This is a genomic window from Archangium sp. (genome assembly GCF_045802675.1).
Taxonomy (GTDB): Bacteria; Myxococcota; Myxococcia; order Myxococcales; family Myxococcaceae; genus Archangium.
Genome location: NZ_JBJMQO010000067.1, coordinates 1 through 45,608, shown reverse-complemented (window position 1 = coordinate 45,608; position 45,608 = coordinate 1). Strand labels below are relative to the sequence as shown.

General features: G+C 70.8%; 47 protein-coding genes. 22 read left to right on the top strand and 25 right to left on the bottom strand.

The window, feature by feature from the left end; all coding sequences use genetic code 11:
* From ACJ8AN_RS18970 to ACJ8AN_RS18955, 4 genes are all read left to right on the top strand, one after another.
* On the top strand, positions 1 to 505 hold a 505-nt coding region (locus tag ACJ8AN_RS18970; protein ID WP_407756798.1), incomplete at its 5' end, for an AHH domain-containing protein.
* 22 nt (positions 506 to 527) lie between these two features.
* Positions 528 to 1,091 carry an imm11 family protein gene (locus ACJ8AN_RS18965; protein ID WP_407756797.1) on the top strand — a complete coding sequence of 188 codons (564 nt, stop codon included), beginning with the start codon at positions 528 to 530 and terminating at the stop codon, positions 1,089 to 1,091.
* A 174-nt stretch (positions 1,092 to 1,265) separates the two neighbouring features.
* Complete coding sequence (locus ACJ8AN_RS18960) at positions 1,266 to 2,579, top strand: AHH domain-containing protein (RefSeq protein WP_407756796.1); 1,314 nt, start codon at positions 1,266 to 1,268, stop codon at positions 2,577 to 2,579.
* Between the two features lie 23 nt (positions 2,580 to 2,602).
* Complete coding sequence (locus tag ACJ8AN_RS18955; protein ID WP_407756795.1) at positions 2,603 to 3,166, top strand: imm11 family protein; 564 nt, start codon at positions 2,603 to 2,605, stop codon at positions 3,164 to 3,166.
* A gap of 15 nt (positions 3,167 to 3,181) precedes the next feature.
* Here ACJ8AN_RS18955 and ACJ8AN_RS18950 read toward each other — a convergent pair whose 3' ends face one another.
* The gene (locus ACJ8AN_RS18950) at positions 3,182 to 4,135 is read right to left on the bottom strand and encodes an alpha/beta fold hydrolase (RefSeq protein ID WP_407756794.1); all 954 of its coding nucleotides are present in this window, start codon (positions 4,133 to 4,135) and stop codon (positions 3,182 to 3,184) included.
* A 300-nt stretch (positions 4,136 to 4,435) separates the two neighbouring features.
* On the opposite strand from ACJ8AN_RS18950, the gene sppA reads away from it, so the two are divergent.
* Positions 4,436 to 6,226 (top strand): signal peptide peptidase SppA, encoded by a 1,791-nt coding sequence (gene sppA / locus ACJ8AN_RS18945; protein WP_407756793.1) that lies wholly within the window; start codon positions 4,436 to 4,438, stop codon positions 6,224 to 6,226.
* 284 nt (positions 6,227 to 6,510) lie between these two features.
* Positions 6,511 to 7,557, top strand: coding sequence for a hypothetical protein (locus tag ACJ8AN_RS18940; RefSeq protein WP_407756792.1), 1,047 nt, complete (start codon positions 6,511 to 6,513; stop codon positions 7,555 to 7,557).
* A 21-nt stretch (positions 7,558 to 7,578) separates the two neighbouring features.
* Here ACJ8AN_RS18940 and ACJ8AN_RS18935 read toward each other — a convergent pair whose 3' ends face one another.
* From ACJ8AN_RS18935 to rpmH, 9 genes are all read right to left on the bottom strand, one after another.
* Positions 7,579 to 8,163: a Uma2 family endonuclease gene (locus tag ACJ8AN_RS18935; protein ID WP_407756799.1), complete on the bottom strand. Its 585-nt coding sequence runs from the start codon at positions 8,161 to 8,163 to the stop codon at positions 7,579 to 7,581.
* A gap of 94 nt (positions 8,164 to 8,257) precedes the next feature.
* Positions 8,258 to 9,619 (bottom strand): tRNA uridine-5-carboxymethylaminomethyl(34) synthesis GTPase MnmE, encoded by a 1,362-nt coding sequence (mnmE, locus tag ACJ8AN_RS18930; protein ID WP_407756791.1) that lies wholly within the window; start codon positions 9,617 to 9,619, stop codon positions 8,258 to 8,260.
* Between the two features lie 33 nt (positions 9,620 to 9,652).
* On the bottom strand, positions 9,653 to 10,831 hold the full coding sequence (locus ACJ8AN_RS18925; protein WP_407756790.1) for a hypothetical protein: 1,179 nt from the start codon (positions 10,829 to 10,831) through the stop codon (positions 9,653 to 9,655).
* A 210-nt stretch (positions 10,832 to 11,041) separates the two neighbouring features.
* Positions 11,042 to 11,272, bottom strand: a complete 231-nt coding sequence (locus ACJ8AN_RS18920) for a hypothetical protein (RefSeq protein WP_407756789.1) — start codon at positions 11,270 to 11,272, stop codon at positions 11,042 to 11,044.
* Between the two features lie 36 nt (positions 11,273 to 11,308).
* The gene (locus ACJ8AN_RS18915; RefSeq protein ID WP_407756788.1) at positions 11,309 to 12,118 is read right to left on the bottom strand and encodes a hypothetical protein; all 810 of its coding nucleotides are present in this window, start codon (positions 12,116 to 12,118) and stop codon (positions 11,309 to 11,311) included.
* Positions 12,115 to 13,950: a membrane protein insertase YidC gene (gene yidC, locus ACJ8AN_RS18910; RefSeq protein WP_407756787.1), complete on the bottom strand. Its 1,836-nt coding sequence runs from the start codon at positions 13,948 to 13,950 to the stop codon at positions 12,115 to 12,117. The genes ACJ8AN_RS18915 and yidC overlap by 4 nt, the downstream gene beginning before the upstream one ends.
* A gap of 13 nt (positions 13,951 to 13,963) precedes the next feature.
* Complete coding sequence (gene yidD / locus ACJ8AN_RS18905; RefSeq protein WP_407756786.1) at positions 13,964 to 14,182, bottom strand: membrane protein insertion efficiency factor YidD; 219 nt, start codon at positions 14,180 to 14,182, stop codon at positions 13,964 to 13,966.
* Positions 14,179 to 14,580, bottom strand: a complete 402-nt coding sequence (gene rnpA, locus ACJ8AN_RS18900; RefSeq protein ID WP_407756785.1) for a ribonuclease P protein component — start codon at positions 14,578 to 14,580, stop codon at positions 14,179 to 14,181. The genes yidD and rnpA overlap by 4 nt, the downstream gene beginning before the upstream one ends.
* Positions 14,581 to 14,596: 16 nt before the next feature.
* On the bottom strand, positions 14,597 to 14,749 hold the full coding sequence (gene rpmH, locus ACJ8AN_RS18895; protein ID WP_407756784.1) for a 50S ribosomal protein L34: 153 nt from the start codon (positions 14,747 to 14,749) through the stop codon (positions 14,597 to 14,599).
* A 371-nt stretch (positions 14,750 to 15,120) separates the two neighbouring features.
* Between rpmH and dnaA the strand changes: the two genes are divergently transcribed.
* The 5 genes from dnaA (at position 15,121) to ACJ8AN_RS18870 (ending at position 19,829) form a co-directional block, all read left to right on the top strand.
* Positions 15,121 to 16,473 (top strand): chromosomal replication initiator protein DnaA, encoded by a 1,353-nt coding sequence (dnaA, locus tag ACJ8AN_RS18890; protein ID WP_407756783.1) that lies wholly within the window; start codon positions 15,121 to 15,123, stop codon positions 16,471 to 16,473.
* Between the two features lie 109 nt (positions 16,474 to 16,582).
* A complete protein-coding gene (locus ACJ8AN_RS18885) occupies positions 16,583 to 17,281 on the top strand; it encodes a hypothetical protein (RefSeq protein WP_407756782.1) in 699 nt (232 codons plus the stop codon).
* Between the two features lie 79 nt (positions 17,282 to 17,360).
* Entirely contained in the window at positions 17,361 to 17,987 is a 627-nt protein-coding gene (locus ACJ8AN_RS18880) for an NAD(P)-dependent oxidoreductase (RefSeq protein ID WP_407756781.1), read from the top strand.
* A gap of 313 nt (positions 17,988 to 18,300) precedes the next feature.
* Positions 18,301 to 19,179, top strand: coding sequence for an alpha/beta fold hydrolase (locus ACJ8AN_RS18875; protein ID WP_407756780.1), 879 nt, complete (start codon positions 18,301 to 18,303; stop codon positions 19,177 to 19,179).
* Complete coding sequence (locus ACJ8AN_RS18870) at positions 19,176 to 19,829, top strand: hypothetical protein (RefSeq protein ID WP_407756779.1); 654 nt, start codon at positions 19,176 to 19,178, stop codon at positions 19,827 to 19,829. Before ACJ8AN_RS18875 ends, ACJ8AN_RS18870 begins: the two co-directional genes overlap by 4 nt.
* Here ACJ8AN_RS18870 and ACJ8AN_RS18865 read toward each other — a convergent pair.
* Entirely contained in the window at positions 19,798 to 20,313 is a 516-nt protein-coding gene (locus ACJ8AN_RS18865) for a secretin and TonB N-terminal domain-containing protein (RefSeq protein ID WP_407756778.1), read from the bottom strand. The genes ACJ8AN_RS18870 and ACJ8AN_RS18865 overlap by 32 nt on opposite strands.
* 226 nt (positions 20,314 to 20,539) lie before the next feature.
* On the opposite strand from ACJ8AN_RS18865, the gene ACJ8AN_RS18860 reads away from it, so the two are divergent.
* On the top strand, positions 20,540 to 21,349 hold the full coding sequence (locus ACJ8AN_RS18860) for a hypothetical protein (RefSeq protein WP_407756777.1): 810 nt from the start codon (positions 20,540 to 20,542) through the stop codon (positions 21,347 to 21,349).
* A gap of 121 nt (positions 21,350 to 21,470) precedes the next feature.
* On the opposite strand, the gene ACJ8AN_RS18855 is transcribed toward ACJ8AN_RS18860, so the two are convergent.
* Positions 21,471 to 22,268: a B-box zinc finger protein gene (locus tag ACJ8AN_RS18855; protein ID WP_407756776.1), complete on the bottom strand. Its 798-nt coding sequence runs from the start codon at positions 22,266 to 22,268 to the stop codon at positions 21,471 to 21,473.
* 119 nt (positions 22,269 to 22,387) lie between these two features.
* Here ACJ8AN_RS18855 and ACJ8AN_RS18850 point away from each other — a divergent pair, with 119 nt between their 5' ends.
* The 5 genes from ACJ8AN_RS18850 to ACJ8AN_RS18830 all read left to right on the top strand — a co-directional run bounded on the left by ACJ8AN_RS18850 (position 22,388) and on the right by ACJ8AN_RS18830 (position 27,857).
* Complete coding sequence (locus ACJ8AN_RS18850; RefSeq protein WP_407756775.1) at positions 22,388 to 22,603, top strand: hypothetical protein; 216 nt, start codon at positions 22,388 to 22,390, stop codon at positions 22,601 to 22,603.
* Between the two features lie 37 nt (positions 22,604 to 22,640).
* Complete coding sequence (locus ACJ8AN_RS18845; protein ID WP_407756774.1) at positions 22,641 to 24,026, top strand: cytochrome P450; 1,386 nt, start codon at positions 22,641 to 22,643, stop codon at positions 24,024 to 24,026.
* Between the two features lie 313 nt (positions 24,027 to 24,339).
* A complete protein-coding gene (locus ACJ8AN_RS18840; RefSeq protein ID WP_407756773.1) occupies positions 24,340 to 25,581 on the top strand; it encodes a GON domain-containing protein in 1,242 nt (413 codons plus the stop codon).
* Between the two features lie 113 nt (positions 25,582 to 25,694).
* Entirely contained in the window at positions 25,695 to 26,417 is a 723-nt protein-coding gene (locus ACJ8AN_RS18835) for a methyltransferase domain-containing protein (RefSeq protein ID WP_407756772.1), read from the top strand.
* A 129-nt stretch (positions 26,418 to 26,546) separates the two neighbouring features.
* Entirely contained in the window at positions 26,547 to 27,857 is a 1,311-nt protein-coding gene (locus tag ACJ8AN_RS18830; RefSeq protein ID WP_407756771.1) for a sensor histidine kinase, read from the top strand.
* A gap of 3 nt (positions 27,858 to 27,860) precedes the next feature.
* On the opposite strand, the gene ACJ8AN_RS18825 is transcribed toward ACJ8AN_RS18830, so the two are convergent.
* Entirely contained in the window at positions 27,861 to 28,259 is a 399-nt protein-coding gene (locus ACJ8AN_RS18825) for a hypothetical protein (protein WP_407756770.1), read from the bottom strand.
* Between the two features lie 164 nt (positions 28,260 to 28,423).
* On the opposite strand from ACJ8AN_RS18825, the gene ACJ8AN_RS18820 reads away from it, so the two are divergent.
* Positions 28,424 to 29,821, top strand: coding sequence for a M16 family metallopeptidase (locus tag ACJ8AN_RS18820; protein WP_407756769.1), 1,398 nt, complete (start codon positions 28,424 to 28,426; stop codon positions 29,819 to 29,821).
* Positions 29,821 to 31,326 carry a M16 family metallopeptidase gene (locus ACJ8AN_RS18815; protein WP_407756768.1) on the top strand — a complete coding sequence of 502 codons (1,506 nt, stop codon included), beginning with the start codon at positions 29,821 to 29,823 and terminating at the stop codon, positions 31,324 to 31,326. The genes ACJ8AN_RS18820 and ACJ8AN_RS18815 overlap by 1 nt, the downstream gene beginning before the upstream one ends.
* Before the next feature lie 50 nt (positions 31,327 to 31,376).
* Here ACJ8AN_RS18815 and ACJ8AN_RS18810 read toward each other — a convergent pair whose 3' ends face one another.
* From ACJ8AN_RS18810 to ACJ8AN_RS18785, 6 genes are all read right to left on the bottom strand, one after another.
* On the bottom strand, positions 31,377 to 31,679 hold the full coding sequence (locus ACJ8AN_RS18810; protein WP_407756767.1) for a hypothetical protein: 303 nt from the start codon (positions 31,677 to 31,679) through the stop codon (positions 31,377 to 31,379).
* A gap of 135 nt (positions 31,680 to 31,814) precedes the next feature.
* Positions 31,815 to 32,246, bottom strand: a complete 432-nt coding sequence (locus ACJ8AN_RS18805) for a hypothetical protein (protein ID WP_407756766.1) — start codon at positions 32,244 to 32,246, stop codon at positions 31,815 to 31,817.
* Between the two features lie 332 nt (positions 32,247 to 32,578).
* The gene (locus ACJ8AN_RS18800; RefSeq protein WP_407756765.1) at positions 32,579 to 33,142 is read right to left on the bottom strand and encodes a DUF1080 domain-containing protein; all 564 of its coding nucleotides are present in this window, start codon (positions 33,140 to 33,142) and stop codon (positions 32,579 to 32,581) included.
* A 100-nt stretch (positions 33,143 to 33,242) separates the two neighbouring features.
* Positions 33,243 to 33,983 carry a hypothetical protein gene (locus ACJ8AN_RS18795; protein ID WP_407756764.1) on the bottom strand — a complete coding sequence of 247 codons (741 nt, stop codon included), beginning with the start codon at positions 33,981 to 33,983 and terminating at the stop codon, positions 33,243 to 33,245.
* A gap of 26 nt (positions 33,984 to 34,009) precedes the next feature.
* Complete coding sequence (locus ACJ8AN_RS18790) at positions 34,010 to 34,516, bottom strand: hypothetical protein (RefSeq protein ID WP_407756763.1); 507 nt, start codon at positions 34,514 to 34,516, stop codon at positions 34,010 to 34,012.
* A gap of 60 nt (positions 34,517 to 34,576) precedes the next feature.
* Positions 34,577 to 35,134, bottom strand: coding sequence for a hypothetical protein (locus ACJ8AN_RS18785; RefSeq protein ID WP_407756762.1), 558 nt, complete (start codon positions 35,132 to 35,134; stop codon positions 34,577 to 34,579).
* 192 nt (positions 35,135 to 35,326) lie between these two features.
* Between ACJ8AN_RS18785 and ACJ8AN_RS18780 the strand changes: the two genes are divergently transcribed.
* Both ACJ8AN_RS18780 and ACJ8AN_RS18775 read left to right on the top strand, forming a co-directional pair.
* Positions 35,327 to 36,151, top strand: coding sequence for an acyl-CoA thioesterase (locus ACJ8AN_RS18780; protein WP_407756761.1), 825 nt, complete (start codon positions 35,327 to 35,329; stop codon positions 36,149 to 36,151).
* A gap of 227 nt (positions 36,152 to 36,378) precedes the next feature.
* The gene (locus ACJ8AN_RS18775; protein WP_407756760.1) at positions 36,379 to 36,750 is read left to right on the top strand and encodes a hypothetical protein; all 372 of its coding nucleotides are present in this window, start codon (positions 36,379 to 36,381) and stop codon (positions 36,748 to 36,750) included.
* A gap of 167 nt (positions 36,751 to 36,917) precedes the next feature.
* Here the strand turns inward: ACJ8AN_RS18775 and ACJ8AN_RS18770 are convergent, their stop codons facing one another.
* Entirely contained in the window at positions 36,918 to 38,705 is a 1,788-nt protein-coding gene (locus tag ACJ8AN_RS18770; RefSeq protein WP_407756759.1) for a peptidoglycan-binding protein, read from the bottom strand.
* 205 nt (positions 38,706 to 38,910) lie between these two features.
* Here ACJ8AN_RS18770 and ACJ8AN_RS18765 point away from each other — a divergent pair, with 205 nt between their 5' ends.
* A complete protein-coding gene (locus tag ACJ8AN_RS18765) occupies positions 38,911 to 39,390 on the top strand; it encodes a hypothetical protein (protein ID WP_407756758.1) in 480 nt (159 codons plus the stop codon).
* An 84-nt stretch (positions 39,391 to 39,474) separates the two neighbouring features.
* Here ACJ8AN_RS18765 and ACJ8AN_RS18760 read toward each other — a convergent pair whose 3' ends face one another.
* From ACJ8AN_RS18760 to ACJ8AN_RS18740, 5 genes are all read right to left on the bottom strand, one after another.
* Entirely contained in the window at positions 39,475 to 40,257 is a 783-nt protein-coding gene (locus ACJ8AN_RS18760) for a hypothetical protein (RefSeq protein WP_407756757.1), read from the bottom strand.
* Positions 40,258 to 40,420: 163 nt separating this feature from the next.
* Entirely contained in the window at positions 40,421 to 40,918 is a 498-nt protein-coding gene (locus tag ACJ8AN_RS18755; RefSeq protein WP_407756756.1) for a hypothetical protein, read from the bottom strand.
* A 73-nt stretch (positions 40,919 to 40,991) separates the two neighbouring features.
* Positions 40,992 to 42,215 carry a trypsin-like serine protease gene (locus ACJ8AN_RS18750; protein ID WP_407756755.1) on the bottom strand — a complete coding sequence of 408 codons (1,224 nt, stop codon included), beginning with the start codon at positions 42,213 to 42,215 and terminating at the stop codon, positions 40,992 to 40,994.
* 372 nt (positions 42,216 to 42,587) lie between these two features.
* A complete protein-coding gene (locus ACJ8AN_RS18745; protein ID WP_407756754.1) occupies positions 42,588 to 43,889 on the bottom strand; it encodes an MFS transporter in 1,302 nt (433 codons plus the stop codon).
* Between the two features lie 237 nt (positions 43,890 to 44,126).
* Positions 44,127 to 45,608: CapA family protein (locus ACJ8AN_RS18740; protein ID WP_407756753.1), on the bottom strand; the 1,482-nt coding region annotated here is incomplete at its 5' end.

Genomic DNA, 45,608 nt, shown 5'->3' with positions numbered 1-45,608 from the left:
GGGAGGGCTCGGGGCGTTGCTGCGTGCGCCCCGGTTCTCATTGCCCGGGGGCCTGACGATGGGCGGCACGACGACGGTGCAGATGGTGGCCGATGGCACCGTCATCGTCACGGGAGTCGCGGCGGGCACGGCGGCGGCCGCAGGGGGCAGTGCCTGCATCGATGGCTCCGAGCCGAAGGACGGCTACTACTGGCACCACCTCGCCACGAATAAGAACAACGTCTCGACGCAGCGGGGCGGCCCGTGGACTCCCAGGTTCGAGAACCTTTTTGAGCTGGCGGGGATGAGCATGGATGCGGCGGAGAACCTCGTCTATCTCAAGGGCCACCAAGGTCCCCATCCCGAGGACTATCACCAGCAGGTCTACGATCGCTTGGAAGCCGTGCTCAGACGATGCCGGACTCCAAAGGAATGTCGAACGCTCTTCGTGGAGGAGCTTGAGAGAATCGCAACCGACGTCTGTACTCCGGGAACGGAGCTCTACCGGCTCCTGACGAAGACGTAGGACACATCAAGGAAGACACAGGATGAACCGCTTCTACGACCTCACGGATGACCTGCGAGTGCCAGAACGCTGGCACCTACGGCATCCGGTGGACGAACACGGGCAGAAAATCGACCCCTGGCAATTCACCGAGGGCCGCTGGCTTGAGCCGCAGGGAACGATCCGGTTCCCCGTGAAACCCGACGGAGTGGAGCTGGAGTTCACCGAGGCATCCGTCTCCACTCCGGTGGTCCACGGCCGCGTCGTGCAGCTCTTCGAGCGCCTGGGCGTCCAGGACGTTCAATTCCTCCCCGTGCAGGTGGACGGCCATGCCGGGCCCTGGTTCATCCTCAATGCCCTGCGCGTCATCCGCTGCATCGACGAGCCCCGGTGCCGGGAGGTGCGGCACTTCCAGCCCGAGGACGGCCAGCCGGAGAAGGTGGGCTGGTACCGGGTGGTCTCGGGGATGCGCATCGACCCCACGAAGGTGGGCGAGGCCCGCATCTTCCGCCCATGGGGCTGGACAGGAGCCCTCATCGTATCCGAGGACCTCAAGCAGGCCCTCGAGCGCGAGGGCATCACCGGCCCCCGCTTCACCGAGGTGTGAAGCGACTCCCTATTCGACCTTACCCAGAAGTCAGCCGCAGGGTACCCATCCGCAGGGTACCCATCCGCACCGTGACCGGGGGGCACTCGAGCCAGCGTCCCTCGCGCTGGGGGGAGGGCAAGGAACGGGAAGACGGGTGCGCGGCTGGAGAGAAGTCGTGCAGGCTGCGGCGGTATGAAGAGAGTCGGCTCGCTACCGCGTCTGTCCCTGACGCTGATGTTCCTCCTGTCCGCCGCGTGCGCGACGACCCGGGCCACGGCGCCCGGCGGTGAGTCTCCCCGGAAGGAGTCGAAGCCGGTGCGGGTGGACGCACTGCCCGGAGGCGCGCTGAGGCTCTCCTTCGAGCCCCTGACCCCCGACCTGGCATGGGAGCAGCTGCGGCTGGAAGAAGCACGTGCCGTGCTCGCGGCCCTGCATGAGTCTCTGCCCCCGAGGGAAAAGGGACGTCCGCGGCTCGTCCTGGCGTCGGCGGGGGCTGGGAACACGCAGGGGGCCGCCCCCGAGGCGTGGGAGCTGCGGCTGCGCGAGGAGTTCCTCTCCCGGTATGGCCCGTCGCGGCTGCCCCTGCCGCACTCACTGGAGGCGAGCCGCCTCTTCATGACCCTGAAGCTCTCGCCCCGCTACATGGGCGAGGGCGTGCGCGAAGCTGCGCGCGAGCTGTTCAACTCGCCCCTGTTCGTCTCCAGCGTGGCGCTGTCTGTCTTCATCTATTTCGCGGCGTGGCTGGCGCCCGAGCCCGTCTTCACCAAGGCCTTCGTGGCGGCGCTGACGCTGCGGCTGACGCTGGCGGTGGGGGCGCTGGAGCTCGGCCGGGTGGCCTGGGCCTGCCTCCAGCTCTACCAGGAGGCGGAAGCGGCGAGGACGGTGCAGGAGCTCGAAGCGGCGGCCGAGCGCTTCGGCAAGGCGATGGGAGGCACGGGACTCCGGGTGTTGATGCTGGTGGCCAGCATGGGCGTAGCCAAGGGGTTGCCCGAGGTGCCCACGGGAGGGCTCGGGGCGTTGCTGCGTGCGCCCCGGTTCTCATTGCCCGGGGGCCTGACGATGGGCGGCACGACGACGGTGCAGATGGTGGCCGATGGCACCGTCATCGTCACGGGAGTCGCGGCGGGCACGGCGGCGGCCGCAGGGGGCAGTGCCTGCATCGATGGCTCCGAGCCGAAGGACGGCTACTACTGGCATCACCTCGCCACGAACAAGAACAACGTCTCGACGCAGCGGGGCGGCCCGTGGACGCCCAGGTTCGAAATACTCTTCGAGCTCGCGGGGATGAGTCTGGAGGCGAAGGAGAACCTCATCTATCTCAAGGGCCACCAGGGCCCCCATCCCGAGCAATATCACCAAGAAATCCATCGTCGCTTGCAATCCGTGCTCGCGGAGTGCCGCGATGAGAAGCAATGTCGGAGCCTTCTGGCGGATGAGCTCAAGAGGATCGCGGACGAGGTCTGTACCCCAGGGACAGAACTCCACCGGTTGCTGACGAACGGGTAGGACACATCCAAGGATGGCGAAGGATGAACCGATTCTATGACCTGACGGATGACATGCGCGAGCCAGAGCGTTGGCACCTGCGGCATCCGGTGGACGAACACGGGCAGAAAATCGATCCCTGGCAGTTCACCAGAGGCCGCAGGCTCGAGCACCCGGGAACCCTCCGGTTTCCCGTGAGGCCCGATGGGCGAGAGCTGGAATACACCCAGGATGCCTTCTCCACTCCGGTGGTCCACGGCCGCGTCGTGCAGCTCCTCGAGCGCCTGGGCGTGCGGGACGTTCAATTCCTCCCCGTCCACGTGGATGGCCATGCCGGGCCCTGGTTCATCCTCAATGCCCTGCGCGTCATCCGCTGCATCGACGAGCCCCGGTGCCGGGACGTGCGGCACTTCACGCCGGAGGACGGCCAGCCGGAGAAGGTGGGCTGGTACCGGGTGCTCTCGGGCATGCGCATCGACCCCACGAAGGTGGGCGACGCGCGCATCTTCCGCCCGTGGGGATGGACGGGAGCCCTCATCGTCTCCGAGGACCTCAAGCAGGCCCTCGAGCAAGAGGGCATCACCGGCCCCCGCTTCACCGAGGTGTAGCGAAAGCGCCCGGGCCTACCAGCAGCGCGCGGCGAAGGCGGCGAGCTCGCGGTTGAAGCGGCGCGAGTCCTCCCAGAAGGGCGAGTGGCCGATGCCCGGGTAGAGCGACACATGGGCGCCGGGCACCACCGAGGCGACGTGCCGGCCCGAGTCCGGGCGCACCATCCGGTCCTCCAGGCCCTGGGACACGAGCACCGGAATCGTCAGCTGGTGCAGCACGTCGTCGTTGTCCACCGAGCGAGAGCCAATCCCCTCGCGCACGTACGCCGGCACCATCTCCGTGTACGCGAGCACCATGCGCCGCGTCTCCGCCGACACCGGCTGGTGGTGCAGCAGCGACACGAAGCGCTCCAGGGTGGCGCCGTCCTCCGGGTCGAACAGCCCGGGAATCAGCGCGAGCATGTCGGGCGACAGCAGCCCGAAGGCCTCCTCGGAGCCGGTCTTCACCATGGGGGACACGAAGTTCACCCCGGCCACGTGCGTCTGGCCGTAGTGGCGCAGGTAGTCGGCCACCACCATCGCGCCGAAGCTCCAGGCCACCAGCAGCGGCCGCTCCAGCTCCAGCGCGGTGATGACGGCGTGCAGGTCCTCGGCCCACAGCCGGCCGTCGCCATACGCGTCCCGCGGCTTGCCCGAGTGCCCATGGCCTCGCAAATCCAACGCCACCAGGCGGAAGCCCAGGCTCAGGGCGCTGTGGAACTGCCGCCGCCACGCCAGGTGGGACTGGGAGAAGCCGTGAACGAAGAGCAGCGCCGGGCCGTACGGGTCTCCCGCGTCGTACACGGCGAGCGGCACGCCCCCCGCGCCGCGCACGGTGTGCACGCGGATGGAGACGGGCTCGGAGAAGGGCACGCCCCCTTCCGGGTCCCTCAGCGAGCAGGGCGCCTCCAGCAGGCTCACGCTCGAGGCGCCGTGGGGCCTCGACGTCGGAGAAGGCAGGTGCACCGAGAGTGAGAAGTTCGAGTCCATGGCAGGGATTCCGTGAGGGGGAGGCGCGTCGTTCCCGTCTAGGAATAGGCATCGTCGCAACCCCGGGAACCCCTCCCCCCATTCCTTCTCTCCGGACGTTCCAGGGAAGACGTGTTTACCTCGATTCTCCGTGGACTCGCCAACGTTCCTGTTTTCCAGGAAACAGGCACACGGGGAGTGTGGGGGAGACGTCTGGCCGCTGGACGCACCGGGGAGCACGGGGCGGGAGGGCGGGCGTCGTCATGCGAGGCGGTTAGTAGTAAGCCCTTCGCATACACGCAGGTGTCAGGAGCCTGTCGCATGAAACGCTTCTTCATTGGCTCGCTCGCGGTGGTGGGCGCGCTGAGCATTCTCATCTTCGGGTCTCTCATCGGGCTCCTCATCCTCGGGGCGTCCAAGAAGCCGGGGGTGCCGCCGGACGTGGTGTTGGAGCTGGAGCTGAACGAGCCGCTGCCGGAGTACGTGCCGGAGGGCTCGCTGGCGAGCGCCTTCGGGGACGACAAGCTCACGGTGCGCGACGTGGTGGACGCGCTGGAGAAGGCGGGGGAGGACGCGCGGGTGAAGGGGCTGGTGGTGCGGCTGGACGGGGCGCCGGGGAGCACCGCGGTGGTGCAGGAGCTGCGCGACGCGGTGAAGGCCTTCCGGGCCAAGGGCAAGAAGGCCGTGGTGTACACGGACACCTTCGGCGAGGGCGGGGGCGCGACGGGGGCGTACTACCTGGCCTCGGCGTTCGAGCACATCTACCTCCAGCCCTCGGGGGACGTGTCGGTGACGGGGGCGGCGATCGAGACGCCGTTCGCCCGGGACGCGCTGGCCAAGCTGGGCGTGAAGCCGCGCATGGGCAAGCGCTACGAGTACAAGGCGGCGGTGAACTCGTACACGGAGCAGACGTACACCGAGGCGCACCGCGAGGAGACGGAGCGCTTCCTCGCGAGCCTCTTCGGGCAGATGGTGAAGGGGGTGGCCGAGGACCGCAAGCTGAGCGAGGAGCAGGTGAAGGCGGCGATCGACGCGGCGCCGCTGCTGGGCAAGCAGGCGCTGGAGGCGAAGCTGGTGGACGGGCTGCTCTACCGCGACGAGGTGTACGCGAAGGTGAAGGAGGAGACGGGCGGGGCGCAGCTGCTCTTCGTGGAGAAGTACCTGCAGCGGGCGGGCCGTCCGCACACGAGTGGCCCGACGGTGGCGCTCATCTACGGGGCGGGGACGATTGACCGGGGCCGGAGCCACTCGAGCCCGATGTCGGGTGAGACGACGATGGGCAGCGATTCGGTGTCGGCGGCGTTCCGCAAGGCGGTGGAGGACGAGCGGGTGAAGGCGATTGTCTTCCGGGTGGACAGCCCCGGAGGCGGCTACGTGGCGAGCGACACGGTGCGCCGCGAGGTGCAGCGGGCGCGCGAGAAGGGCAAGCCGGTCATCGTGAGCATGGGCACGTACGCGGCGAGCGGTGGCTATTTCGTGTCTGTCGACGCGGACAAGATTGTCGCGCAGCCGGGGACGCTGACGGGGAGCATCGGCGTGTACGGCGGCAAGATGGTGACGGCGGACTTCTGGGAGAAGCTGGGGGTGAACTGGGAGCCGCTGGGGATGGGCAAGAACGCGACGATGTTCAGCTCGGACACGGACTGGACGCCGGAGCAGCTGGCGAAGAACGAGGCCTCGTTGGACCGCGTGTACGAGGACTTCACGAGCAAGGCGGCGGCGGGCCGGAAGCTGCCGGTGGAGAAGCTGCGCGAGGTGGCGAAGGGCCGGGTGTGGACGGGAGAGGACGCGAAGGAGCGGGGCCTGGTGGACGAGCTGGGCGGCTTCCCGGTGGCGCTGCGGCTGGCGAAGGAGGCGGCGAAGCTGGAGGGCGACGTGCGCGTGGAGCTCTTCCCGAAGAAGAAGGGCACGGCGGAGGTGATTTCCGCGCTGCTGGGGGAGAAGCAGGGCGAGAGCAGCGACGACGAGGAGGCCGCGGGCGTGCAGGTGACGGCGCCGTGGCAGCCGGTGCTGCGGCAGACGCAAGCGCTCTACCAGCTGGGCGTGAAGCTGGGCGTGGTGGAGGAGCGCCGGCAGATGCTGTCGGCGCCGGTGCCGGACACCACCTGGTAGTCCGAGTCCGGGAGTAACGGGGAGCGGGGCGGGCGGGTCTCACGGGCTCGCGCCGCCCCGTTGCCGTTCCGGCGTGACGTACCGCGTCGAGTCTTCACATGACGCGCCTCGCCACGTCCAGGAACACACACCGGACGCTCCCGACGCCCGGAATAACCAGACAGCCCCTGAAGACAGACAGCACGCTGGCGCTAAAACGCAATCACGTGGCGTCAAGGAAGAAGACAACACGGGTGCAATTGTTCTACAGAGGCGCTCGCAAGACACGACGGGGGGAGTGCCCGATGCAGACGAAGAAGCGCCTGGGAGAAATCCTGCTGGAGCTGGGGATGGTGGACGGGCTGCAGCTGCAATCGGCCCTGGCGTACCAGCGCAAGTGGGGCGTGCCGCTGGGCCAGGTCGTCGTGGACATGCGTTTCTGCACGGCGCGGCAGGTGCTGGAGGCGCTGGCGCACCAGGCCGGCGTGCCGGCCCTGGACCTGGACGCCGAGCCGATGGAGCCCGCGCTCGCGCCGCTGCTGCCCCGGAAGCTGGCGGAGATGCACCGGGTGGTGCCGCTGCGGCTGGAGGGCCCTCGGGACATGGTGCTGGTGGTGGCCATCGCCGCGCCGGCGAGCCTGCACTCGCTGGACGCGGTGCGCAGTGTGACGCGCAAGGCGCGGGTGGTGGCGAGGCTCGCCACGGACGCGGCCATCTCCCGGGCCATCGAGCGCCTCTACTCGGAAGGCACCGAGGCGCCGAAGCGCCCGGAGCTCGAGGCCATTACGCTGCCCGAGGCGGAAGCGGACATGCAGCTGCACCAGGGCAGCATGGCGTCGCTGACCCACGGCGGGGCCTCGGCCTTCGGGTCGCGCGCCATCCTGCTGCCGGACCTCAACCCGGAGCGCGAGGTGCTGGAGCTGCCGCTGCTCGAGCCGCTGGACGTGTTGGAGCTGGAGGAGCTGCTGGAGGAGCTGCCGGAGCAGCGTGCCGGGGAGCGCTCGGAAGCGGTGCTCGTGTACGGCTGGGGCGCGGCGGCGGCGGCGGGGCTGGTGCGGGTGCTGGAGACGGCGGGCTACCTGGCGCACGTGGCGAGCACCGAGCAGGTGCTGGCGGCGGGGGAGGGCGCGGTGGTGCTCTCGCCGCTGCCCTCGCTGGAGGCCATGGCGCGCCGGCCCCGCGCGCAGCTGCTGGTGGCGGGCAAGGTGCCGGAGCTGGACGTGGTGCGGGCCCAGGCACTCGGGGCGCGCGGCTTCCTCGCGGCGCCGCTCGACACGGACCTCCTGCTGCGCGCGGTGAAGCGGCTGATGCGCTCGACGGCGGAGGCGCCCCGGCTCCGGGCGGTGGGCTGAGGCGCCTCGGGCCTCACCCGCTCAGCGCACGAGCTCCAGGAAGCTCTCGCCAGGCAGCCACAGCGAGGAGAGCTCCAGCGGCAACGAGGTGAAGGGCTCGGCGCGGACGATGGCCTCGCCCTCGTAGGTGTCGACGAGCAGCCAGCCGCGCTTGACGCGCTGGAACACCTCGAGCGTGCGGGCCGAGGGGTCCACCAACCACACGTGGGACACACCAGCGCGAGCGTACGCGGGCAGCTTGCGCGTGCGGTCGAGCGCGGCGGTGGAGGGCGTGAGCACCTCGCAAATCCAATCCGGCGCGAGCGTGAGGAAGGGCTCATCGGGCGTGGGCGCCTCGGCGAGCCGGTCGCGGCGCCAGCCGGCGAGGTCCGGGACGAGCACATCGCGGCCGAGCCGCAGCTCGGGGGCGCGCAGGAAGCACCAGCGTCCGGAGCCGCCGCGCCGCGGATCCAACCGCTCACCGAGTTCCACTCCCAACATGAAGGCGGCACGGGCCTGACCTGGCGCCGGCCGGGGCGAAGCCACCAGCTCCTCGTCGACGATTTCCCCAACCCATCCCATCGGCAGCGCCTCGAGAGCCGAGTACGCCGCCTGGCTGTTGCACATCGGAATCACCCTGTCCTCCTCTGGCCCTCTCGGGCCGGGCAGGGGAGGCATTCTAGGGAGGGGTCTGACATGCGCCGGGCGGCCGGGCGGGTGTCTATTTCCCGATACAGAAGCGCTGGAAGATGGCGTCCAGGAGGGCCTCGGAGGCGGAGGTGCCGGACACCTCGCCGAGGGACTCGAGGGCGAGGCCCACCTCGCCGGAGAGGACCTCGAGGGTGGAGAAGCGCGAGGCGGCCTCGGCGCGGGAGAGGGCCTCGGCGGTGCGGCGGAGGGCATCGGCGTGGCGCTCGGAGACGAGGGCGACGGCGGACGGAGCACCCCCACCCCACAAGCGAGACAGGAGGGTGGAGCGAAGCCCCTCCACGCCTTCACCCGTCAAACCACTGACGGACAACCCACCCCACTCCCTCCGGGAGAGGGACGCGTCGTCCACGGCCTCGCGCCCCACCCGGACGTCACACTTCCCGGCGACCCGGAGCACGGCCGTGGCCCCGGCCGCGCCCAACCACCGCCGGGCCTCCTCTTCGGAGGACTCGGGAGGGAGCACGAGCACGGCGAGGTCCACGGTGGCGAGCACCTCGCGGGTGCGCGCAATGCCGAGCGCCTCCACGCGCCCCGGTGCCTCGCGAAGCCCGGCGGTATCGAGCAGCGCGATTCCCAGCCCCTCCCACTCGACGCGGGCCTCCAGCACGTCGCGAGTCGTTCCCGGCTCCTCGTCGACGAGCGCCCGCTCCTCACCCACGAGCCGGTTGAACAGGGTGGACTTGCCCGCGTTCACGGGCCCATACAGCGCCACCCGGGCCCCGCGGCGCACCAGCCGTCCACGGCCCACCTCGGCGAGCAAAGCCTCCGCCGCGGCCCGCAGCTCGGACACCCGGGCCCCCGCGCCCTCATCGGCGCCCTCGGCCTCCTCGGGGAAGTTGAGGACGCCCTCGAGGTCCGCATGGAGCGAGCGCAGGGGCTCCTCCAAGGCGCGGACCCGGGCGGAGAGCGCGCCCGAGAGCCCGGCGGCGGCCGCCCGCACCGCGGCCTCCGAGTCGGCGGCGACGAGGTCCGCGACGGCCTCGGCGCGGGTGAGATCGAGACGGCCATTCAAGAAGGCGCGGCGGGTGAACTCGCCGGGCCCGGCGGGGCGCACGGCGGGGTGCTCGAGGGCGCGCGCGAGCAGCATGCGCAACAGCCGGGGACTGCCATGGGCCTGGAGCTCGACGACGTCCTCGCCGGTGAAGGAGTGGGGCGCGCGGAAGAAGAGGAACAGCCCCTCGTCGAGCACGGCGCCCGAGGCCTCCACGAAGGACGCCAGGTACGCATGCCGGGGCGTGGGCGAGGCGGGGACACCGGGGGCGAGCGTGCGCCCGACCTCGAGGGCCGCGGGGCCGGAGAGGCGGAGGATGCCGACGGCACCGGCGGTGGGGGCGGTGGCGAGCGCGGCGAGGGTGGCGGGAGGGGAGCTCATGCGTCGGGAGGCCCGAGCCCCCCGCGCGGCGGGCTAGGGACAGGCGGGCGAGGGGGAGGCGTTGAAGTTCTCGTCGTAGGAACCGTTGCAGGACACATTGCCATTGCCGGAGACCTTCCCACCACGCAGTTGGGAGCCGCTGATGCGGATGGCGTACCCGTCGGCGCTCTGCACGGATTGGCTGGTACCGGAGAGGGTGGAGCGCTGCACGTCCACGGAGTAGGAGCCGGAGCCGGAGCGGGACACCTCGAGCGCGCGCGCCTGCTTCCCCGAGGGGCCGGCGCTCGAGAGGGTGCTGTCCCGGACGGACGCCGAGGACGAGACCAGGCGCAGGGCGGCGGAGCTTCCGCCATTGGCGCCGGAGAGCTCGGCGCGCACGAGCACCACGCGCGAGGCCCCGTCCGCCTCCAGCGCGACGCTCTCCGAGCTCCCGTCCAACGCGGTGGCGAACGAGTCCCACAGCTCCACGGCGCCCTGGCTCACGGAGACGCCGAGGGCGCGCGTCCCGCCCTGCCCGAGGAACGTGGAGCCCTCGGACAGCCGCACGGTGCAGCCCTCGCACGAGAAGCCCACGGTGTCGCCCTGGGCGGAGGAGGCGAGCCCCCGCACGTGCTCGAAGCCGCCGGGGCCCGGGCCGGCGGAGGACTGGAAGGCGAGGGTGCGCTGCTGCCCGTCATGGGCGTAGGCCACCACGTCGCGCGCACGGAAGAGGGGGGAGGCGGTGGAGAGGGCCACGGCCTCGCCCGCGCCCCCCATGTGCTCCACGGTGAGCGAGCGCAGCTCCGTATGGTCCACGCCCACCAGCGTGGGGCCCGGCGCGCGGGAGCGCACGGTGGTGAGCCCCTGCCCCGAGCCTTGAATGTGGATGTACGGCCGCAGCTCGAGCCCCTGGGGGCCCAGGTCGAACACCCCGGGCTCGACGAGGACGAGCCACGGCTCCTCGGCGGAGACCTTGACGATGGACTCGACGGCGTTGCGAAGGATGGCCCCGCCAATGAGTGGGTTGTCACCGGGGGGCACCACGCGGATGCGCGCGAAGTTGCCCGGAGGGCCCATGGGCCCGGTGTCTCCCTTCGGGCCCGGCTCGCCCCTCGGGCCGACGGCGGCCTCGCCCTTGGAGCCGGGCTCGCCCTGGGGCCCGGGCTCTCCCTTGCCGCTACAGGCGGAGACACAGGCGATGAGGATGGACAGCGGGAGAACGGCACGCCGCATGCGGAGGCCTCCTGTGCCCTGGGGGCACCGCACCCGCCGGAAGCTCCGGAAGGGCCTCGCACGAGGTAGGTGCACCCCCCCGGTGCGTCCAGCCGAGGGAGCGTGTGACGCGGGTGGCGGACGCCGCGAACGTCCACCAGCGGGGACCTGGAGCCCGCGGAGCCCATCGGCCGACAGGCTCCTGCGACTCCAGGGCCTCGCCCCGGAGGACTAGTCCCGCGCGCCCTGCGCCGGGGTGCTGCCCCGGGCGGCACGCTCGACGGCCTCCCGGTTCTGATGGATGTACTGCTCGACGGCGGCGTCCTCGAGCTCGAGATCCCTCAGCACGCCGGGGTACACGACCTTGAAGGCCGGGGACTCCTCGTCCCCGCGCAGCCGGAAGCTCATCTTCAGCACGGCCGCTCCGTATAGCTTGTCCTTGAGCGACTTGGCCTTACCCATGAAATGCCCTTTCCTCGGTGGGCCCCGGGGGCCGCGTCAGCCCTCGAGGTCTTCCTCGTCATCGTCGTCCGGCAGCATGCTCCGCTTGGGGAGCGGAGCGGGCTTGTCCGGGGTGAACACGACGCGCCGGCTGCGGCCCTCGCCCTCGCAAGAGACCTTCAGCCCCGGCACGCCCTCTACTGCTTTGAGTACGCGCGCGCGGTCGTCTGGTTTCACTGTAACGAGGGCGTAGAACCGGCCCAGGGTGCCCGACTTCTCGGCGAGCTTGCGGGCCGCCTCTCGCAGAGCGGCATCCTCGGCGACCTCGAGCGAGCGCTCATCCGACTCGGAGGCACGTGCGGCGGGGGCCTTCGCCTCCTGCGGCTGGGCACGCGGTCCCCGGGCGGGCCTGGCCTCTCGAGGCGCCGGGGCCTGCGGCTGCGCCCGGGGCGCGGGCTGCGGCGCGGGAGCGGCCTGCTGCGGCGCCGGAGCCGGGGCCTGCGTGGCGGCGGCCTGGGCGGCGGCCTGCTCCCGCTTCAACCGCTCGCCGCGAGGCTCTGGGTGGAGGCCCGCGCCCACGAGCACGAAGCGCCGCTCGGTGCCCGGACGGTGGAGCATCTTGTTGAGGAGGAACTGCAGCGAGTCCACCACCTGGCTGCGCTTGCCATTCTCCACGCCCGGGGGCGGCTCACCCTGGAAGTGCACGGCGACGGCGAGGCTGCCATCGCTGGCGTCCTTGAAGTCGAGCCGGGCGGGAAAGCCCATCAGCCCGAGGATGTCGCAGAGGAGCCGCTCCACGCGGGCGCGCAGCTCCGCGCCCGCGGTGGCCGCGGAAGGAGAAGCCTCGGGTGGCTGCACGTCGCTCACTTGCGCTTGCCTCCCGCGGTGGCCGTGGCCGTGCCCGCCGGCAGCCCGCCTCCGCCGCCGCCCTTCCTCGCCAGCCACTTCCTCAGGCCGTACTGCTGGGCGATGGAGAGGACGTTGTTGGTGAAGATGTAGAGCGCCAGGCCCGCCGGGTAGTTGAAGAGCGTGAGGGTGAAGATGATGGGGACGAACCAGGTCATGATCTTGGCCTGGGCCGGGTCTCCCATCTGCGGCTGGAGCCGCTGGGTGATGATCATGCTCACGCCCAGCGCGAGCGGCAGCAGGTACGTGGGGTCCTTGTAGGTGAGGTCGCGCCACACCGGGCCGAAGAAGGGCTCCTGGTAGATGTCGTAGCTGTTGCGCAGGGTGGCGAAGAGGGCAATCCAGACGGGCATCTGGATGACCATCGGCAGACAGCCGCCGAGCGGGTTCACCTTGTTCTCCTGGTAGACCTTCATCATCTCCGTGTTCTGGCGCTCGCGGTCGTCCGCGTACTTCTTGCGGATTTCATCCACGCGGGGCTGGAGCTTCTTCATGGCCTCCATGCTCACCATGGAGCGGTGGGTGAGGGGCAGCAGGAGGAGCTTCACCAGGACGGTGAGGAGGATGATGGCCACGCCCCAGTTGCCCACCAGGCCGTGGAAGAACTTCATGATGGTGACGAGCAGCTTGGCGATGACGGCCCACATGCCGTAGTCGACCGTCTCGCCGAGGTTGGGCACGAAGGCGCCAGCGCCCGCGCCGGAGGAGTCGCGCACGAACGGGCCGGGCACGGCGGCGAGCAGGTCCGGCTCCTTGGGCCCGAGGTAGCCACCGAAGCGGTACGTCACCGTCTGGCCGGGGGCGGCGGTGAGGGGGAAGATGGCGGTGACGCCACGGGCCTCGGGGGTGGCGAGCAGCTCGCAGCGGCCCTGCATGGCGCCCTCGAGCGGGTAGAGCGCGGAGAGGAAGTACTGCTGGTCGATGCCGAAGTACTGCACGGCGCCGCGCAGCTTCTCCGGGTCGGGCTGCTTCTGGTCCGCCGACAGCTTGTGCTTCTCGTCGGCCACGTGGCACGAGGCGTAGCTGAGATTGCCCACGCCGCCGAAGAAGGACGGGGCGTGCTCGCCGGCCGGGTCGATGGCGCGGCTGTAGTGCACCTGGAGCTCCCCCGTGGCCGCCTGCGCCGAGGTGTTCTTCACCTCCAGCGTGTAGACGAGCTCGAAGCCCTCCTTCTGCCACTGCAGGCGCTTGGTCACCTCCCACGGTCCCTGGCGGGCGGTGAAGGTGGCGCCCTCCTGGCCCGCGGCGGGCTCGGCCACGGCGTAGGGGGTGCTCGCCGGCAGGGGGTGGGGGCCCGCGATGGAGACGGCCAGCGGCAGCGCCTGGCCCGCCACCGGCTGCGCCAGGTTCATCTGCGGCGGCGGCGGCACGTCGCCCCCGAAGAGCAGCTTGAATCCGTCTCCGATGGTGAGGTGCTGCTGCTCGCGCATCTTCTCGCCCTGGAGCACCGCCGAGGTGAGGCCCGCGCCCTGGCTGGAGAAGACGTAGTGCGTCGACTGCCGCTCGAGGTTCAGCGTGCGCACCGGCGGGGGTGGGGTGGCGTCGGCGCTGGCCACGGGGCCCGCCTCGCTCCCGGTGCCAGCGGCGGGCGGCGTGCCCGTACCGGCGGTGGCACCGGGCGTGCCGGCGTCTACCACCTGCCCGGCGTCCGGGGCCGTGGCCTCGGGGGGCGGGCCCTTGGGCGAGAAGAAGAAGGAGTAGGCGAAGACGAGCGCCATCGCGAGCGCGAGCGCCATCATCAGTCGCCGCTGGGAATCAGCCGAGTTGGGCGAGAGCGGATCCAGATCGTTCATAAGGGAAGGGCATTCACGGCACCGGGTCGAAGCCGCCCGGATGGAAGGGCTGGCAACGCAGCAGGCGCCAGAGGGTCAAGCGCACACCGCGCAGGGCTCCATGTTTCTGGAGCGCCTCCAGGGCGTACACCGAGCAGGTGGGGTGGAAGCGGCAGGCGGGGGGGAGCAGGGGCGACAGCCACCGCTTGTACAGGCGGATGGGCAGCGCGAGCAGCCAGGCGAGAGGGCTCATCGGGCGGACTCCCGGGGGCCGGACGGAAACAGCCTCTGCAGCTTGCGGGTGACTCCATCGAAGGCGCGCGACATGTCCTGGAAGGAGGCGTCCTTGGCGGACTGGCGCACGACCAGCACGACGTCCACACCGGAGGGCCATTGCCCCCGGCGCTTGCGAAAACACTCTCGCAGGAGCCGGCGGAGGCGGGCACGCACCACGGCATTGCCCACCTTGCTGGAGACCGTCAGGCCCACGCGGCTGTAGGGCCGCCCATTGGGCCGGGCGAGCCCCAGGAGACAGTCGGAGGGAAGCTTCTGACCGTGCTCCTGGACCTCGAGGAACTCGCGCCGGCGCAGCAGCCGCACGGCCTTGGGGAAGCGCTCATCGCGAGGTGGCGCCTGGCCCTCGGCCTTCACGCGAGTATCCCGGGCACTACTTCTTGTAGGACGCAACCACCAGGCGCTTACGGCCCTTGGCGCGGCGGCTCTTGAGCACGTCCTGGCCGGCCTTGGTGGAGTTGCGCTTGCGGAAACCGTGGGTGCGGTTGCGCCGGATCTTCGAGGGTTGATAGGTGCGCTTGGACACGGCTGGACTCCTGGGACGACGAGACGCTCGCCCATACGGCGGGCGCCCTTATCCACGAGACTGAGGAAGGCGGCGCTCGTAACCCGATCTCCCACCCAAGTCAACGTCCGATCACTCCCACCTGTCCGGCCGGGGATGAACGCCGCCCTTTTGCATCCCACACCCGGGGTGAAACGAGGGGGATGGTGAATCGCTGGGGCCACAACCAGTGGGGAGGGCCGGGGGATTCCGCTCCTGGGGGGCGATCCAACGAGTGGAGGTAGGGGCGCGGAAGGATTGGAGTTCCGGCCGCAAACTTGATCGCCCAGGGGGGGACTGTTAGCACGGTCGGCCCCCCGTCTGGTGATCCGCCAGCGCCTCGGAGGCCGCCCGTGAACGCGCTCGCCCAAACCCCAGCCCCCACGCCAGGTGCCGAGAATCTCTGGGCCCGGATGCTGGACTGCCTCCGCCAGGACAAGAAGGACTACGCCCTGGGGTGGATTGGCAAGATGGCGCCCCTGGAGGTCCGCGGGGACACGCTCGTGCTGGCCGTGCCGGACCGCTTCTACCAGGACTGGGTGGACAACCATTACCGGCCGCTCATCGAGTCCACCCTGGCCCGGGTGACGGACGAGCCGCGCCAGGTGGACTACGAGGTGGTGCCGGGCATGGCACCCCCGCCGGAGCTCAAGCCCGCACTGGAGGTCAAATCCGGAGGCCCCCGGCCACCCCGGCTCAACGCGCGCTTCACCTTCCCGAGCTTCGTGGTGGCCGACAGCAACCAGCTGTCCGCCGCCGCCGCCCACGCCGTCGCCGAGAGCCCCGGCCGCGCCTACAACCCGCTCTACATCTACGGCGGCACCGGCCTGGGCAAGACGCACCTCCTGCACGCCATCGGCAATAAAATCTGGGACCGCGACCCGACGCAGCGGGTGGTGTACCTGTCGAGCGAGCAGTTCACCAACGAGTACATCGAGAGCGTGCGCGAGCAGCGGATGCCGGAGTTCCGCCGGAAGTTCCGCGAAGAGTGCGACGTGCTGATGATCGATGACGTGCAGTTCCTCGGGCGCAAGGAGGAGACGCAGCGCGAGTTCTTCCACACGTTCAACACGCTGTACGAGCAGGGCAAGGCCATCATCCTCACGAGCGACATGGTGCCGGCGGAGGTGCCGGGGCTCGAGGAGCGGCTGCGCAGCCGCTTCAGCATGGGGCTGATTACGGACATCCAGGAGCCGAGCTTCGAGACGCGGGTGGCCATCCTCCAGAAGAAGGCGGTGATGGAGGGGCTGGACCTGCCGGACGAGGTGGCGCACTTCATCGCCCGGGCATTCCAGAAGAACGTGCGGGAGTTGGAGGGAGCGCTGGTGAAGGTGAGCGCCATCCACTCGCTGTCGAGGCACCCGGTGACGGTGGACTTCGCCTCGCACGTGCTCAAGGACGTGCTGCCGACGCGGCACACGGTGGACGTGGAGACCATCCAGAAGGAAGTGGCGCGCTACTACAAGGTGCCGGTCGAGGCGTTGAAGGAGGACCGGAGGCACAAGGCGCTGGCGCACGCGCGGCAGGTGGCGATGTACCTGAGCCGCAAGCTGACGAAGGGCTCGTTCCCGGAGATTGCAGCGCGGTTCAGCAAGGACCACTCGACGGTGATTTCAGCGGTGCGCAAGGTGGAGAAGCTGCGCGAGACGGACGCGGCGGTGAAGCGCGAGCTGGACGAGCTGGAGTCCAAGCTGACGGGCGAGTAGCGCTCCCCCGGAGAGCGGGAGTCCCAGCACCTGACCTGAGCAGTGACTTGACTGCGGGTGACCTGATGGGTCAACCTACGGGAGAAGTCACCACGGGAGGTGTGTGTCGATGGAGCGTTCCACGTCGGTCTCCACGGGAATGGGCGAGCAGTCCCTCACGCCGGGCGAGCAGCGAATCCTGACTCTGATGGAGCAGGGCCAGCAGCGCCTGGAGCAGCGCATGCAATCGCTGGAGCAGCGGATGGACCAGCGCATGCAATCGCTCGAAGAGGGGCAGAAGCGCACGGACCAGCGCATGCAATCGCTCGAAGAGGGGCAGAAGCGCACGGACCAGCGCATGCAATCGCTCGAAGAGGGGCAGAAGCGCACGGACCAGCGCATGCGATCGCTCGAAGACGGCCAGCTGCGCACGAACAAACAACTCGAGGACACGAATAGCCGGCTCCAGGAGCTGACCATCCAGGTGGACAAGGAGGCCGCCGACAACAAGCTGCGTTACCGGGAGTTCGCCGTCGAGTTGGACCGCATCATCAAGATGGATCAGGAGCGGGCCAGGACGCTCCACGAGGCGACGCTCGCCGCCATGCACAGCGAGCTGAACCTGATCCGGAAAACGATCACCGAGCGGCTCGACCAGCACCACCTGCGCCTGACGGTGCTGGAGCAGACGCTCGAGCAGAACTACGCGCACACCCACCGGAACAGCGCGGCCATCGCGGGCCTCCAGGGGGACATCCGCACGCTGATGAAGATGGTCGAGGGCCTCGTCCAGGCCCAGCAGCCCCCCCGGATGGCCTCGGCGCCATAGCGGCGCGCCTCCCGTGCACGGCCTTGCGGACAACCCGGCACCCGAGGCGCTATATCCCCCGCACGGAGGAGTGACACCCATGCGGTTGACGGTCTTCGGAGCGACGGGTCGCGTCGGGCACACGCTGGTGCACGACGCGCTGGGGCAGGGGCACGAGGTGACGGCCTACGTCAGAGACCCCCAGCGGCTCGGGCTCAAGCACGGCCGCCTGCACGTGAAGAAGGGCAGTCTCGAGGACGGCGCCGCCGTCGCCGAGGCCGTGCGCGGCTCGGAAGTCGTGGTGAGCGCCATCGGCGCCCGCGACGCCACCCACGCCGTCACCGTCGTCACCGAGGCCACTCGCGCCATCCTCGCCGCCATGAAGGCCGAGGGCCTTCAACGGCTCGTCACCGTCGGCGCCGCGGGCCTCCTGCCCCACCCCTCGGGGGGCCTCACCGGTGAGCACGGCCTGCCCCCCTTCCTGCGTCACGCCTTCGAGGACCACCGCAGCGCCCTCCACCTCCTCCAGGAGAGCGGCCTCGACTGGGTGGTGGTGTGCCCACCCGTCATGCCCAGCGGCGTGAAGACGAACAAGTACCGCACCGCCGTCGAGGCGCTCCCCACCGGCGGCCGCCAGGTGTACGCCGAGGACGTCGCCGACTTCACCCTCAAGGCCGCCACCGGCAACGAGCTCCACCGCGTGCGCGTGGGCATCGTCGGCGACTGACTCCGCCTCCAGCACAACGCCCGCCAACCGCTCCCGCCCGGACGCGGCTCGCCGGGAGGGGGCTCCCGGGCGCGTTTTCCCGCGACTGGTACGACCATCGGACCAGTCCGCGCCGTTCTCCGCCGGAGGGGCTCCTCCGCCCGAACGCCACCCGGCAACAGGCGACTCTCCGGGCGCGTTTTCCCGCGACTGGTACGACCCTCGGACCCGTCCGCGCCGTTCTCCGCCGGAGGGGGCTTCATGTGACGTGGCGGAGCACGCGCCCGGGCCTTACTCAGTGCCCTCCCGTGCTCCCTCCATGCGAGCCTCCCGCGTGACCTCCGCCCCTCACTCCCTCCTCCTGCTCTGCCTCTGGCTCGCCCTGTCCGGCTGCGCCCTCCCCGCGCCCGACTCCGGCACCCTCCTGCGCTCCTCCCCCACCCCCGTCTCCACCGCCCTCTTCCAGGTGCGCGCCCGCCACACGGACCTCGTCCCCGTCCGCGTCGTCTTCCCCTCCGACTCCCAGGGCCGCCCCTCCCGGCCCCCCGATGGCTCCCGCCTCCCCGCGCTCGTCTTCGTCCACGGCGGCCTCGTCCCCCCCGAGGACTACCTCTGGCTCGCCGAAGCCCTCGCCACTCGCGGCTACGTCGTCGCGCTCCCCTCCCACCCGCTCGGCCTCGCCCTCTCCGCCACCGACAACGGCCACTTCGCCCGCGAGCTCCTCGTCTCCCCTCCCGGCGGCTCCCTCCTCCAGGGCCTCGTGGACCCCTCGCGCATCGCCGTCGCCGGCCACTCGCTCGGCGGCGTCGTCGCCACCAAGCTCGCCCTCGACGGCGGCTTCGCGGCCCTCGCCCTCCTCGCCAGCTACCCCGACTCCGCCGACGCCGGCCGCCTCCCCTCGCTGTCCGTGCCCTCCCTCTCGCTCGCCGGGGAGCTGGACTGCTCGGCGCCCCTGCCTCGCGTGCGCGACGAGGCCTCGCGGCTGCCCCCTCCCTCGGTGCTCGCCGTCCTCCAGGGCGTCACCCACTACCAATTCACCGCCAGCGACCAGAAGGACCTCGAGGACGGCTGCACCCCCGCGCTGCCGCTCGACACCGCCCACGAGCGCATCGCCGAGGTCCTCTCCCGCTTCCTCCTCGCCGCGCTCGCCGGCCAGGGCACCGGCGCCGATGACCTCCGCCAGGTGCCCGGCACCGAGGTGACCGTCCCATGAGGGCCCTCGTCTCCTGCCTCGTCTTCTCCAGCGCGCTGCTGCTCGCCCCGGTGGCCGCCGCCGAGGCCCCCGTCCTCACCTCGCGCGGCCGCGTGGAGGACTCGCACCTGTCGCTGCTCGCCGGGCCCCAGGGGGTGGGCCTCGGCTTCCTCCTCGCCCGGCCTCCCGTGCCCGACGCGCGCCCCACCGCCTTCGGCGGCGAGCTCTTCGTCCACCCGTCCACCGGCGTGCTGGAAATGCGCGGCGCGGGCCAGTGGCAGCTCGGCTCGGGCGAGCGCGCCACCTGTGCCTCGGCGCAGCTCGGCCTCACCGCCTACGGCGTGGTGCGCGGCCCCGCCGACGTGGGCCTCGGGCCCCACGCGGGACTCACCGTGGGCCTCGGCGGCGAGCGCCTCGAGGGCTTCCTCGGCGCCCAGGCCGGACTCGAGGCCTTCCTGCGCACCGGCGGGCCCCGCTTCCCCCTGCGCGTGCTGCTCGGCGGGCGCGGGCGGCTGGGGCCCCTGGGGCTCGCCCTCACCGCTCGCGCCGGGGTGGACCTGGAGCACGGCCTGTATGCCACCTGGCGCGGCGACGTGCTGCTCGCCCTCAACTGGTACGGCCGCGGCCCCAACCCCGTGACTACGGAATCCGCGGCGCCTCCACGTCCGTGACGATGAGCGTGTTGGTGCGCGCGTCCACGCTCACGCTGCCCCTCGGCGACAGCACCGCCTTCACCTGCGGCAACAGCTCCGAGGCCTTCGCGTAATTCACCGGAATCAGCCAAGTGCGCAGCGGCGCCGCCTCCTGCTTCGCCTCCTTCAGCCGCGCGAGCGACTCGGCCTCCTCCTGCAGCGTCTTCAGCGGCGCCACGCGCAGGATGTTGCCGCGCTGCTCCATGCCCAGCCCCCGCGAGGCCAGCACCACGTCCAGCGCCTCCGTCCACGGCACGTTGCGCAAGGACAGCGTCACCGAGCCCCGCACCTCCTCGGACACCACCAGGTTCATCCGCCCCACGTCCGCGAGCATCCGCAGCACGTCGTGCACGTTGGCCCGGGTGACGTCCAACGAGATGCGCTTGCCTTCCTTCGGCTCCTTCGCCACCGCGGGCGTGGCCGCCAGCGCCAACGCGAGAAACACGGCTCGGACCTGCCTCATGGGACTCCTCCGGCTTTCAGGGGACGCGCCAGTCTAACGCCGCCTCCCCACCCGCCCGGCCGCCTCGCGCCCCACTGTCCTCCACCGACGCGGTGCGACACTGCCCACCCCGGCCCACACGCTCCCGGCCGCCCGCGTGACCGATTTCCGGCTCCGGGGGTCTTCCCCACCGCGACACCCGGAGGGCCCGGCCGGACGCCCTTCCTCCACACCCCACGAGCTGCCCATGAACCTTCGCACTCCCTCGCTCCGTCAGTCGTTGCTGTGCGCCGCCGCCGTTGGCCTCACCGCCTGTGGTGGGGAAGGCGCGTCCCTCCGCTTCTCCGTCAACGAGTCCGCGGCCCAGGCCGCCCACGTGCTCGTCCAGGGCGCCGAGGCCACCGCCACGCCGGCCCCCACCTTCCACTCCAGCGACGGGATTGTCTTCACGCTCACCGAGGCGCGCATCCACCTCAAGGACATCCGCCTGGATCTGCCCCAGGGCACGAAGTGCGCCGAGGTCAGCGGCCTGCTCGCGGGCGCCACCTGCAAGGGCAGCGAGAGCTCGGGCACCGTCGTCGTCCCCGGCCCCATCGTCGTGGACCTGATGACGGGCGCCACCACCCCGGACCTCTCCGGCCTGCGCCTGCCCGCGGGCAACTACAAGCGCATCGACTTCCGCCTGGACGAGGCCAAGGCCGCCGAGGTCGCCAGCGGCGAGCCGCTCGTGGGCTACAGCCTCCTGGTGAAGGCCTCCTTCACCCAGGACAACGCCTCCAACACGTTGGACCTCAAGCTCAAGTTCAGCGAGGACGCGCGCTTCGAGTCCACCAACGGCGTCGCCGTGGACGCCGACACCGCGCTGCTCGCGCTGCTCCAGCCTCAGGCGTGGCTCGAGGGCCTGCCCGTGGCCACGTGCCTGAGCAAGGGCGACCTCCAGCTCGCCAGCAACGTGCTGCGCATCGACGACCAGGCCAAGGGCGACTGCGGCGACGCGGAGAACCGCGTGAAGACGAACATCAAGAACAGCGGCCAGCTGCGCACCGCCAAGGACTGACGGTTGTCCGGCGGTTTGCCCTGAAACCGGCCCGGTCCGCACACGGTGGGTGCCTCCCACCCCGGCTCGGGCCCGGGCTCCCTCCAGGTGCTCCACCCTGGAGGGGGCCGTGCGCAATCCCCTACCCCGCGCCCCACAGCTCGCCGAGCAGCGCCGAGAGCCTCGGCCAGAAGAGCGCCACCCACAGCGCCACCGAGCCCGCGCCCAGCCCCATCGCCGCGAGCGCCTGGCCCCGGCGGCCGATGGGCGGAGTGCCCTCGGCATCCACCCGCCGCAGCGCCACCGCGCCCAGCCCCAGCGCCACCGGGGCGAACAGCGGCAGCACCAGCCCGTACACCCCGAAGGACAGCGCCACGCGTGCCAGGGGGTTGTTCTCGTAGCGGTCCCACAGCCGCAGCAGCACCGCGTCCGGCACCGGCAGGCGGAAGAAGAGCCGGTGCCGGGGAGTGCTCCGGATGGCCAGGCCCTGGACGAAGAGGAGGACGGCGGGCACCACCCACTCGGGGCGCCCGCGCACCACGCCCGCCACGCCCAGCACCCCCGGCAGCACGAGCAGCCCCCCGCGCGCCCACCCCTGGCGGAAGAAGTACCCCACGCCCACCGCCGCACCGGCGAGCAGGAAGCCTCCCAGCTGGGGCTCGCCCCCATGCACCACCAGCACCCCCCCGGGCCCCACCAGTCCGAGCCCCAAGAAGCCGAGGCTCCAGGCCCACGAGTCCCGCCGCCCCCACAGCCCCTGCCGGAAGCGCTCGAGGTAGTTCACCTCGGGCAGCGCGGCGCAGGTGGGGCAGTACACCTCGCCGAGCACCCAGGTGGTGCACGGCTCGCAGAGGAAGCCGCCACAGCGCGCGCACAGGCGTGCGGCGGGCTCGTCCGGGTGCACGGCACAGCGGGGAGCGGTGGCGCTGGGGGAGGCCATGCGCGCCAGTGTCGCACGAACCCGCCCGCCCCTCGGAGCGCAGGGCGGGCGCCGCTTGTTGCCGCCGCACCCCACCCCCACCCTCGTAGGGAAACCCCGCCCACACGAGGGAGGAAGTCATGGCGGACAAGAACTGGGGCCACTGCAAGGGCTGCCGCTACTTCGGCACCCACCACCCCAATCCCGGGGACACCGACGTCGCCCGCTGCATGGAGCCCGACCTCCAGCCGTTCGACCTCCAGGTCTCCGGCACCAGCGGCTGCAACGAATTCGAGGCCCGCACCGGCATGGCCGGCGGCGTCTCCGCCGAAGAGCCCGCTCCCTCCATGCACTGAAGCTCGGCTAGCGTCGGGCGCGAGGGAGGGACGCACCATGACGCAGGCCCGTACGTTGGAGCAGGCCCCCGGACCCCGGGGCCATTGGTTCTGGGGCAGCATCCAGGAGCGGCGTGAGCAACCGCTCGAGCTCTTCACCCGCGCCCACGCGGAGCATGGCGACTTCGTGCGCCTGCGCATGGGGCCCACCCTCAGCCTGCTGTCCCTGGCCGGCCCCGAGCTCGTCAAACACGTGCTCGTCGACCACGCGGACCGCTACGGCAAGCCCCCGGCCCTCATGAAGGACTTGTATCCGCTGCTCGGCAACGGCCTCTTCACCAGCGACGGCGACTTCTGGAAGCGCCAGCGCCGCCTCATGCAGCCCTCCTTCCACAAGGAGCGCCTCGCCGCGCTCACCACCACCCTGGTGGACGCCACGCAGCAGATGCTCGCGCGCTGGGGGGCCCGCCCCTCCGCCTCCGAGCCCCTCGACGTCGCCTCCGAGATGATGCGCATCACCCTGGGCATCGTCGGCCGCGCCCTCTTCTCCACCGACGTGAGCGGCACCACCGACCGCGTCGGCCAGGCCCTCACCCTCGCCATCTCCGAGACCAACCGCCGCCTCCTCTCGCTCGGCCTGCGCGCCCCGGACTTCCTCCCCACCGCGCGCAACCGCGCCTTCCGCCACGCCGTCTCCACCCTCGACGCCATGGTGCTCGACGTCATCTCCCGCCGCCGCTCCGGCCAGACGCAGGGGGAGGATCTGCTCGCCACCCTCATGGCCGCCCAGGACGCCGACACCGGCGAGCGCATGAGCGACACGCAGCTGCGCGACGAGGCCATGACGCTCTTCCTCGCCGGCCATGAGACCACCGCCGCGGGGCTCTCGTGGATGTGGCACCTGCTCGCGCAGCACCCCGAAATCGAGGCCCGCGCCCGCGCCGAGGTGGACACCGTGCTCGGCGGCCGCGCGCCCACCGCCGAGGACATTCCCCGCCTGCGCTACGTCACCTGGCTCTTCGAGGAGGCCCTGCGCCTCTACCCGCCCGCCTGGGTCATCGGCCGCCAGCCCGTGAAGGAGGACGAGCTCGCCGGCGTCCACGTCCCCGCCAGCGCCCGCGTCATCCTCGTCATCAGCGTCTACGCCCTGCACCGCAACCCGCGGCTGTGGCCCGAGCCCGAGCGCTTCGACCCCGAGCGCTTCTCGCCCGAGCGCTCCGCCTCCCGCCCCCGGCTGGCCTACATCCCCTTCGGCGCGGGCCAGCGGTTGTGCATCGGCAACCAGCTCGCCCTCATGGAGGCCACCGTCATCACCGCCCTGGTGCTGCAGCGCTTCCGGCTGCGCTCGCTGCCCGGCCACACCGTGGAGCCCGAGCCGCTCGTCACCATCCGCCCCAAGGGCGGCCTGCCCATGCTGCTGGAGCCCCGGCCCGCTCCGGCATGAGGCAAATCCAATCCGCCTCTCCGGGGCCGCGACAGTTCGCGATGGCCGGCGAAACGTCGCCGACACGTCGCCGACAATCACTCCCCTTCCTCCCAGACCCTTCCCCGAGGGGCTCTCCTCGGAAGCGCCCCATGGGCGTGGTGGCACGACGCGTGCTCAAGGCCTCCCCGAGTTCATTCAAGACTCCTTGAACCCCGGAGGCCCCTCATGTTGCACGCCCCTCGTTCCCCCACGTCTCCCTGGAAGAAGCCGCTCGCCCTCTCCCGCCGTCTCACCTCGTCCTGTCCGCGGCGCCGGGCTCGGGGCCCTCTTCATGGGCCTCGTCACGCTGAGCACCGGCTGCGGCGAGGCCGGGGACCTGAGCCAGGAGGTGGCGCGCTCCGCCCCCACGCTGCGGCAGGCCCTCCAGCCCACCGCCCCGGCCACCTGCCAGGAGCTCAAGAGCGTCAATCCCCAGGCGGTGGATGGCGAGTACGTGCTGTCCTTCAACGGCAACCCCACCCAGCCCTGGACGGCCTGGTGCCGCGACATGGCCGGCACGCCCACCGAGTACCTGACGCTGCTGGAGACGGGCACCTCCAACTTCTCCCAGTACACCGCCGGATGGGCCTCTCCCGGCACCGACGTGCGCACCACCTACTTCAAGCTGCGCATTGACCCGGCCACCCTGCGCGTGAACACCACGGACCAGACCTTCTCCTCTTCCTCGGGAGTGCTCAACCACAGTGGCTACGGCGAGGTGCGCTCGATGCCGTACGCCTCGGCCGCGTCCTGCAACTGGGCACCCTCGGGCGTGGCCAACCTCGACCTGCGCGGCACCTCCTTCTCCGTGGCGGCCAACCAGTTCGTCGTCGCTGGCTGGAACGCGGTCGGCGAGACCCACTACAGCGCTGACGCCCAGGTGGTCGACCTCACGGGTGGCGGCTACTGCGGCTCCAACTCGGTCACCACCAGCGACGGCCTGCTGCAGCTCGCGCTCAAGCCGCTCGCCACCTGCCAGGAGCTCAAGAGCGTCAATCCCCAGGCGGTGGATGGCGAGTACGTGCTGTACCTCAACGGCAACCCCGCCCAGCCCTGGACGGCCTGGTGCCACGACATGGCCGGCACGCCCACCGAGTACCTGACGCTGCTGGAGACGGGCACCTCCAACTTCTCCCAGTACACCGCCGGGTGGGCCTCTCCCGGCACCGACGTGCGCACCACCTACTTCAAGCTGCGCATTGACCCGGCCACCCTGCGCGTGAACACCACGGACCAGACCTTCTCCTCTTCCTCGGGAGTGCTCAAACACAGTGGCTACGGCGAGGTGCGCTCGATGCCGTACGCCTCGGCCGCGTCTTGCAACTGGGCACCCTCGGGCGTGGCCAACCTCGACCTGCGCGGCACTTCCTTCTCCGTGGCGGCCAACCAGTTCTCCGTCGAGGGCTGGAACGCGGTCGGCGAGACCCACTACAGCGCCGACGCCCGGGTGGTCGACCTCACGGGTGGCGGCTACTGCGGCTCCAACTCGCTCCCCAGCGGCGGCAGCCAGCTGACCCTGGTCTACAGCCCATAGGTGGGCCGGTAACAGCGCGGCCTGCTTGGAGACTGTCCGGTAGGGCCTGCTTCAGACAGGCGGCTCCTCGGGAGCGGTTGTTTCGGGGTGCACAGGCTCTAGGCTTCCGCGGCATGTTCCACCCCAAGGGACCGCGTTTCATGGAGCTCGTGCGGCAGGGCCTCTCCTCGGTGGAGGAGGGGTATGACCTGCTCGCGCCGAAGTTCGATTACACGCCATTCCGCACGCCGGAGCTGGTGCTGAAGGCGAGCCTCGCGCAGCTGGGGCCGCCGGGGAGCGTGGGGAGCGCGCTGGACGTGTGCTGCGGCACGGGGGCGGCGATGCGCCACCTGCGCCCGCTGTGCCGCGAGCGCGTGGTGGGGGTGGACCTGAGCCAGGGCATGTTGGACGAGGCGCGGCGGCGGCTCGCGAAGGCTCCGGGCACGGCGGCGCTGGAATTCGTGCGGGGCGACGCGCTGGCGCTGCCGTGGCACGAGGAGTTCGACCTGGTGACGAGCTACGGCGCCTTCGGCCACATCCCCGAGGAGGACGAGCCGAGGCTGGTGGAGAACGTCCACCGGGTGCTCAAGCCGGGGGGCCGCTTCGTCTTCGCGACGGGGGACGAGCCCTCGCGGCGGAGCGCCGGTTACTGGATGGCGCGCGCCTTCAACGCGGCCATGCGGGTGCGCAACGCGCTGTGGAGCCCGCCCTTCGTCATGTACTACCTGACGTTCCTGCTGCCGCGGGCCCGGGCGCTGCTGGAGGCCGGGGGCTTCCACGTGGAGGCGCGGTGCGAGGCGCTGCCGGAGCCGTACTCGCGGTATGAGCTGTGGACGGTCACCGCTACCCGGCGTTGAGGAGGTGGGCTGGGCAGCCCTACCGGAGACGTCGTACCATCCGGCTCCCCCCGCAGCCCGGAAGTCCCGCCCCCACGCATGCACCGCTCGTCGCCCGTCCCGGAGGAAGGCAGGAGTACGCGCCAGGCCTTGAGCGGGGCGGAAGCGCGGCGGCTCGAGACGGGGCGGGTGTTCGCCGTGGCCCTCTTCCTGCTGTACCCGTTGGACCTGCTCGTGCTGGGGCGCACCTTCAGCCTGCCGGCGCTGCTGACGCGGGGGGCGTGGGCGGCGGAGCTGCTGGTGTACACCTGGGTGTGGCCGAGGGTGGACACGCGCTGGGTGGCGCCGCTGTCCATCTTCAACGCCGGCCTCACCAGCCTCTTCTTCCTGCTCGTCGTCCATTTCACCGGAGGCGGCGCGAGCCCCTACCTGAGCCTCGTGCCCACCCTGCCGCTGTTGATGGCGCTCGTCCATCCGAGCGACGCGCGGCACGCGGTCGCCAGCGGTGGGGTGAGCGCGGTGGGGGTACTGGGCCTGCAGTTGCTCTCGGGCGGCCCGGTGCTCAACGCGGTGGTGTGGGCGGGCATGGTGGGGGCGATGACGTTCTTCGGGGTGTACGGCGCGGCGCAGTTCCGCAAGGCGCAGGCGGCGGAGCACGAGGCACGGCTGGAGCGCGCGAGGCGCGAGGCGCTGGAGAAGCTGGCCGTGGCGGAGAGCCACCGCATGCAGTCGGAGAAGCTGGCCACGGTGGGGAGGCTGGCGGCGAGCGTCATGCATGAAATCAACAACCCGTTGGCCTTCGTGCGCTCGAACCTGGAGTTCCTGCGCGCCGAGGTGCTGGCGCAGCCGTTGCCGGAGGAGGCGCGGGGGGAGCTCCAGGAGGTGTTCGACGAGACGCGCACGGGGGTGGAGCGGATCCGTCAAATCGTCTCGGACCTGAAGGGCTTCTCGCGGATGGACGCGGAGGAGCCGAGCGAGTGCGCGCTGGCGGACGTGGTGAGCGACGCGGCGAGGCTGGCGGCGGTGCGGCTGAAGACGGTGGCGAAGCTGAAGGTGGAGGTGCCGGCGGAGCTGCCCGAGGTGTTCGCGACGAGGCGCAAGCTGGCGCAGGTGATTTTGAACCTCCTGGTGAACGCGGGGGACGCGCTGGAGGAGGCGAAGGTGCTGGGGGGCGAGGTGCGCGTGCGAGGGCTGGCGGGGGAGGGGAGGGTGGTGCTGCTGGTGGAGGACAACGGCCCGGGGATTCCGCCCGAGGCCCTGCCGAGACTCTTCGAGGCCTTCTACACGACGAAGGGGCCGGAGAAGGGGACGGGGCTGGGGCTGTCGATTTCGCGCGAGCTGGTGGAGCGCTTCGGCGGGACGCTGAGCGCGGAGAACCGGCCGGAGGGAGGCGCGTGCCTGCGGCTGGAGTTGCCGGTGCATGGCCCCACGCCCACCACCCCTCTCCCCTCGGGAGGGTGAGCCCTACTCCGAATCCGGCGGGTACTTCTTCATCAGCTCTTCCGGGAGGGGAGTGCGCAGAAACCTCCACCCCGTTCCCTTCCGCTCGGGGATGACCTGAAAGCCCTCGCCAGCGATTCGAACGAGCTCACCGTCGCGGGCCGTTCCACTGGCGAGCCATGCATCGGCCTCTTCTCGCGTCGCGAACGTCTGGGCGACGACGATGTCATCAATGGCGGGCGTGTAGAACGAGCGGAAGAACTCGCGATACTCCTCCAGCTTCTTGGTATCGCGGACGTAGAACAGCGCCACCGCGGCGACCCGGAGGGCCTCGTCCTCTGGCGAGCCCTCGGGGTACTTCTCGTTCACGGTGCGCAAGACATCCAGAACGGAGTCCACATCGAAGTTGTGGTTGTATGTCATTGCTTCACCCAGATTAGAGGGCCAGGGGAGCGTCCACCCCCAAGAACCCCCGCCCCCGAACACTCGTGCCCAGAACCCGATTCCCAAGGGGATTCGTGCTCCGCGCGGCACAAGGCGCGTGCTAAGCCGAAGGCCTCTGTCACCCGAGGAGGCACTGGCACCGCATGAAAGCGCTCATCTCCGCCGCCATCCTCGCCCTCGGCCTTCCGGCCTTCGCCCAGCAGCAGCAGCACGAGGCGAAGCCGCTGGAGCCCGGACGCGAGGCGCTGGCCATCCCCTACGAGAAGTACAAACTGCCCAATGGCCTCGAGGTCATCCTCGCGCACGACCCCAAGCTGCCCGTGGTGGCCGTGAACGTCTGGTACCACGTGGGCGCCTACAACGAGCAGCCCGGCCGCACCGGCTTCGCGCACCTCTTCGAGCACATGATGTTCCAGGGCTCCAAGCACGTGCCGGATGACGTGCACATCGCCATGCTCGAGCAGCTCGGCGCCAACGACCTCAACGGCACCACCAACTTCGATCGCACCAACTACTTCGAGACCGTGCCCAGCAACCACCTGGCCACGGCGCTGTGGCTGGAGAGCGACCGCATGGGCTTCCTGCTGGACGCGCTCGACGAGAAGAAGCTGCGCACCCAGCAGGAGGTGGTGAAGAACGAGCGCCGCCAGGGCACCGAGACGCGCCCCTACGGCCTCGCCGAGGAGAAGCTGTGGATGGCGCTCTTCCCCGCGCCGCACCCGTACCACGGCAAGGTCATCGGCTCGATGGCGGACCTGGACGCGGCCACGGTGGAGGACGTGAAGGGCTTCTTCCGCAAGTGGTACGCGCCCGCCAACGCCACGCTCGCCATTGTCGGCGACTTCGATGAGAAGGAGGCGCGCGCCCTCATCGAGAAGTACTTCGGCTCGCTGCCGAGCGGCCCCAAGCCGGAGAAGCCCCAGGTGGACCCGGCGAAGGTCACCCGTGAAACCACCATCCGCCACGACGAGAAGGTGGGCACCCTGCCCATGGTCGAGATGGTGTGGCTCACCCCGCCCTACCTCACCGAGGGCGATGCCACCGCGGACGTGCTCGCCAACGCGCTGGGCACCGGCAAGTCCAGCCGCCTCTACAAGCGCCTCGTGCAGGACAAGGAACTGGCCCAGAGCGTGAGCGCCAGCCAGCAGAGCCTCGGCGCCCAGTCCGCCTTCAGCATCGAGGCCGTGGCCCGTCCCGGCGTCTCCAGCGACGCGCTCGCCAGGGAGATCGACGCGGTGCTCGACGAGGTGCGCCGCGGGGGCATGTCGCCGCAGGAGCTGAACCGGGCGCGCACGCGCTTCGAGACGCAGATGCTCGCGGGGCTGCAGTCGGTGGGCGGCTTCGGCGGCAAGGCGGACGTGCTGCAGAGCTACAACCACTTCGCGGGAGACCCGGGCTACCTCAACGAGGACCTCTCGCGCTACGACGCGGTGACGCCCGAGCGGGTGCGCGACTTCGCCCGCGAGTACCTCCAGCCCGATGCGCGGGTGGTGCTGCACGCCGTGCCCGCGCAGAAGCCCGCCGCGAAGGAGACCCCGTGATGCGCCGCCTGTTCATCGCCGTGTCCGCCCTGGCGCTCGCCGCCGCCTGCAAGACGGCGCCGGAGCCCGCCCCCGAGACGCCCACGCCGCCCCCCACCGCGCAGACGCCCGCCACGCCTCCCCCCGAGGACGCCGAGGCCTTCCGCAACGAGCCCCCCAAGGCCGACAAGCCGCCGGAGCTCGTGCTGCCCAGGTTCGAGCAGGCGAAGCTCGACAATGGCCTCACGGTGCTGGTGAGCACGCGCAAGGAATTGCCGCTGGTGTTCGTGGGCATGGCCTTCGCGTCGGGAGGCTCGCAGGACCCCAAGGGCAAGGGAGGCCTGGCCGACATCACCTACAAGATGATGGTGGAGGGCGCGGGCGGGAAGGACTCGCAGGCGCTGGACCAGGCCTTCCAGGACCTGGGCGTGTCGCCCATGGTGAGCGTGGACCCGGATGGGGCCTTCATCGGCGTGCGGGTGCTCAAGCGCAACGCGGACGCGGCGCTGGGGCTGCTCACGGACGTGGTGCGCAAGCCCACCTTCGCGCAGAAGGACTTCGACCGGCGCGAGAAGCTGCAGCTGGCCGAGCTGGTGCGCGCCATGGGCAGCCCGCGCTTCCTCGCGCAGCAGGCGTACCTGGACGCGGTGTTCGGCCCCGAGCACCCGTACGGGCACCTGGTGAGCGGACTGCCGGCCACCGTGGGGACGGTGACGCTGCGGGACGTGAAGGGCTTCTACCAGAAGAACGTGGGGCCCAAGGCGGCCGCGCTCGTGGTGACGGGAGACGTCACGCTGGAGGAGGCGGTGGCGCTCGCGAAGAAGTCCTTCGGCGACTGGAAGGGCAACGCCGCGCTGCCCCCGGTGCCGCCCACGCCGCCCGCGCCGCAGCGGCAGCAGGTGGTGTACGTGGCCAAGCCAGGGTTGGACCAGACGATGATGGTGCTGGGCCGGCCGGGCGTGGCGGCGGGGCACCCGGACGAGTACCCGCTGCAGCTGGCCACCACGGTGTTCGGCGGCTTCTTCGGCAGCCGGCTGAACATGAACCTGCGCGAGGAGAAGGGCTACAGCTACGGCGCGGGGGCGAGCGCGGACGCGCGGCTGGGCGTGGGGCCGCTGACGGCCTCGTCGGCGGTGCGGGCGGACGTGACGGGCCCGGCCCTCACCGAGTTCTTCCACGAGATGAAGGGCCTCCGCGAGCGCCCCATCACCGAGAAGGAATTGGCGGCGGCGCGCGAGGGCCTCATCCGCGCCATCCCCGGCGAGTTCGAGTCGGTGGAGGGCCTGGGCTCGAGCGCCGCGCAGCTCTTCTTCCTGCGCCGTCCCATGGACGAGTACAAGCGCACGGTGGAGGGGCTGGAGAAGGCGACGCCCGCCGAGGTGCAGCGCGTGGCCGAGGCCTACCTGGGCCCCGACGCCATGCAGGTGGTGCTGGTGGGAGACCCCGAGGTCATCCAGCAGCAGGTGGCGCCGCTGGAGCTCGGCAAGCTGACGCCGAAGGAGCCGGTGTCTCCGCCCAAGCGCTGAGCGGGTGAAGCGGGGAGGGCCGGCCGCGTGTCTCCGGTCCTCCCCGGGCCCTACTCCTCGGGCTCGGTGCGGTTCTTGTCCAGCTCCTCCTGGCCGCGCTGGAGGCGGATTTCCTCATCGGCCTCGTCGATGGGGCTGCGGATGTCGGGCACGTAGCCGCCCACCTCCGCGTCGCTGTCCAGGGCGAACTTCTGCTCGCGCGTGGCGTGGATGGACTCGGCGGCGTACAGGTGCCGGGTGTCATCGGCCTCGAGACCGCGCTCGACCCGGTCCTTCGAGAAGGGGGGCTTGGTGTCCTCCCGCTCCTTGGGGTGCACGGGATCGTACTTCCTCGGCTTCTCCTTGCCGGCCATGGTGACGGCTCCTCGTGGAACGTGGACGCACGGGGTTGCGCGTCCCCTACGAGACTCAATCTGTGGCGCCTGCCGGGCGCTCCAAGCTTCCCGGGGAGGGACGGGCCCTGGCTCGCCCGCCCGGTGCCCGGGCGGCTACTCGCCGTCCCCGGTGTCCTCGGCGTTGCCCGGCCGCAAATCCAGGCGCACGAGCACCTCGTCATCCAGGTTGCCGTCCTGGCTCTCCTGGTAGGTGGCGCGGGCGCGGTCTCCGGATTGGATGGCCTGGCGAGGCACCCGCTTGCCCTCGCGGTAGATGCGCACCGAGTCGTCGAGCTCGAAGTCCAGCGAGCCGTCGTCGGTGTCGAGCGTCACCTGGTCCCCGTCGAGGCCGGCGACGATGCCCTCGGCGGTGTAGAGGCGCGCGGCCGAGGAGTCCTCGGGCTGCGGCTTCCTGCCGGGGGCCTGCCCGGTGCCGGCCGCCTGTTTGCCTTCAGGCACGTCTGGCTTCACGGCGTCCCGCGCGAGGGCCGCGGTGGACACGCAGAGAGAGGCCGCCAGGGTGGACCACACGAAGAGCCGTTTCATGGACGTCCTCCGGGTTCTCGGGGGCGAGCGCCGCCACCTCGAAAGGTGGAGACGCCGGGTGACGGTGGGCAACCTGGGGTGAGGGCCCCCCGGGGCACCAGCCGAGCGAAGCCCCCCCGGCCGCACCCCGGCCGCGAGGCTTCCCTTCTCCACCGACGGAGGCGGGGCGGTGCGAAATTCAGGGCGCACGAGCCCGTCCGCCTCCCTGCCTGACCCCCTGGAAGCCTCGCCCCGTGCCCGGCACCCCGAGCGTCCGTGTGCGGGGCTGGGGGGCGTACTCCGGGGTGCGGCTGGCGCGCGGGTTGCCGCTGCTGCCCGGGGAGGGCGCGCGCTCAGAGCCGCTGGAGGCGAGGGGCGCGGAAGCGCACGCGGGAGCCCGGGTGGTGCGCCTGCAGGCCGATGCGGCCGGCACGAGGCTTGTGCGCGGGCGCGGTGAAGGTGCACACCTCGACGCCGTTGAGCACGACGCGCAGGTCCAGGCCCCCGGCGAGGATGTCGAAGGTGTTCCACTCGCCCAGGGGCCGCGAGGCCTTCAGCACCGCGGGCGCGAGCGTGTAGAGGGCGCCGGTGAGGTGGAGCGGGCTGCCCAGGGTGTCGTGCTCGGGGTCGACGCCGCGCTCGTCGATTTGAACCTCGAAGCCGGCCTTCCAGTCGGGCTGCTTGCGCGCGAGCTCGGCGGTGGGGAAGCGGAAGAAGACGCCGGAGTTGTCCTCGAGCGCGTGGGCGAGCCAGTCCACCTGGAGGCGGAAGTCGGAGAACTCGGCGAGCGAGTACCAGAGGAGGCCGGGGCCGCCCTCGGACTCGAGGAGACCGGGGCCGGCGGAGATGAAGCGGCCCTGTCCCGCCATGGCCCAGGCGCCGGGAGTGTCGAAGGACAGGGTTTCGAAGGAGTCCATGAGCCGCCAGGGTGACGCGGGCGCGGGGCGGGCGGCAAACGCGGCAGGTCGCATCCTTCCGGTGCACGACGGAAGGCAGGTGGAGGCGAGCGCGGTGGATTCACTCCGTGACGGGAGCAGCGGGCGCTTGTGCACGGAACTCCACCGCGGCCTCAAGCAGCCGGCGGATGGCCTGTTCCGCGTCTCCCTGGCAGGAGTGGAGGAAGGGCCGCGTCCAGTCCTGGCCCGGAGGGACGCCCTTCTCCTCCTGGAGCCAGCGCTCGAAGCGGGAGTACTCCTCGTCCCGGGCGCCCGCGAGCGCGAGGCACAGCCGGTAGCCGTCGATAAGGCCCGCCATGCGCCGTACGTCGATGTAGCCGATGAACATGCTCAGCCGTCCGGGCGTATCACCAATCTCCCGGCGGATCTCCAGCAGCATGTCCAACATGGGCTTGGGCGGGTGGACGGGAATCAACGAGGGCACGAGGGTCGCGGGGTCCACGCTGCCGTTGCGCCACGGCATGGCCGCGAGCGCTTCGGGAGGAAGGGCCCGGAACTCGGCGACGAAGTCCAGGAACTTGCGCAGGGCTCGGTCGTGGTCGCCGTGGAACTCCTCCAGATAGGCATGGTCCCAACCCTGGCCCGGCCAGGCTTTCTTGATGTCTCGAAGCCAATCACGAAAGAACGCATCCGAGCCGGTGTCGACACCTGAGGAATTGAGGCATTCACCGTACCCTACGAGGAAGCATCTCACCCGCTCCACATCGGGCATACCGATGTAGAGGTATGGCCCCGCCTTACGACTCCGCATGTCTTCGCGGATTCGCAGCAACACGTCCAGCAGGGGAACGGCGGGCTTCATGGGAGCGTGCGAAGTTGGCTGTTGACTCATGGGGCCTCGATTACAGCTTCAATCACTTTCTGGGTGATCACCGACTGCGCGCCCAACCGGCTCCAGTATTCCGCCCAGGGCATCCCCGCTGCCCCGGTATAGGCGTCGTAGGCGCGGTCGTTCATCCGCACCAGGAGATGATAACCATTATCGGTGAGCATCATGTCCCGGCCGTTCGCCATCTTGAACACGACGAAGTCCGCATGGGTCTTCAGCTCCACCAACTCCGGCTTGCCACCCAGCCGGGAGAAGGCCGTAGCAATGGATTGCGCCACGCCCTGACAGGCGCCCGCGGTTTGTTTACCCGCATCGAACGCCGTCTTGAGAGCCATCAGCCACGAGGGCGCGTCCTTGCCCGTGGTCAGCACCCAGTAGTCGACGGCTTCCGTGACCTGCCCGCGCGCGAGAAGCGAGAGGGTATGGGCCCTCAGCGAGTCCGCGCCCCGCGCCGGGCCCACCCATCCCAATAGCACCAACAGCAGGCAGAGGCGCACGAGGGACATGGCTGACCATCCTCCCTCGTCCTCCATGGTGCCTCCAGACACACCGGGTGCGCCGCGCGCTCAGAAGGACCAGCCGAGGGACAGCTGGGCGCGGTAGCCCACCGTCACCGTCCACGCGGAGAGGGAAGAGAGCGCGGGCTGGTACGTGGCGCCCAGGCCCAGCGCGCCCTGCACGGTGAAGCCCTGGCTCAGGCGCACGCTGTAGCCCGTGAGCAGGGCGCCTCCCACGCTCCACTCGCGCCGCGAGTCCTCCCACGCGTGCGTCAGCTCGAGCCGCGGGCCGAACCACATCCCATCCATCGCCGGGCCCCTCACGTAGAAGCGCACGCCCGGCTCGAGTCCCAGCCTCAGGTACGCGGGCTCGGGGTCCCCGAAGACGCGGCTCCACTGCCCCGGGTTGAACGACGCGCGCAGCCCCAGCGTCGCGGTGAGCTGCTCCTCCAGCTCGCGCTCGCCCTCCAGCGCGAACCCCCCGGGCGCCAGCGGCACCGCCACGCCCACGTACGTACGGCCACGGCCCCTCCAGGAACCGCCCTCCTCGCCACGGCCGTCCTCCGCCTCCGCACCCGCGGCCGCCGTCATCACCAGGGCCGCCATCACTCCCACCACACCGAGCATGTCACCTCCCATTGCAACCCCCATGCGCCGCCGCCCGTCCCCGGGAAGCGCGGCCCTACGCGCCCCTCCTCCCGCCCACCGTCACCGCGCGTACGCACCGGGCCGCCGCACCAGGACGCGCCGTACGCACTCCCGGGAGCACCACGTCACGGCACGTGCCACCCCTCCGGGCCTTGGTTATACGGTGCGCCCATGCACGCCCCCCCCTCCGAGTCCCCCTTCGTCACCGCCACCACCTGGAGCCCGCTCGGCGAGGGGCGCTACACCGGCACCGTCCGCCCCGAGTGGTTCCAGGGACGCGGCGCCTATGGCGGTCTGCTCGGCGGCGCGCTGCTGCGCTCGATGATGCGCGAGCTGAACGACGCCGCCCGTGCGCCGCGCTCGCTCACCGTGCACTTCTGCGCGCCCGTGGCCGAGGGCGAGGCCTCCCTCTCGGTGCGCGTGGAGCGCGCGGGCCGCCAGGTGTCCCACCTCTCGGCGCGGCTGGAGCAGGGGGGACAGGTGGCGTGCCTGGCGAGCGCCACCTTCGCCACCTCCCGCGAGACGCCGCTCGTCTACACGGACGCGAAGGCGCCCCGGGTGCCGCCGCCCTCGGACGTGCCTTCCGTGCCGGGCGAGCTGCTCCCCACCTTCGCCGCCCACTATGACTACCGCTGGTGCGTGGGGGCCGTGCCCTACTCGGGCGCCGACGAGGCCCGCGTGGGCGGATGGATTCGCCCGCGCGTCCCCACGCCGCTGGACGCGCCCCTGGTGGTGGGGCTGCTGGATGCCTTTCCGCCCGCGGCCTTCGCCCGGGTGCGAGGCTTCTGCAATGGCGCCACCATGGACTTCACCGCGCACTTCTACGCGCCGCTGCCGCTCTCCAGCGCCTCGCCCGAGGCCTTCTACCTGCGCACCGGCCACTCCCGGCACGCGGCCCACGGCTACGCGGACGACCTCGCCGAGCTGTGGAGCGAGGACGGGCAGTTGCTCGCGCAGCTGCGCCAGCTGGCGGCTGTTTTCCCGCCTGTCCGGTGAATTCCTGTCTGTGTTTTCCTCCGGGCTGAAAAACTGGCGCCGTATGGAATTGACGCATGGCGCAAGTGCAGGTTTTGTCGGGGAGAAGTTCGCCTTCAGAATTCTGAAGTGATAACAAGACGCCACTCTCCGGCCGGACGGTCACCCACGCAGCATCGAGGGGGGTGAGGTCGACCCGGTGAGGTTGCAGCACAACTTCCCTTAGTTCCCATCAGGAGATGTACCGAATGCGCAAGTTCTTCCTCATCGCCACCGCCGCTGCCTCCATGTTCGCCGTTGGTTGCGTTTCGCCCGAGTCCGTGTGCGAGTCCGGCGTCACCCTCACGTGCGACAAGGTCTTCGAGTGCAGCAGCGACCAGGTGAAGAGCTCGGACACCTTCAAGGGCATCTACGGCACCAGCGCGGACGACTGTAAGACCAAGCTGACCGCGCTCTCCAAGTGCTCCGAGCGCAAGGACTACGACGAGGCCTGCACCGACGGCAAGAAGTACGACCTGGGCAATGCCTCGGACTGCTCGGACGCCATCAAGGCCCAGTCGTGCGCCGACTTCAACGACTCCACCAAGCGCCCGTCCGTGTGCGCGCAGGTCTGCAAGTGATTGCACGCGGCGCCTCGCTCCGTTGAGGTGCTGAAGCACGAAGGGCCGGTCCTCCGATAGGGAGACCGGCCCTTTCTTCATGCGGGCGAGGTGCTCGAGCACGAAGGGCCGGTCCCCCGGATGAGGAGACCGGCCCTGGCTTCAAGCGGGGCGCTGGCGTCCGGCGGCTAGCCGTTGATGCGGGCGCGGTACTGCTCCATCCACTGGGTAATCTGGCGGGCGTAGGTGGTGCTGTCGTTGCCGTCCGAGGGCGGGGCGTACTTGTTCACCAGGCCCTGCCAGTCCTTGTTGTCCACGAACTGGCGGTAGGCGGGACCGCCGAGCAGCCGGAAGTAGGCCTCGACGCCCTTCTCCACGGAGGGGAACTTCGTGAAGCCGCCGTTCTTCACGCCGCCGAACTGGGTCTCCCACTCGGCGAAGCGCAGGTTGCCCGGGTTGTTGTTCTTGGGGGCCAGGCCCGTGGTGTTCCACTGGGCCTCCTTCTGGAACATGGCGAGCGCGAGCTCGGGGGGCACGTTGTACTTCTTCGCCATGGCGACGATGTGCTCGCCCTGGCCGCGCAGGCCGCTGTTCTTCAGCATGTCGTTGATGCGGGCCGCCCTGGCCGCGTCCGAGCCGCCGGTGACGGGGGGCGGGGTGGGGCCGGTGACGGGGCCGGGAGACGGGGAGCGGCCGAGTGCCTGGGTGAGGGCGGCGCGCGACTGCGGGCCGTACTCGCCGTCCACGGTGAGGCCGTGCGCGGACTGGAAGGCCTTGAGGGCGTTCTCCGTCTTGGGGCCGAAGAGGCCCGGGCCGGTGGCGACCTGCTCGGGCGTCATGTGGCCGAGCTTCACCAGGGCGTCCTGGAGCAGCTTCACGTCGGGGCCCTGCGAGCCGCGCTTGAGGTCGGACTGGGGCACGGCGGGGCGGGTGAGCTTGTCGAGCTCGGCGCCCATCGCGGCGCGCGTCTTGGGGCCGTAGAGGCCCGAGTTGGGGCTGATGCCGTGCTCCGTCTGGAACTTCGCGACGGCGGCCTCCGTCTTGGGGCCGAAGGTGCCCGGGCCGGTGGAGACCTGCTCGTGCGTCATGTAGCCGAGCTTCACCAGGGCCTCCTGGAGCTTCTTCACCTCGGGGCCCTCGGCGCCGCGCTTGAGGTCCACCTGGGGCACGCCGGAGGAGCCGCCGGTGCCGGGCGTGGGGGTGGGGGGCGTCGGAGTGGGCGGGGTGGGCGTGGGCGAGCCGCCGCCGCCGGTGGCCTTGCCCGAGTCATTCACCCAGTACTCGACGGGGCGGGTGCCGAAGGAGTCCTTCACGTGGCCGTTGTTGAAGTTGCGCCCGCCGGCCTGGGCGATGGCGGGGCCCTGGCTGGTGATTTCGCCGGGGCGCACCATGGCGACGTGGCCGATGCCGCTGGGGTTCTTCCACACGGCGGTGGCGGGGTGGCCCTGGTTGGCCAGGCGCTGGGCCTCCTCGGCGCTCACCTTGCGCCAGCCCTGCTCGCCGCCGTGCTGGTGGAGCCAGTCGACGGTGGCGTTGGCGTTGAGCTCGCGGCCCTTGCCCACGCCGGTGGGGTTGCCGGCGCCGTCCACCCAGTGGGGGATTTCGGCGCCCATGGCGCGCGTGGCGTCCCAGACGAAGATGTTGCAGTAGGTGTTGCCGCCGCGCGGGGTGTAGCGCGGGTTGACGCCCACGGCGAACTGGTTGAGCACCTCGTTGTAGGTGTTCGCGTTGCGGTTGGAGGGATTGCCGCGCACGGGGGCGTCCACGGGAATCCACGCCTGGGTGTTGGTGGTGCCGGGGGCGGGCTTGGAGCCGTCGAAGCGCGGCGCCTGGGCCACGAAGGCGTCGGTGTTGCGCTGGGTGGCGAGCGTGTTGCGCTGGGCGGGCTGCTGGGGGGCCGGGGCGCGGGTGTCGGCGCGGGGAGCGTCGGTGCGCGCGGGGCCCGGCGAGGAGGCGGTGCGCTGGAGGGTGGTCATGGGGAGGAGCCTCGAAGGAGACGAAGGACGGCGATCGCTGGGATTGTCGCACGATGTGAGCCCCAAGTTGCGTGAGGGGGGCGGACGACTGCGGGTGAAGCGGGAAGCGCGCCGCGCGCCACTTCCGCTCGACCGGGGGCTCGGGTAGTTTGCGCCGCCCTGCGTTCGGCAGTTCCGCAGTACGCAGCACACCGAGGACCCCACCATGGCAAGGATTTCCCAGGACCAGGCCCAGGAGCGCCACGCCTTCCTGCTCGACCTCTTCCGCAACCAGCCGGACATCAGCCGCAACGAGGCGATGGACGTCTACAAGGACAAGTTCGGTGCGTCGTTGAACGCCAAGACGTTCAACGAGCTGCGTGAGCAGGCGCTGAGCGAGGTGGAGCGCCAGGACGAGAAGGCCGAGGAGAGCTCGAGCGAGACGGAGGCGGCGGTGGAGGACACGGGTTCGAAGCTGAAGACGGTGGCGGTGAACGAGCTGACGAACGGTGCGGGCGCGCAGCAGGCGGCGAAGAAGCCGAAGGCGAAGGGCCCGGGCGCGAAGAACGTGTTCGTGGACGCGTCGCAGGAGCAGCTGCAGTTCCTCGAGCGCGTGCTGATGCAGCTCCAGGAGGCGGGCGCGGCGAACGTGAAGATCGACCACTCGACGGACCGCTGGATGGTCGTCACGGTGGAGACGAAGTAGTCGCGGTAACCCCTCCCTCTCCCACCGGGAGAGGGCCGGGGTGAGGGTACCCGCCCCCGTGTTCCACGCCGAGAGCGGTTTGTGTCACGGTGAGAGGGATTGAGGCAATTTCGTCCTCACGGCCACCGGCAGGTAGCACTTGCCCTGGTACTCGGCCTGCTCCTCGTGACACGGCGGTTTGCGGGCAATCTCTACCCAGCAGCCACCGTTGATCGCGATCTCGTCCCGCCCGGTGCGGCAGGGCGGCTTCGCTTGATTCGAGGCGGGCCTGTCGGGAAGTGGGTAGGAGATACCCGTCCGAGCCTGCTCGTCTCCATCGATCAAGAACGAGAACGAGAACGAGAACGGATTACGGGTATCTGCTCTCTCACCGGTACTGGCAGCTGGAAGAGACGGCGTAGGCGTCCCCATCGAACGGGTCGCCGAACCCCACCAGTAACCCCCGCCCAGCACGAGCGCGGCGAGGACCACGGCCCCCAGTCCCATCAGCGCGGGGCGCCGCATCCACCAGCGCACGGGCTCGCGGGTCAGGTGGGCTCGCACGTGGGCATTGCTCTCCACGGCATCCAACCCCGCGAGCAGCATGACCAGCAGGTTGGCCAGGTCCGCCACCTTGCCCGAGGCCGGAGCTTCCTCGACCTCCAGGGAGAAGAAGGGCAGGGAGGCCTGGAAGGAGGCGCGTACCTTCCAGCTCCTCCTGGGCATCCCGTTGCGCTGCGGCCCGGGCATCACCACCAGGGCCGAGGCGCCCGTCTCGACGTTGCGCGCCTCATGGATGCGGCCCAGTTCCACCGCCGCGTGCTTGCACCGTCTCCCGAGTTGGAACGGGCCCAACCGCCTGCTCTTCTTCTTCGTCTTGTCCGTCATGCGCCCGCTTCATACCACGACTCACGTCACGTCCAAGGGCTGAACGCGACAGGTCATCTCCCGCTCAAGGCGCGGGGTGGAGCGCTGGACCCGCCGGAGTCCAACGCCATCGCCCCGAGACCCGGCCCCATCCTTCGGGGAGCGGTCTCGGGGCGGGGGCCCGTTACTGCTGGCTCGCGCGGTACATCTGGATGCGCGAGTAGAGGCCATTGCTGGGCGCGGGCACCTGGCACTCGAGGAAGAACGAGCTGAAGGTGTACGTGTCCGAGAGCGCCGCGAGATCGAGAATCTGGTAGCCGGAGCTGCTGCCGCTCGAGCAGCTCCACGTGCCGGTGACCTTGGCGCCGGCCGGGTTCTTGGAGACGGCCCGGCAGCACACGTCACTGGTGGAGCTCTGGTCCACGACGAACACGCGGCCGCTGAGCGTGGTGGTGAGCGTCCCGGCACCGACGGGGCGCTCGGCGGGGCAGAGGGCCGTCACCAGGAAGGCCGAGCGGTTCTCGGCCTCGGCGTCGTCGCGCACGGTGAGGCTGGCGCTCCCGGTGGCGGCACAGGCCGAGCCGGGGGCGTTGGTGGTCGAATCCGCCAGGGTGGCTCCAGCGGCGAGGATGGCGGAGAGGGAGACGAGGCCCTTCAGGGGGCGGTGCATGCGGTTGAACATGGATGGATTCCTCCGAGGCCGGCATCGAAGTGCCGGCATGTGAATGTCTGGGTTGGATGAAGCGTGAGACGGCTCAGCGCATGGACAGACGCGGCCGGTAGTTCTGGATGCCGGAGAGGCCGAGCGAGGCGCTCCCCGGGACGGAGCACACGAGGCTGAACTGGCTCCAGGTGGTGTTGTCGTAGACGGACGGCAGCACGAGCGACTGGTAGCCGCTGCTCGCGCCGCTCGAGCAGACGTCGGTGGTGGAGATGAGCTTGCCGCTGGGGTTCTTCGACTGGAGGTGGCAGCACACGTCCGCGGCCGGGTTGCGATCCAGCACGAACAGGCGGGGCATGTCGACGACGTTGGCGAAGCCGGCATCCCCGGGGCGCTGGATGGGGCAGACGATTTGCGTGAGGCCGGTGCCCGCGTTGAAGGCCTCGCCGTCGGTGCCGTAGCTCAGCTGCCCGCCTGGCACGGTGCGGCAAGAGGCCCCCGGCTGATTGACCACCTTGACCTGGGTGGGGGTGACGATGCCGTTGACCCAGTCGCGGAAGACCTCGACGCTCGTCTGCCGGTTGTAGTTCGTCGCGTTGCCGGCCTTCATGATGCCGGTGAGGCCCGTGCCGTCCCAGCAGCTCGAGCCCGAGTCGCCGGGCAGCTCCAGCTGGCCCGAGGCGTTGGGGACGTTGAAGCGGTACCACATGACGGGGTCGACCGGGTCCTGGATGATGTTGAACCAGGCGGTGCGCAGGGGCCCGTCGTTCATGGTCATGCACACGCCCCACTGGCAGAACTGGTTGGACGCGCAATCCGCGCCGGTGGAGCAGCTGCCCCCGGTGTCGATGGCCCCGTAGCCGGCGCAGAACACGCTCCTGCCGAGGAGCGACGCGGTGGTGCCGGAGTAGAGGGGCAGCGAGGCGACGCCAGGGTCGATGGGGTCCTCGAGGCGCAGGAGCGCCACGTCCACGCCCGAGGCGTACTGCGGATGGAAGAGGAGCTCGACGGCGCGAGAGCTCGCCACGCTGCCATCGGCGAGGGTGAGTCTGGCGGTGAGCGTCGAGGGGTCGGTGGTGGGACCGTTGGGGAAGCAGTGGGTGGCGGTGATGACCCACTCGCGATTGAGCAGCGTGCCGGTGCAACCGGGCAGGCGGACCACGTTGCGCGTCCAGGTCTGGGTGCTCTGCGTCCAGGGGTTCCAGACGGTGCCGTTCTTGATGGATTGGGATTGCTCCGCGAGCGGCTCGGGCTCGGAGGAGGCGGGCACCTCGGTACAGGCGCCGAGGGAGGCCGACAGGCCGAGCGTCAGGAACATGGCGCCAAGGCCTCGGCCCATGGGCCGGCGGGAAGGGTTTGGTTGATAGGGCATGGAGCTGCCTCCTTGTCTGAGATGGCGCGTGGCGGCTGCCTCGCGTTGAAGTCGGAGCAAGGGATTGCAGCCGGGATGCCAGCCCCGAACGGAGGCGAGGAGCCGCGCGTGTCACTCCGCGGGAGCGGCCCGGAGCGAGGTGGTTTCCCCACGAATCCCGGGCACTTGCGCGACGGCCCGGGCTCAGCGGGGAGGCTGGCCCCGCGAGCGGCTCACTCCCGCGGAGCGGTGAGACAAGGGGAGTGGCACAGGGGAATTGGCACAGCGGCTACGGGCTGGCACACGTGCCACTGAGCCACCGGACCGGAGCCCGCTGGCTCAGAACTCCCCGGGCCCGTCCAGGTGCACGGAGGGATTCGAGGTGCCGGAGCGGAAGAAGTCGCTGGGGGCCTCGGTGGCCTCGAAGGCGCGCGGGCGCAGCAGGCGCAGCGTGAGCCCGAGCGCGAGGAAGAGCACCGCGCACGTGACGGTGATGAAGCGCACGCCCACGCGGTCGGCCAGCGAGCCCTGCAGCCACACGCCCACCGCGTACCCCACGCCGAGCATCATGCTGTACAGGCTGCTGATGCGCGCCTGGAGCTCGCGCGGCACGCGCAGCTGGATGGACGTGTTGAGGCCCGTGAGCGAGGCCATGTAGAGCGCGCCCAGGCCCACAATGGCCAGCGCCGCCAGGTGCAGCGTGGGCGCCAGCCAGTACAGCGCCGCCACCGGGCCGATGAGCAGCAGGCACCCCTCGAGCAGGCGCCGGCGGCCGAGCCGCTCCACCAGCGGGCCGAGCATCACCGCCGCGCATACCGCGCCCACGCCCTGCGCGGCGACGAGCAGCGAGGTGGCGGCGGCGCCCTGGTTGAAGACGCGGATGGCGAACACCGGCACCAGGCCGATGAAGGGCGCCACCAGCGCGGAGATGACGAGCGTGCTCATCATCAGCAGGAAGAGGCCCGCGTCGCCGCGAGCCACCCGCGCGCCGCGGCAGATGCCGGGCCAGAGCTCCTCGCGGCCCTGCGCGCCCACGCGGCCCTGGGGCTGCACGCGCCAGAGGGCGACGAGCACGGCGAGGAAGGACAGCGTGTTGACGAGCAGCGCCCACGGCGCGCCCCCGGTGGCGAGCACCACGGCGGCCAGCGACGGGCCGATGATGCGCCCCAGGTTGTACTGCGCCGAGTTGAGGCTGACGGCGCTGTGCAGGTCTTCCGGAGGGACGACCTGGTTGATGAGGGCGGAGAAGGCGGGGTTGACGAGCGTGTTGGTGCAGCCGTTGAGGAAGGAGATGACGGCGACGGCGGGCACGGAGAGCCGGCCGGTGAAGGCGAGCACGGTGAGCACCGCGGCCAGCAGTGCCTGCACGAGCGTGCCCACGGCGAGGTAGGCGCGCCGGTCGAAGCGGTCCGCGAGCGCGCCGCCCACGGGGGAGAGCACCACGGCGGGCAGGTAGGTGAGCGCGGCGATGGTGCCGGTGGCCTCGGCGCGGCCCGTCACGGTGGTGACGAAGACGCCGAGCGCGAGGGTCTCCATCCAGGTGCCGATGTTGGAGACGAGCGCGCCGGACCAGACGTGGACGAAATCCCGATGCCCGAAAGCTCGGAGCGAGGAGAAGCGCGAGAGATGGAGGGCAGGCACGGCGAAAACCCTTGTAACGCACCCGGGTGACGCGCGCGCGGTGGGCACCCGCCCACACGTCTCCGAATGCATGCTCGCCAACTCGCTTGCCTCAACCTCCCGGCAAGCCTTCAGTGGTGACAGACTCATATGAGCCCAAATCACTTGCAACCCCTTCCACGCGAGGAAAGGGGCCGGGCCCGGGAACCGACTGCCGTGGGGAGAAGGTGGGGAGGAGGGGAGCGCGTGCCGGTGCGCCTACTCCGCGCCGGTGGCGACGGCCTTGCGAGGCGAGATGCTCCCATCCGTGCCGACGAGGGCGCCCGTCTGCGGGAAGTCCTCGCCGGTGAGGCGGCGCACGAGGGGGATGACCTCGCCCGAGGGGTCCGGCTGGGGAATGCCCTTGCCCTCCTGGCGGGTGGGGAGGATGCGGCCGGAGCGGAAGCGGCCCTGCGAGTCGAGCTCCACGTCCACCACCATGCCCAGCCCCTGCGGGCCCTTGAGGTTGAAGGAGCCGTAGGTGGCGAAGTTGCCCATGGAGTAGACGATGAGCCGGTCCTTGTAGAACTCCATGGCCCGCACGACGTGGGGGCCGTGGCCGAGCACCAGGTCCGCGCCCGCGTCGATGACGGCGTGGGTGAAGACGCGCAGGTTGCCGCGGTTCTCGCCGAAGAAGAGCTCGGAGCCCTGGGGGATGTTGAGGGCCTTGGCGCCCTCGGCGCCGCCGTGGAAGGAGACGATGACGAGGTCGTGGTTCTGCTTCACCGAGCGCACGAGGGCGGCGGCGCTGGCGGTGTCGTTGACGTAGTTGCAGTTGGCCGAGGTGTGGAAACCGACCATGCCGATGCGCAGGCCGTTGCGCTCGACGGTGGCGACGGTGCCGGCGGGGCCGCTCCAGGCGATGCCGAGCTTGTCGAGGGCGGCCTCGCTCTCGCGGCGGCACTCCTCGCCGAAGTCACCGGTGTGGTTGTTGGCGGTGGAGGCCAGGTCCACGCCGGCGTCCACGAGGTACTTGCCGTAGCGGGTGGGGACGCGGAAGGCATAGCAGTTGCCGCCCTTGCGACACTTCTTCGTCTCACCGTTGTCGCACAGCGAGCCCTCGAGGTTGATGAAGGTGAGGTCCGCGTCGCGCAGCAGGGGGGCGACGGTGGCGAGGCTGGCCACGCCGTCATCGGGAGGCAGGAGTCCCTCGGGGAAGGAGGTGCCGAGCATCACGTCCCCCACGGCGCGCAGGCGCACGCGGGCGTTCTTGGGAGGCGGGGGGCGGTGGGCGGTGGAGCCCTGGGACTCGGCGAGCTTCTTCTGGAGGTTGGTCTGGCCGCGGGCCTGGGAGAGGGCGTCCTCGAGGTCCGGGTAGTTGAAGTCGAGCTTCTGCACCTGGGACCACTCGGTGAGCGCGTCGGGCCAGCGGTTGACGAGCGAGTACGCCCAGCCGAGCTCCCAGTGGCAGTCGATGCGGGCGGGCTCGGCGCGGGTGCAGGCGGAGAAGGCGTCGATGGCGGCGTTGGCGTCCTTCCCCTTGAGGGCCTCGACGCCGCGGGCGTACAGCGCGTCGGCGCCCTGGGGCTCGGAGGCCGGGGCCTGCGCGGCGGGGGCGGGCTCGGCCGGAGCGGCGGGCGCCACGGGAGCCACGGGAGCCACGGCCGCCGGAGCCGCGGGTTGGGCCGGAGCAGCGGGGGCCGCCGGAGCGGCGGGCTCGGCCGGAGCAGCGGGAGCCGCGGCGGTGGCGGGGCCGGCCTC

Bases quoted from the DNA above. Each gene is read 5' to 3' on its own strand.
- ACJ8AN_RS18965 (WP_407756797.1), top strand. From the start codon at position 528: ATGAACCGCTTCTACGACCTCACGGATGACCTGCGAGTGCCAGAACGC.
- ACJ8AN_RS18960 (WP_407756796.1), top strand. From the start codon at position 1,266: ATGAAGAGAGTCGGCTCGCTACCGCGTCTGTCCCTGACGCTGATGTTC.
- ACJ8AN_RS18955 (WP_407756795.1), top strand. From the start codon at position 2,603: ATGAACCGATTCTATGACCTGACGGATGACATGCGCGAGCCAGAGCGT.
- ACJ8AN_RS18950 (WP_407756794.1), bottom strand. From the start codon at position 4,135: ATGGACTCGAACTTCTCACTCTCGGTGCACCTGCCTTCTCCGACGTCG.
- sppA (WP_407756793.1), top strand. From the start codon at position 4,436: ATGAAACGCTTCTTCATTGGCTCGCTCGCGGTGGTGGGCGCGCTGAGC.
- ACJ8AN_RS18940 (WP_407756792.1), top strand. From the start codon at position 6,511: ATGCAGACGAAGAAGCGCCTGGGAGAAATCCTGCTGGAGCTGGGGATG.
- ACJ8AN_RS18935 (WP_407756799.1), bottom strand. From the start codon at position 8,163: ATGTGCAACAGCCAGGCGGCGTACTCGGCTCTCGAGGCGCTGCCGATG.
- mnmE (WP_407756791.1), bottom strand. From the start codon at position 9,619: ATGAGCTCCCCTCCCGCCACCCTCGCCGCGCTCGCCACCGCCCCCACC.
- ACJ8AN_RS18925 (WP_407756790.1), bottom strand. From the start codon at position 10,831: ATGCGGCGTGCCGTTCTCCCGCTGTCCATCCTCATCGCCTGTGTCTCC.
- ACJ8AN_RS18920 (WP_407756789.1), bottom strand. From the start codon at position 11,272: ATGGGTAAGGCCAAGTCGCTCAAGGACAAGCTATACGGAGCGGCCGTG.
- yidC (WP_407756787.1), bottom strand. From the start codon at position 13,950: ATGAACGATCTGGATCCGCTCTCGCCCAACTCGGCTGATTCCCAGCGG.
- yidD (WP_407756786.1), bottom strand. From the start codon at position 14,182: ATGAGCCCTCTCGCCTGGCTGCTCGCGCTGCCCATCCGCCTGTACAAG.
- ACJ8AN_RS18885 (WP_407756782.1), top strand. From the start codon at position 16,583: ATGGAGCGTTCCACGTCGGTCTCCACGGGAATGGGCGAGCAGTCCCTC.
- ACJ8AN_RS18880 (WP_407756781.1), top strand. From the start codon at position 17,361: ATGCGGTTGACGGTCTTCGGAGCGACGGGTCGCGTCGGGCACACGCTG.
- ACJ8AN_RS18870 (WP_407756779.1), top strand. From the start codon at position 19,176: ATGAGGGCCCTCGTCTCCTGCCTCGTCTTCTCCAGCGCGCTGCTGCTC.
- ACJ8AN_RS18865 (WP_407756778.1), bottom strand. From the start codon at position 20,313: ATGAGGCAGGTCCGAGCCGTGTTTCTCGCGTTGGCGCTGGCGGCCACG.
- ACJ8AN_RS18860 (WP_407756777.1), top strand. From the start codon at position 20,540: ATGAACCTTCGCACTCCCTCGCTCCGTCAGTCGTTGCTGTGCGCCGCC.
- ACJ8AN_RS18855 (WP_407756776.1), bottom strand. From the start codon at position 22,268: ATGGCCTCCCCCAGCGCCACCGCTCCCCGCTGTGCCGTGCACCCGGAC.
- ACJ8AN_RS18850 (WP_407756775.1), top strand. From the start codon at position 22,388: ATGGCGGACAAGAACTGGGGCCACTGCAAGGGCTGCCGCTACTTCGGC.
- ACJ8AN_RS18845 (WP_407756774.1), top strand. From the start codon at position 22,641: ATGACGCAGGCCCGTACGTTGGAGCAGGCCCCCGGACCCCGGGGCCAT.
- ACJ8AN_RS18840 (WP_407756773.1), top strand. From the start codon at position 24,340: ATGGGCCTCGTCACGCTGAGCACCGGCTGCGGCGAGGCCGGGGACCTG.
- ACJ8AN_RS18835 (WP_407756772.1), top strand. From the start codon at position 25,695: ATGTTCCACCCCAAGGGACCGCGTTTCATGGAGCTCGTGCGGCAGGGC.
- ACJ8AN_RS18825 (WP_407756770.1), bottom strand. From the start codon at position 28,259: ATGACATACAACCACAACTTCGATGTGGACTCCGTTCTGGATGTCTTG.
- ACJ8AN_RS18820 (WP_407756769.1), top strand. From the start codon at position 28,424: ATGAAAGCGCTCATCTCCGCCGCCATCCTCGCCCTCGGCCTTCCGGCC.
- ACJ8AN_RS18815 (WP_407756768.1), top strand. From the start codon at position 29,821: ATGCGCCGCCTGTTCATCGCCGTGTCCGCCCTGGCGCTCGCCGCCGCC.
- ACJ8AN_RS18810 (WP_407756767.1), bottom strand. From the start codon at position 31,679: ATGGCCGGCAAGGAGAAGCCGAGGAAGTACGATCCCGTGCACCCCAAG.
- ACJ8AN_RS18805 (WP_407756766.1), bottom strand. From the start codon at position 32,246: ATGAAACGGCTCTTCGTGTGGTCCACCCTGGCGGCCTCTCTCTGCGTG.
- ACJ8AN_RS18800 (WP_407756765.1), bottom strand. From the start codon at position 33,142: ATGGACTCCTTCGAAACCCTGTCCTTCGACACTCCCGGCGCCTGGGCC.
- ACJ8AN_RS18795 (WP_407756764.1), bottom strand. From the start codon at position 33,983: ATGAAGCCCGCCGTTCCCCTGCTGGACGTGTTGCTGCGAATCCGCGAA.
- ACJ8AN_RS18790 (WP_407756763.1), bottom strand. From the start codon at position 34,516: ATGTCCCTCGTGCGCCTCTGCCTGCTGTTGGTGCTATTGGGATGGGTG.
- ACJ8AN_RS18785 (WP_407756762.1), bottom strand. From the start codon at position 35,134: ATGCTCGGTGTGGTGGGAGTGATGGCGGCCCTGGTGATGACGGCGGCC.
- ACJ8AN_RS18780 (WP_407756761.1), top strand. From the start codon at position 35,327: ATGCACGCCCCCCCCTCCGAGTCCCCCTTCGTCACCGCCACCACCTGG.
- ACJ8AN_RS18775 (WP_407756760.1), top strand. From the start codon at position 36,379: ATGCGCAAGTTCTTCCTCATCGCCACCGCCGCTGCCTCCATGTTCGCC.
- ACJ8AN_RS18770 (WP_407756759.1), bottom strand. From the start codon at position 38,705: ATGACCACCCTCCAGCGCACCGCCTCCTCGCCGGGCCCCGCGCGCACC.
- ACJ8AN_RS18765 (WP_407756758.1), top strand. From the start codon at position 38,911: ATGGCAAGGATTTCCCAGGACCAGGCCCAGGAGCGCCACGCCTTCCTG.
- ACJ8AN_RS18760 (WP_407756757.1), bottom strand. From the start codon at position 40,257: ATGACGGACAAGACGAAGAAGAAGAGCAGGCGGTTGGGCCCGTTCCAA.
- ACJ8AN_RS18755 (WP_407756756.1), bottom strand. From the start codon at position 40,918: ATGTTCAACCGCATGCACCGCCCCCTGAAGGGCCTCGTCTCCCTCTCC.
- ACJ8AN_RS18750 (WP_407756755.1), bottom strand. From the start codon at position 42,215: ATGTTCCTGACGCTCGGCCTGTCGGCCTCCCTCGGCGCCTGTACCGAG.